Annotated in this window: 50 protein-coding genes (2 of these 50 cut by a window edge); 42 read left to right on the forward strand and 8 right to left on the reverse strand. The window is 31.2% G+C overall.

The features are described from left to right. The 13 genes from glmL to AC4PG3_RS05525 form a co-directional block, all read left to right on the forward strand. A protein-coding gene (glmL, locus tag AC4PG3_RS05465; protein WP_492198053.1) for a methylaspartate mutase accessory protein GlmL crosses the window boundary here: on the forward strand, window positions 1-845 show its 3' portion. It extends 529 nt beyond the left edge of the window; the window shows 845 of its 1,374 coding nt (coding positions 530-1,374); its start codon lies off the left edge, out of view; the stop codon is at window positions 843-845. Window positions 846-1,388: 543 nt separating this feature from the next. Beyond that, on the forward strand, window positions 1,389-2,804 hold the full coding sequence (gene ltrA, locus AC4PG3_RS05470; protein WP_492197765.1) for a group II intron reverse transcriptase/maturase: 1,416 nt from the start codon (window positions 1,389-1,391) through the stop codon (window positions 2,802-2,804). A gap of 390 nt (window positions 2,805-3,194) precedes the next feature. Further along, a complete protein-coding gene (locus AC4PG3_RS05475; protein ID WP_492198052.1) occupies window positions 3,195-4,910 on the forward strand; it encodes an N-tau-methylurocanate hydratase in 1,716 nt (571 codons plus the stop codon). 71 nt (window positions 4,911-4,981) lie between these two features. Beyond that, window positions 4,982-5,542 carry a cyclodeaminase/cyclohydrolase family protein gene (locus tag AC4PG3_RS05480; RefSeq protein WP_492198054.1) on the forward strand — a complete coding sequence of 187 codons (561 nt, stop codon included), beginning with the start codon at window positions 4,982-4,984 and terminating at the stop codon, window positions 5,540-5,542. A gap of 17 nt (window positions 5,543-5,559) precedes the next feature. Further along, window positions 5,560-6,438, forward strand: a complete 879-nt coding sequence (ftcD, locus tag AC4PG3_RS05485; protein WP_492198055.1) for a glutamate formimidoyltransferase — start codon at window positions 5,560-5,562, stop codon at window positions 6,436-6,438. Window positions 6,439-6,461: 23 nt separating this feature from the next. Then, the gene (hutH, locus tag AC4PG3_RS05490) at window positions 6,462-8,000 is read left to right on the forward strand and encodes a histidine ammonia-lyase (protein WP_492198056.1); all 1,539 of its coding nucleotides are present in this window, start codon (window positions 6,462-6,464) and stop codon (window positions 7,998-8,000) included. A 219-nt stretch (window positions 8,001-8,219) separates the two neighbouring features. Then, entirely contained in the window at window positions 8,220-9,548 is a 1,329-nt protein-coding gene (locus AC4PG3_RS05495) for a Na+/H+ antiporter NhaC family protein (protein ID WP_492198057.1), read from the forward strand. 78 nt (window positions 9,549-9,626) lie between these two features. Beyond that, complete coding sequence (gene hutI, locus AC4PG3_RS05500) at window positions 9,627-10,868, forward strand: imidazolonepropionase (RefSeq protein WP_492198058.1); 1,242 nt, start codon at window positions 9,627-9,629, stop codon at window positions 10,866-10,868. Between the two features lie 196 nt (window positions 10,869-11,064). Continuing rightward, window positions 11,065-12,213: an amidohydrolase gene (locus AC4PG3_RS05505; RefSeq protein ID WP_492198199.1), complete on the forward strand. Its 1,149-nt coding sequence runs from the start codon at window positions 11,065-11,067 to the stop codon at window positions 12,211-12,213. Window positions 12,214-12,328: 115 nt separating this feature from the next. Beyond that, on the forward strand, window positions 12,329-13,738 hold the full coding sequence (locus tag AC4PG3_RS05510) for a YfcC family protein (protein ID WP_492198059.1): 1,410 nt from the start codon (window positions 12,329-12,331) through the stop codon (window positions 13,736-13,738). 136 nt (window positions 13,739-13,874) lie between these two features. Next, window positions 13,875-13,997 carry a hypothetical protein gene (locus tag AC4PG3_RS05515; protein ID WP_492198060.1) on the forward strand — a complete coding sequence of 41 codons (123 nt, stop codon included), beginning with the start codon at window positions 13,875-13,877 and terminating at the stop codon, window positions 13,995-13,997. 122 nt (window positions 13,998-14,119) lie between these two features. Continuing rightward, complete coding sequence (locus AC4PG3_RS05520) at window positions 14,120-15,337, forward strand: M20 metallopeptidase family protein (protein WP_492198061.1); 1,218 nt, start codon at window positions 14,120-14,122, stop codon at window positions 15,335-15,337. 41 nt (window positions 15,338-15,378) lie between these two features. Continuing rightward, complete coding sequence (locus AC4PG3_RS05525) at window positions 15,379-16,731, forward strand: aspartate aminotransferase family protein (RefSeq protein WP_492198062.1); 1,353 nt, start codon at window positions 15,379-15,381, stop codon at window positions 16,729-16,731. Window positions 16,732-16,791: 60 nt separating this feature from the next. On the opposite strand, the gene AC4PG3_RS05530 is transcribed toward AC4PG3_RS05525, so the two are convergent. The 4 genes from AC4PG3_RS05530 to AC4PG3_RS05545 all read right to left on the reverse strand — a co-directional run bounded on the left by AC4PG3_RS05530 (window position 16,792) and on the right by AC4PG3_RS05545 (window position 20,093). Next, window positions 16,792-17,736, reverse strand: a complete 945-nt coding sequence (locus AC4PG3_RS05530; protein WP_492198188.1) for an IS3 family transposase — start codon at window positions 17,734-17,736, stop codon at window positions 16,792-16,794. After that, window positions 17,649-18,185 (reverse strand): helix-turn-helix domain-containing protein, encoded by a 537-nt coding sequence (locus AC4PG3_RS05535; RefSeq protein ID WP_492196023.1) that lies wholly within the window; start codon window positions 18,183-18,185, stop codon window positions 17,649-17,651. Before AC4PG3_RS05535 ends, AC4PG3_RS05530 begins: the two co-directional genes overlap by 88 nt. A 67-nt stretch (window positions 18,186-18,252) precedes the next feature. Beyond that, window positions 18,253-19,437, reverse strand: a complete 1,185-nt coding sequence (locus AC4PG3_RS05540; RefSeq protein WP_492198063.1) for a coenzyme F420-0:L-glutamate ligase — start codon at window positions 19,435-19,437, stop codon at window positions 18,253-18,255. A gap of 89 nt (window positions 19,438-19,526) precedes the next feature. Then, window positions 19,527-20,093, reverse strand: a complete 567-nt coding sequence (locus AC4PG3_RS05545) for a 5-formyltetrahydrofolate cyclo-ligase (RefSeq protein ID WP_492198064.1) — start codon at window positions 20,091-20,093, stop codon at window positions 19,527-19,529. A 124-nt stretch (window positions 20,094-20,217) separates the two neighbouring features. Here AC4PG3_RS05545 and ftsE point away from each other — a divergent pair, with 124 nt between their 5' ends. The 5 genes from ftsE to AC4PG3_RS05570 all read left to right on the forward strand — a co-directional run bounded on the left by ftsE (window position 20,218) and on the right by AC4PG3_RS05570 (window position 25,073). Beyond that, window positions 20,218-20,904 (forward strand): cell division ATP-binding protein FtsE, encoded by a 687-nt coding sequence (gene ftsE / locus AC4PG3_RS05550; protein ID WP_492198065.1) that lies wholly within the window; start codon window positions 20,218-20,220, stop codon window positions 20,902-20,904. Then, window positions 20,888-21,799 carry a permease-like cell division protein FtsX gene (ftsX, locus tag AC4PG3_RS05555; RefSeq protein ID WP_492198066.1) on the forward strand — a complete coding sequence of 304 codons (912 nt, stop codon included), beginning with the start codon at window positions 20,888-20,890 and terminating at the stop codon, window positions 21,797-21,799. Before ftsE ends, ftsX begins: the two co-directional genes overlap by 17 nt. Before the next feature lie 12 nt (window positions 21,800-21,811). Then, window positions 21,812-22,942 carry a murein hydrolase activator EnvC family protein gene (locus tag AC4PG3_RS05560; protein WP_492198067.1) on the forward strand — a complete coding sequence of 377 codons (1,131 nt, stop codon included), beginning with the start codon at window positions 21,812-21,814 and terminating at the stop codon, window positions 22,940-22,942. A 103-nt stretch (window positions 22,943-23,045) separates the two neighbouring features. Further along, window positions 23,046-24,272 carry a S41 family peptidase gene (locus tag AC4PG3_RS05565; protein ID WP_492198068.1) on the forward strand — a complete coding sequence of 409 codons (1,227 nt, stop codon included), beginning with the start codon at window positions 23,046-23,048 and terminating at the stop codon, window positions 24,270-24,272. A 27-nt stretch (window positions 24,273-24,299) separates the two neighbouring features. Continuing rightward, on the forward strand, window positions 24,300-25,073 hold the full coding sequence (locus tag AC4PG3_RS05570) for a hypothetical protein (RefSeq protein ID WP_492198069.1): 774 nt from the start codon (window positions 24,300-24,302) through the stop codon (window positions 25,071-25,073). Between the two features lie 22 nt (window positions 25,074-25,095). On the opposite strand, the gene AC4PG3_RS05575 is transcribed toward AC4PG3_RS05570, so the two are convergent. Continuing rightward, window positions 25,096-26,685 (reverse strand): hypothetical protein, encoded by a 1,590-nt coding sequence (locus AC4PG3_RS05575; RefSeq protein ID WP_492198070.1) that lies wholly within the window; start codon window positions 26,683-26,685, stop codon window positions 25,096-25,098. Window positions 26,686-26,932: 247 nt separating this feature from the next. Here AC4PG3_RS05575 and uvrB point away from each other — a divergent pair, with 247 nt between their 5' ends. The 3 genes from uvrB to AC4PG3_RS05590 are packed head-to-tail and all read left to right on the forward strand — an operon-like array spanning window position 26,933 to window position 32,701. Continuing rightward, window positions 26,933-28,894: an excinuclease ABC subunit UvrB gene (gene uvrB / locus AC4PG3_RS05580; protein ID WP_492198071.1), complete on the forward strand. Its 1,962-nt coding sequence runs from the start codon at window positions 26,933-26,935 to the stop codon at window positions 28,892-28,894. A gap of 15 nt (window positions 28,895-28,909) precedes the next feature. Then, window positions 28,910-31,729: an excinuclease ABC subunit UvrA gene (gene uvrA, locus AC4PG3_RS05585; protein ID WP_492198072.1), complete on the forward strand. Its 2,820-nt coding sequence runs from the start codon at window positions 28,910-28,912 to the stop codon at window positions 31,727-31,729. An 18-nt stretch (window positions 31,730-31,747) separates the two neighbouring features. After that, on the forward strand, window positions 31,748-32,701 hold the full coding sequence (locus tag AC4PG3_RS05590; protein ID WP_492198073.1) for a 2-hydroxyacid dehydrogenase: 954 nt from the start codon (window positions 31,748-31,750) through the stop codon (window positions 32,699-32,701). A gap of 28 nt (window positions 32,702-32,729) precedes the next feature. Here AC4PG3_RS05590 and AC4PG3_RS05595 read toward each other — a convergent pair whose 3' ends face one another. Further along, complete coding sequence (locus AC4PG3_RS05595; protein WP_492198074.1) at window positions 32,730-33,677, reverse strand: LCP family protein; 948 nt, start codon at window positions 33,675-33,677, stop codon at window positions 32,730-32,732. Between the two features lie 147 nt (window positions 33,678-33,824). Between AC4PG3_RS05595 and AC4PG3_RS05600 the strand changes: the two genes are divergently transcribed. From AC4PG3_RS05600 to nifJ, 10 genes are all read left to right on the forward strand, one after another. After that, the gene (locus AC4PG3_RS05600; RefSeq protein ID WP_492198075.1) at window positions 33,825-35,135 is read left to right on the forward strand and encodes an aminotransferase class V-fold PLP-dependent enzyme; all 1,311 of its coding nucleotides are present in this window, start codon (window positions 33,825-33,827) and stop codon (window positions 35,133-35,135) included. 22 nt (window positions 35,136-35,157) lie between these two features. Then, window positions 35,158-35,634 carry a DsrE/DsrF/DrsH-like family protein gene (locus AC4PG3_RS05605; protein WP_492198076.1) on the forward strand — a complete coding sequence of 159 codons (477 nt, stop codon included), beginning with the start codon at window positions 35,158-35,160 and terminating at the stop codon, window positions 35,632-35,634. A gap of 114 nt (window positions 35,635-35,748) precedes the next feature. Continuing rightward, entirely contained in the window at window positions 35,749-37,524 is a 1,776-nt protein-coding gene (locus tag AC4PG3_RS05610) for an aminopeptidase P family protein (protein WP_492198077.1), read from the forward strand. A 44-nt stretch (window positions 37,525-37,568) separates the two neighbouring features. Then, entirely contained in the window at window positions 37,569-37,757 is a 189-nt protein-coding gene (locus tag AC4PG3_RS05615; protein ID WP_492198078.1) for a hypothetical protein, read from the forward strand. A gap of 42 nt (window positions 37,758-37,799) precedes the next feature. After that, complete coding sequence (locus AC4PG3_RS05620) at window positions 37,800-38,027, forward strand: hypothetical protein (RefSeq protein ID WP_492198079.1); 228 nt, start codon at window positions 37,800-37,802, stop codon at window positions 38,025-38,027. A gap of 126 nt (window positions 38,028-38,153) precedes the next feature. Then, window positions 38,154-39,008 (forward strand): metallophosphoesterase, encoded by an 855-nt coding sequence (locus AC4PG3_RS05625; protein WP_492198080.1) that lies wholly within the window; start codon window positions 38,154-38,156, stop codon window positions 39,006-39,008. Window positions 39,009-39,044: 36 nt separating this feature from the next. Beyond that, window positions 39,045-40,922: an excinuclease ABC subunit UvrC gene (gene uvrC / locus AC4PG3_RS05630; protein WP_492198081.1), complete on the forward strand. Its 1,878-nt coding sequence runs from the start codon at window positions 39,045-39,047 to the stop codon at window positions 40,920-40,922. Continuing rightward, window positions 40,915-41,103: a PspC domain-containing protein gene (locus AC4PG3_RS05635; RefSeq protein WP_492198082.1), complete on the forward strand. Its 189-nt coding sequence runs from the start codon at window positions 40,915-40,917 to the stop codon at window positions 41,101-41,103. The genes uvrC and AC4PG3_RS05635 overlap by 8 nt, the downstream gene beginning before the upstream one ends. Before the next feature lie 10 nt (window positions 41,104-41,113). Beyond that, complete coding sequence (gene hprK, locus AC4PG3_RS05640) at window positions 41,114-42,052, forward strand: HPr(Ser) kinase/phosphatase (RefSeq protein ID WP_492198083.1); 939 nt, start codon at window positions 41,114-41,116, stop codon at window positions 42,050-42,052. Window positions 42,053-42,328: 276 nt separating this feature from the next. After that, window positions 42,329-45,853 (forward strand): pyruvate:ferredoxin (flavodoxin) oxidoreductase, encoded by a 3,525-nt coding sequence (gene nifJ, locus AC4PG3_RS05645; RefSeq protein WP_492198084.1) that lies wholly within the window; start codon window positions 42,329-42,331, stop codon window positions 45,851-45,853. Between the two features lie 60 nt (window positions 45,854-45,913). On the opposite strand, the gene AC4PG3_RS05650 is transcribed toward nifJ, so the two are convergent. Continuing rightward, complete coding sequence (locus AC4PG3_RS05650; protein WP_492198085.1) at window positions 45,914-47,329, reverse strand: alanine/glycine:cation symporter family protein; 1,416 nt, start codon at window positions 47,327-47,329, stop codon at window positions 45,914-45,916. Between the two features lie 213 nt (window positions 47,330-47,542). Here AC4PG3_RS05650 and murB point away from each other — a divergent pair, with 213 nt between their 5' ends. The 4 genes from murB to AC4PG3_RS05670 are packed head-to-tail and all read left to right on the forward strand — an operon-like array spanning window position 47,543 to window position 51,075. Then, window positions 47,543-48,454 (forward strand): UDP-N-acetylmuramate dehydrogenase, encoded by a 912-nt coding sequence (gene murB / locus AC4PG3_RS05655; protein ID WP_492198086.1) that lies wholly within the window; start codon window positions 47,543-47,545, stop codon window positions 48,452-48,454. Beyond that, the gene (locus tag AC4PG3_RS05660; protein ID WP_492198087.1) at window positions 48,455-49,189 is read left to right on the forward strand and encodes a PHP domain-containing protein; all 735 of its coding nucleotides are present in this window, start codon (window positions 48,455-48,457) and stop codon (window positions 49,187-49,189) included. Between the two features lie 11 nt (window positions 49,190-49,200). Beyond that, window positions 49,201-50,052, forward strand: a complete 852-nt coding sequence (gene rapZ / locus AC4PG3_RS05665; RefSeq protein ID WP_492198088.1) for an RNase adapter RapZ — start codon at window positions 49,201-49,203, stop codon at window positions 50,050-50,052. 15 nt (window positions 50,053-50,067) lie between these two features. Next, a complete protein-coding gene (locus AC4PG3_RS05670; RefSeq protein ID WP_492198089.1) occupies window positions 50,068-51,075 on the forward strand; it encodes a gluconeogenesis factor YvcK family protein in 1,008 nt (335 codons plus the stop codon). Here AC4PG3_RS05670 and AC4PG3_RS05675 read toward each other — a convergent pair. After that, window positions 51,072-51,584 carry a hypothetical protein gene (locus AC4PG3_RS05675; RefSeq protein WP_492198090.1) on the reverse strand — a complete coding sequence of 171 codons (513 nt, stop codon included), beginning with the start codon at window positions 51,582-51,584 and terminating at the stop codon, window positions 51,072-51,074. The two genes, AC4PG3_RS05670 and AC4PG3_RS05675, sit on opposite strands and share 4 nt — an antisense overlap. A gap of 134 nt (window positions 51,585-51,718) precedes the next feature. Between AC4PG3_RS05675 and AC4PG3_RS05680 the strand changes: the two genes are divergently transcribed. The 7 genes from AC4PG3_RS05680 to pfkA all read left to right on the forward strand — a co-directional run. Then, window positions 51,719-52,129 carry an NUDIX hydrolase gene (locus tag AC4PG3_RS05680; protein WP_492198091.1) on the forward strand — a complete coding sequence of 137 codons (411 nt, stop codon included), beginning with the start codon at window positions 51,719-51,721 and terminating at the stop codon, window positions 52,127-52,129. A gap of 10 nt (window positions 52,130-52,139) precedes the next feature. After that, on the forward strand, window positions 52,140-53,087 hold the full coding sequence (gene whiA / locus AC4PG3_RS05685; RefSeq protein WP_492198092.1) for a DNA-binding protein WhiA: 948 nt from the start codon (window positions 52,140-52,142) through the stop codon (window positions 53,085-53,087). 4 nt (window positions 53,088-53,091) lie between these two features. Then, on the forward strand, window positions 53,092-53,358 hold the full coding sequence (locus AC4PG3_RS05690) for an HPr family phosphocarrier protein (protein ID WP_492198093.1): 267 nt from the start codon (window positions 53,092-53,094) through the stop codon (window positions 53,356-53,358). 12 nt (window positions 53,359-53,370) lie between these two features. Beyond that, window positions 53,371-53,760 (forward strand): GrdX family protein, encoded by a 390-nt coding sequence (locus AC4PG3_RS05695; RefSeq protein WP_492198094.1) that lies wholly within the window; start codon window positions 53,371-53,373, stop codon window positions 53,758-53,760. Between the two features lie 64 nt (window positions 53,761-53,824). Next, a complete protein-coding gene (locus tag AC4PG3_RS05700) occupies window positions 53,825-57,301 on the forward strand; it encodes a DNA polymerase III subunit alpha (protein WP_492198095.1) in 3,477 nt (1,158 codons plus the stop codon). A gap of 39 nt (window positions 57,302-57,340) precedes the next feature. Further along, entirely contained in the window at window positions 57,341-57,535 is a 195-nt protein-coding gene (locus AC4PG3_RS05705; RefSeq protein WP_492198096.1) for a hypothetical protein, read from the forward strand. Between the two features lie 10 nt (window positions 57,536-57,545). Beyond that, window positions 57,546-57,671: the start of a 6-phosphofructokinase gene (gene pfkA, locus AC4PG3_RS05710; RefSeq protein WP_492198097.1), read on the forward strand. The gene runs 834 nt beyond the window's last position; 126 of the gene's 960 nt are visible here — the first part of the coding sequence; the start codon lies at window positions 57,546-57,548; its stop codon lies off the right edge, out of view.

Here is a 57,671-nt window from a genome sequence, read left to right on the forward strand (position 1 = left end):
AATACTATATAACAGAAAATGTGATGCCTAATGTTAGTTCTATAAACCCAGATCCTGTACGTGAAACTATTCGTCAGATATTTATGAGGCAGATAGTAGTTGCTAAGGGTATGGAAGATGTAGAGAGTATAACTAAGAATATTCTTATGCCCACACCTATGGCTGTAACTAATGCGGCAAAACTTATATCTGAAGGAACTGATACACATAAGGGCTATGGAGATTTAATGATAGTAGATATAGGTGGAGCTACTACAGATATTCACACAGTATCAGAGCCTGTTAAGTCGCAAGGGATTTTTGTAGAAGGAATGGAAGAACCCTATGTAAAACGAACCGTAGAAGGAGATTTAGGCATGAGGTATTCTGCTGAAAGTCTTTTTGAGAATGTAGGAGAAGAATGCTTTTTAAAATATGATAATAAGATAGATGATATTGCCTATAGATGTAAATATAGGCATGATAATCCAGAATATATCTCAGATAATGAAAAGGAGAAAAATTTGGATAATATTATCGCCAATATTTGTGTTAATATGTCAATTGATAGACATTCTGGCATTTTTAGAGATTCATACAGAGGAGGCAAAGATGTATTAGTTCAAGATGGGAAAGATTTAAGATACATAAAAACCCTAATTGGAACTGGAGGAATTTTAGTAAATAGTGAAAATTATAAAAGTGTATTAAAAAATTATAAGTCGGAAGATCCACGTAAATTAAGCCCGGAAAATCCAAACTTATATCTTGATAAAAACTATATTATATCAGCTATGGGGCTTTTAAGTATGGTGGATAAAGATCTTGCTTTTGAGATAATAGAAAAAAGTATTTTTAATATATAATTTAAACCTTATGATTATAGAACTATTTATGGGTTTAAAAATTGTCATAAAAAACTAAGAAAGTAATATAGGATTTTTAAGAAAGATGTAAAAGCTATAAAAATATTTATTTTTATAGCTTTTATTGTGCGCCCAGCATGGACGCAAACTAGTCGGTGAAAGTCCGATACGGGGGTTGATAGTGCCAACCGTTAGCTTAAGACAAGGGTGTCCACTGTGAGGTGGAATCTGAAGGAAGTCGGCGGCAAAACTCCGGTCTGAGGTACACGAACTACATTTGAGGCTTGACCTTGTGGATGAGGTTGCAATACAAACCAAAGTCCTAAACTATCCGAAACAGGGGAAGTAAATGTAGCAGATATATGGAGAGAAAGTTTGTATTCTTACCTGGGGAGGTCTGATAGATAAGTCATAAAAGACTACGGTCTACATGACAAACTACATAGTGATATGTAACTGAATTATCAGAAGTCAGCAGAAGTCATAGTACAAGATTAATCATGATAATCTTGGAAGGACTGAACATTAGGGAGGTGAGTAAGTTTGGCAATCTCAACAAACATGAAAAGAATACAGAAAACCAAAGATTTGGGCTGGACTGTGGAAGTAGAGATGGAAACTCAAGGTAAACAGGGAGCGTATAGTGATTTGTCGGCGAAGTCAAATCTGAAAACCAAGTCGGGATTTAATACTGAAAATCTACTCGAAAAGATTGTAGATAAGAGAAATATCTTTGAAGCATACAAAAGAGTACTAGCTAACAAAGGAAGTAGTGGAATAGATGGAATGAGAGTAGATGAACTTCTAACCTACCTGAAAGAAAACTACGAAACTTTGAAAGCAAATCTGTTAGATGGAAAATACAAAGTACAACCAGTAAAAAGAGTAGAAATACCCAAACCCAATGGAGGCATAAGACTCCTTGGAATACCAACAGTAGTAGATAGATTAATCCAGCAAGCAATAAACCAAGTGATTAATCCGATATTCGATAGAGCATTTTCAAATAATAGCTATGGATTTAGACCAGGAAGAAGTGCACACATGGCTCTAAAACAAGCTCAAACATATATAAATGAAGGATACAAACAAGTTGTAGATATGGACTTAGAAAAGTTCTTTGACAATGTAAACCATGACATATTAATGAACTTAGTATCAAGAAAGATACAAGACAAAAGAGTATTAAAATTAATAAGGAAGTATTTAAACTCAGGGATAATGTTAAATGGTATAGCAGTCAAATCAGAACAAGGAGCACCCCAAGGTGGTCCTTTAAGCCCATTACTCAGCAATATATTACTTGATGAATTAGATAAAGAATTAGAAATAAGAGGACATAAATTCTGCCGTTACGCTGATGATTGTAATATCTATGTTAAAAGCACAAGAGCAGGAGAAAGAGTCCTTAAGAGCATCACTAAATTTCTAGGAAGAAAACTAAAACTAAAAGTAAATACTGAGAAATCAGCAGTATCTCCACTAACTAAAAGAAAATTTCTAGGATACAGTTTCTACTACTCAAAAGGTAAAATTAGATTTAGAACCCATAACAAGAGTTATGAAAGACTTAAAGAAAAGATTAGAAAGATTACTAATAGAAATATAAACATGAATTTTGATTATAGAATTAAGAAACTAAATGAAATAATTGTAGGTTGGGTAAATTACTTTAAACTGGCAGATATGAAGACTAAACTAACAGAACTAGACAAATGGGTACGAAGGCGACTTAGAGCTTGTGTATGGAAAACATGGAAACTAGGTAGAACAAGATTTAAGAATCTAATGAAACTAGGAGTACCTAAATACAAGGCTTGGGAGTATGCAAATACAAGGAAAAGTTACTGGAGAACATCAATTAGTCCAATACTAAGTAAAACCATAACTAATCAAAGACTGATTAGTCATGGTTTTAAAAGTTTATCTTCACAGTATGAAAAAGCTAGACTGTCTTAATGAACCGCCGTATACCGAACGGTACGTACGGTGGTGTGAGAGGACGGAAAATAAAATAATTATTTTCCTCCTACTCGATTGACAAAAAAAGATAAATTAAAAAATTATTTTACAAAGTTTGATATTAAAAAACAAAAAAATCAATATAGAAAAATAAAATGTGTATAAAATCTATACATCGTATAAAATTTATACACCATTCGCTTTAGCAGGGTAGCGAGGTTTATGTATAAATTTTATACAGGAACAAATCTGAAAAAAGAATTATAAAATGTGGAAACTTGCAATTATAGGACTTTTTTAAATTTTGAAACTTGGCATATTACTTGCAATATATATTGGCGTAAGAAGAAAAATAAAAAAATTTATATAAAAGAAAGGGGCAGTAAAATGGGCAAAGCAGAAGTTTTATATGAAGTTAAAGCTCAAAGAGGCGACAAATTAAGATGTAAAGGTTGGAGACAAGAAACAATTTTAAGAATGCTTGAAAATAATATGGAGAATGCAGAAATTCCAGAGTTGTTAGTAATTTATGGTGGTAATGGTAAATGTGCTAGAAACTGGGAATCATATCATGCAATAGTTAAATCATTAAAAGAATTAGAAAATGATGAAACTTTAGTAGTACAATCTGGTATGCCAGTAGCAGTATTTAAAACTCACGAAAGAGCACCATCAGTAGTTATGGCAACTACAAATATTATGAAAGCTGATTGGGAAACATTCTATGATTTACAAGATAAAAACTTAACAATATTTGCACAATATACAGCAGCTCCTTGGGAGTACATAGGAACACAAGGTGTAATCCAAGGTACATTTGAAACTTTATCAGCAATAGCAATTAAAAGATACAACAATGATTTAACAGGAAGAATCCTTCTAACTGCAGGAGCAGGAGGAATGGGTGGAAACCAAACTTGGGCTATGAAGATGCATGGTGGAGTTGCAATCGTAGTAGATGCAGATGAAAGGGTATTACAAAGACGTGTAGAAAAAGACTACATGGATGTAATAGTTCATACATTTGATGAAGCAAGAAAACTAGCAGAAGACTCAATAGCTAAAGGAGAAGTATTAGGTATAGGTCTAGTAGGAAATGCTGCAGATGTATACGAAGAAGCTCTAGCAAAAGGATTTATGCCAGACATAATAACTGAAATGTGTCCATGTCATGACCCAATATCCTATATACCATCAGGATACACTGGAGAAGAAGCAGATGAATACAGAGGAAGAGACAGAGAAGCTTATCTAAAAGATGCTAGGGAAACAATGAAGAGACAATTAAGAGTAATGAATAAGTTCTATGCAAAAGGTGTAGAAGTATTTGAATATGGTACAAGTATAAGAAAAGAGTGTAGAGACGCAGGAATGTCAGAAGAAGAAGCAATGACAATACCAGGATTCGTAGCAGAATATATAAGACCATTATTCTGTGAAGGTAGAGGACCTTTCAGATGGACTTGTATATCTGGAGATCCAGAAGATCTTAAGAAAACAGATGATCTTGCATTAGAAATTTGTAAAGGAGATCCACTAGTAGAAAGATGGATTAAATTAGCAAGAGCAAATCTTCCAATAGAAGGTCTACCAGCAAGAATTTGTTACATGGGCTTTGGACAAAGAAGAAGATTTGGTCTAGCAGTAAACGAATTAATCAGAAAAGGTGAGCTTAAAGGACCAGTTGCATTCTCAAGAGATAATCTTGACTCAGGTTCAATAGTAAACCCAACATTTGAATCAGAAAAAATGAAAGACGGCGGAGATTTAATCTCAGACTGGCCAATGTTAAATGGTCTATTAAACTGTGCTGCAATGTGTGACTTAATAGCTATTCAAGCTAACTACTCAATGGGTGAAGCGGTTCATACAGGAGTTACTATGATAGCAGATGGTACAGATGAAGGAGCATTTAGACTTGATAAAGCTCTAACAGTAGACTCAGGAATAGGAGTAATAAGACACGCTCAAGCAGGATATGAAATAGCAAGAGATGTAGCAAACGGAAAAGGAAAATTAACAGATGAAGGTATAAAAGTACCACTATGGTGGGAACCAGCTGACAAAGTAACATTTGGTCCAGAGGGAATGTATGTAAGATAAGATAAATAAAAAATTCTCGAGGGAATCACCATTTAAGGGGATTCCCTTGAGGTGAATAAAGGAGGATTCAAATGAGCTATATAGATGTGATGGATAAAATACTTGATAGCAATGATGTAACTGTAGGTGGGGGTTCAGCAGGGGCTATTTCAGGAGCTATGGCAGCTGGACTTATAGGTATGGTATCTAGATTATCTACAGGAAAAGGATATGCTCTAACTGATAGAGTTTACTTAGAACTTGCAGATGAACTAGATAAATTAGCAGCAGAGCTATTAAAAGGTGCTGAAAAGGATACAGAAGCATATTTATTAATAAAAAATGCTTTCAAACTTCCAAAGTCTACAGATGAAGAAAAAGAAAAGAGAAAAAAAGCTATAAGTGATGCAGGTATAGAGGCTGCTTTAGTTCCTAAATCAAATGCAGATAAGTGTAATAGGGTTTTCACAATAGCAAATATACTAGAAGGTAATTACAATGAAAACGCTGCATCAGACTTTATAATAGGAAAGAATTTAGCTCATTTAGGTATGCAAGGATGTATCTTAAATATAGAAGCAAATCTATCTCTTATAAAAGATAAGAGTACCAAGAGAAGTCTAGAAGATTATATAGATGAAAACAAAAAATAAATAGAGGTGTAAAACTGATGAAGTCATTATTGGCAGAAGTAAATATAAGTGAAGGTACAAATTTAGACGTAGTTAATGAAGTAAAGGAAGCACTTTTAGAGAAGGAAGATATAAGACTTATAGATTTAAATTCAGATAAAGATCATAATAGGACAGTTTTTACCTATAATGGAGAACCAGAAGCAGTACTTGAAGGCACTAAGAGACTTGTAAAAAAAGCAATAGAATTAATAGATATGACTAAACACAAAGGAAGCCATCCTAGAATGGGAGCTGTAGATGTTGTTCCTTTTATTCCTGTTAAGGATGTAACATCTGAAGAAGCAGTAGAAATATCAAAGAGATTTGGAAAGTTCCTAGGAGATTTAGGAGTTCCAGTATATTACTATGAAGATGCGGCTACAAAAGAAGACAGAAAATCCTTAGTAAAGATTAGAAAGGGTCAATATGAGGGTCTAGAAGAAAAAATGAAAGATCCAAATTGGATTCCTGATGAAGGTCCTAAAGAGTTTAATCCAAAGAGTGGAGCTACAGTTACAGGATCAAGATTTTCTTTAGTGGCTTTTAATATAAATTTAGATACACAAGATTTAGCTTCAGCTAAAAAGGTTGTAAAGGCAATAAGAGGAGCAAAAGGTGGCTATAAAAATGTAAGAGCAATAGCCCTTGATATTCCTGATAAGAAACAAGTTCAAATCTCAATGAACCTTGTACATTATAAAGAAACTCCAATTCATAGAGTATATGAAACTATAAAGTCAGAGCTAGGAAGATACAATATAAATATAGTAGATACAGAATTAGTAGGGCCAGTACCTTTAATGGCTTTAGAAGAGATTTTACAGTTTTATATAAAATTAAGTGATGATTTCTCAATGGAGCAAATTTATTTCTAGAATACAATTAGGAGGGGAAAATTTTGACAGATACAATTTATATAAACGGACACGATTTAACTATAGAAGATGTTGTTAATGTAGCTAGAAACCATACCAAAGTAGCATTAGATGAAAAGGCAAAAGAACAAATAGTGAAAGCTAGAACATATGTTGAAAAAGTTTTAAAAGAAGGAAAAGTTATCTATGGTATAAATACTGGATTTGGTAAGTTCAGTAATGTAGCCATAAGTGAAGAAGAATTAGACATACTTCAAAGAAATCTTATTTATGCAGATGCAGCAGGAATAGGAAAACCATTTGATACAGAAATAGTAAGGGTTATGATGATACTTCGTGCAAACGCTATTTCTAAAGGAAATTCAGGAGTATTTGTTGAAACAGTTCAAGTTTTACTTGATATGTTAAATAAGGGTGTACATCCAATAGTAAGAGAAAAAGGATCAGTAGGTTCTAGTGGAGACTTATGTCCACTAGCTCATATGGTACTTGTAATGATGGGTGAAGGAGAAGCAGAATACAAAGGAACAGTAATGAGTGGTAAAGAGGCTATGGAAAAAGCAGGTATCGAGCCTATAACTTTAAGGGCAAAAGAAGGTCTTGCTTTAATAAATGGAACTCAAGCAATGATGGGTGTAGGAGTCCTTGCTGTTCATGATGCAGATGTTATTATGAAATCAGCAGATATAGTAGCAGGTCTTACAGTTGAAGCACTAGAGGGAATAACAGATGCATATGATGAAAGAATTCATCTTGCAAGACCTCATAGTGGTCAATTAGATACTGCAAAAAATCTTTTGAAAGTAGTTGAAGGAAGTAGCTTTACAACAAAACAAGGAGAAAAGAGACTTCAAGATGCATATGGTATAAGATGTATACCTCAAATTCATGGTGCTAGTAGAATGGCTATAGACTATGTAAGAGGTGTAATTGAAACAGAAATAAACTCAGTTACAGATAATCCACTTATATTCCCAGACGGAGATAATCCAGCAGTATATTCAGGTGGAAATTTCCATGGACAACCAGTGGCAATTGCAATGGATACACTAGGCATAGCAATTTCAGAATTTGCAAATGTGTCTGAAAGAAGAATAGAGAGATTAGTAAATCCAGCTCTAAGCAATGGACTTCCAGCATTCTTAGTTAAAAAAGGTGGATTAAACTGTGGATTTATGATTCCTCAGTATGCAGCAGCTGCAGTAGTTAGTGAAAACAAAGTTCTTGCACATCCTGCAAGTGTTGACTCTATACCTACTTCAGCAAATCAAGAGGACCATGTATCTATGGGAACTATAGCTGCAAGGAAAGCTAGACAAATTATAGAACATGCACAAAGCGTATTAGGTATAGAGCTTATGAGTGCATCTCAAGCTATAGACCTTAGGGAAAAAGGAACTTTAGGACAAGGTTCACAAATAGCTTATGATGTTTTAAGAAATAAAGTTACATTCATGGAAGAAGATAGAGTATTCTATCATGATATGGACAAGTCTAAAGAAATTATAGCAACAGGAGAATTATTAAATACAGTAGAATCTAAGATAGGAAAATTAAAATAATATTGTATAATATTATATTATATGTTCAATTAAGCCCTAAATAGATTTTTATAATTATTGAGAGGCGAAGGCTTCTCAATAATTTTTTAAAATAAAACTAATACAATCATCTTTTTATAGGTCTATTTTCGCTATGATTTTTCAGATAATTTATAACATATCAAATATTTTCAACATAAGAAAAGTATAAAAGGATGGTTATAAAAAAGGAGAGATGTCATGTTAACAAATCCAGTATTAATATCAGTTCTTGTAATGTCCGTATTATCTTTATTGAAACTTCATGTACTACTATCGTTACTTATTGCGGCTATTGTTGGTGGACTTATGAGTGGAATGGGTTTTGGCGGGACAATGGAAGTGTTAATCGGAGGGATGGCTGGTAATGCAAATACAGCTCTTAGCTATGTGCTTTTAGGTTCACTAGCAGCTGCAATGGAAATGACAGGTGCTGCTAGGGTATTATCAGTAAAAATCGGAAATATAACTAAAGGAAATAAATTTGTGTTGGTGATATTAGTTCTTTTAGTTTCTATAGCTTCAGGAACAGTAATTCCTGTCCATATAGCTTTTATACCTATTTTAATTCCACCTTTATTATCTGCTATGAATAAGATGAAAATGGATAGAAGAATGCTTGCAGTAACCTTTGGATTTGGTCTTAAGGCACCTTATCTTACTATTCCAATAGCATATGGGGCAATATTCCATGGACTTGTTAGAGACTCTATGGCAGCAGCTGGATTAGAAGTAGACTTAAGTATGATATGGAAGACTAACTGGATAGGCGGTTTAGCTATGCTTATAGGTTTTGTACTAGCTCTTATCCGTTATAGTAAACCAAGAGAATATGAAATGGCTGAAAGTGGAGAGATCGGCGGAGCTGTTTCTAGTGATGGAGAATTGATTAGTTATGAAGATGTGAAATTAGAATCAGCTCATATATTCTCAGTTGTTGCAGGTGTAGCAGCTTTAGTAGTTCAATTATTAACTGGTTCATTACCATTAGGTGCATTAACAGGATTAATAATCATGATAGTGTCTAGATCTATAAAGTGGAATGAAATAGAAGAAATGTTAAACGGCGGAATTAGGATGATGGGACTTATTGCATTTGTAATGTTAGTTGCTGCAGGATATGCAAGTGTAATTAATGCAACGGGAGGAGTTCCACAATTAGTAGACTCAGCTGTAGCAGCTCTTGGAAGCAGCAAATTAGTTGGAGCAACAGTTATGGTAGTATTGGGGCTATTAATTACTCTAGGTATAGGGACTTCTTTTGGTACAGTTCCAGTAGTAGCAGCTATCTATGTACCATTAGCTTTAAAATTAGGATTTTCAGCACAGTCAATAATTCTTTTAATATCTGTAGCGGCTGTATGTGGAGATGCAGGTTCTCCTGCTTCAGATACTACATTAGGACCGACATCTGGACTTAATGCAGATGGACAACATGATCATATCTGGGATACTTGTGTACCACAATTTGTTACTTACAATATACCTTTAATGATAGCAGGGGTAGTAGGAGCTATGATACTAGGTTAATAAAAAAACAATATATCAGATGGATTTTTTCCATCTGATTATATTTAATAATGGGAATAAGTAGGAAGGATGATTAATATGCCAAAATTAAAAGCAGATTTAATAATAGAAAATTGCTCACAGCTTTTGACCTGTAAAAAAGATAGTAAGGATTTAATAGGATTAGAAAAAGATATGTTCATAGGTATTAAGGATGAAAAGATAATTTTTATAGGCTCAAAAGATAAATATCAAGAACAAATAGATAATAATAATGCGAAAATTATAGATGGAAGGGGCAAGGTTGTACTTCCAGGCTTTGTAGATTGTCATACACATCTAGTCTTTGGAGAATCTAGAATAGATGAATATGTGGCAAAACTTACTACGACTGATGTAAATGAGATTAAGAAAAAAGTACCTGTTATAGGACTAGATAGTTCAATTCAATCTACTAGAAATGCAAGTTTTGACACTCTTTTAGAAGAATCCATAGTAAAAGTCAATAAGATGTTAGAAGGTGGTACTACTACTATGGAGATAAAGAGTGGATACGGTATAGATAAAGACACAGAAATAAAACAATTAGAAGTAATAAAAGAATTGAAAAACAAGGTCCCTATAACTTTATTTGCAACATATTTAGGAGCACATTTTTGGGACAAGGATATGGGGAAAGAAAAATACATTAAATTTATCATAGAAGAAGTAATGCCAATAGTTCAAGAAAAAGACCTAGCACAGTATTGTGATGTATGGTGTGATGATGGATTTTACACTGCAGAAGAATCTAAAATTATATTAGAAGCAGCTAGAAAATATGGAATGAAGTCAAAAATCCATACAGATTGTTATTCTGATATAGGTGGCTCAGATTTAGCAGCAGAGATTGGGATGACATCAGCAGATCACCTGAATTTCACTACAGAAAGTTCTATGAAGAAAATGGCAGAGAAAAATGTAGTTGGAGTAGTAATACCAGGTACTGATTTTTCTGTGAGTCATCCAAAACCATTTAATCCTAGACCTATGTTAGACGCAGGTATGACCCTTGCAATTGCAACAAATTTAAATCCTGGCAACTGGATGGAGTCTATGCAACTTAGCATAGCTATGGGGTGTAAAAACCATGCTATGACTCCAGAGGAAGCAATAAGAGCGACAACTTATGGAGGGGCTTGTGGACTTGACTCAGAAGATAAATATGGAACATTAGAAGTAGGAAAATATGCAGATATTCAAATTTGGGATACGGATGATTATAGAGATGTAGCATATAAATTAGGAGTAAATCTGGTAGAAAAGGTAATAAAACATGGAGAATTAGTAGTAGAGAGATAAAAATATATTTGGCAAACTTCGCAGAATGAGTACTACACAAAAATTCTTAATGATATTGCTTGGAAGCCGGTTGTAAAATCATAATTAGGCTTTTATTTTCACTCTTTATCAGAGACAGTAGGTAATGAAAAAGAGTTAAGAGAGGATTGATATAATGGGAAATAATATTGAAGAACTTATCAAACAGGCAGTAGAAATGCATTATTCAAAGGCGGTTGAATTAAGTGATGACTTAGCTGCTCATCCTGAGCTCTCTAATAAAGAGTATAAGTCGAGTGGAAAAATTGTTGATATATTGCGAGAGGGTGGCTACCAAGTGGAATACCCCTATCTAGGCTATGATACTGCATTTCGAGGTATTCTTGACAATGGAGATGGTCCATCTATCGCAATACTTGTGGAATATGATGCTCTACCAGATATTGGTCATGGATGTGGACACAATGTACATGGTTCAATGTCGTTGTTATCAGCACTGGCATTGGTAGAACTTAAGGATCAATTTAAAGGAAAGATATGTGTAATAGGAACTCCTGGTGAAGAAGAAGAAGGAGCGAAAATAGGAATGGCTAATGAGGGAGTATTTGATAAAATGTCCCTTGCTATTATGATGCATAGTTGGAGTGGTAAAAATAGTATACCAAATATGGATGTGCTTAGTCTAAGATGTTATATTATAGAGTTTTTTGGACACACAGCACATGCAGTTGCTGCGCCATGGAAAGGAAAGAGTGCTCTTGCATGCGCACGAAAATTTTTAGATTTAATTGATGCTCGACGTGAATGTTTTACATCGGATATTCATGTTAATGGAGTAATTTTAGATGGGGGTCGTGCTCCAAATATTATTCCAGACTATAGTAAAATAAGGTTGGAGTTTCGAACTGATTCAATGTCAAAGTTGGAAAAAGTAGATGATATGATAATTAAATGCATGAATGGAGCTGCACTTGCTTTAGATTGCAAAGCTACAAAAAAATATGGATTTGATGATTTTGCAGATATGGTACGTGTTGAATCACTTGAGAATGAAATTACTAAAATTCTTAAAGGTCTAGATAAAAAGGTTACTCCAGTTTTACAACCAAATGGATCATCAGATATGGGTAATGTTAGTTATCGTTGTCCTTCCATCCAACCATTATTTCCTATAACAGAGGATAAATTTTCATTGCATACTAAAGATTTGGCAGATGCAACTATCAAACCAGAAGCACATGAAGCAATAGCTTGTGGTGCAAATGCAATTGTGCAGTTATCACTAAAGGTACTTAATGATGATATATACAGAAAATCAGTATATGATTCTTTTATTGAACAGCGAGATATTAAACAAAAGATGTAAGGTATAACAATATTTGCAAATTTATATTTTATTAAAATTTATTGTCTATAACTTAAATGTCACTTGATAATTTTTTTATGTTTTTTGTTAGTAAAAAATTGGAAGGAGAATATATATGAGTGATAAAACAGTTCAAGCAAAGAAAAAAAGAATAAAGATGCCACATATTTATGTGCTATTAGTATTGATAATTTGTATTGCTGCAATTGCATCATGGATATTACCAGCAGGAGAATTTGAGCGTGTAGCAAATGAAACAGGGCGAATGGTTGCAGTTCCAGGGACTTATCATTTAGTAGAATCAAGTCCAGTTGGACCATTTGAAATGATAAGATCAATATATGTAGGATTAGTAGACTCAGCTTCAGTATCATTTTTTGTATTTATTTCTTATGCATCTATTGGGTTAATAATTTCTAGTGGGGCTTTTAATGGGCTTGTAGCATTTTTATTAAAAATATTAAAGGGAAAGACTAGAGTAGTTATTATTCCTATATTTATAACTATAATTGGGATAGCATCTTCTACCATTGGAGTATTTGAGGAGATGTTTCCATTTATACCTATATTTGTAGGAATTTCAATAGCTATGGGATACGATGCAATTGTTGGACTAGCCATTGTTGCACTAGGGGCAGGGCTTGGATACTCTGGTGCTGTTATGAATCCATTTACTGTTGGGATGGCACAAAGTATTGCTGAAGTTCCACAGCTTTCTGGTATTGGATTCCGTATTTTTTCTCATTTAGTTATGATTGCTGTTGCTTCATTTTTTACTATTAGATATGCACTTAAAGTTCAAGATGATCCAACATCTAGCTTGGTTTATGGCGATGATTTTAGTCATATATCCATGAACAAAGAAAATGTGGAAGATTATCCATTTGGTATACGTGAAAAATTAGTTTTATTCACACTAGCTATAGGTATAGGAGTTATTGTATATGGAACTAAAACCCAGGGATGGTACTTTGAAGAACTTTGTGCTGTGTTTTTAATGATGGGGATTATAAGTGCTGTTTTTATGGGTTGGAGTCCTAATGTTATTGCAGAGAAGATGGCGAAAAGTTTTTCAGATATTGCAATGGCATGTATTATGATAGGATTAGCACGCGGTATTTTAGTTGTCTTAACTAGTGGAAAGATAATTGATACTGTTGTTTATGGAATGTCTATTCCATTATCTACTTTACCACGCTGGTTGGCAGGGGAAGCTATGTTATTAGTCCAACTTTTATTAAATTTTTTAATTCCATCTGGTTCAGGACAAGCGGTTACAAGTATGCCAATTATGGCTCCTTTAGCAGATTTGCTTAGTCTACCAAGACAGATTGCAGTTCTTGCATTTCAATTTGGTGATGGATTATCTAATATACTTTGGCCTACAGCATTTGCACCTATTATTTCTGGTATAGCAGGTGTAAAAGTGGAAAAATGGTGGAAATGGTTCATTCCAGTGTTTGGAGCTTTATTCTTAACACAATGTATATTAATGGCAATTGCAATAGCAATTGGATGGCATTAATTTCCATAAATGACTCAATATCTAAGGTATATTTATATTTAAGATGCTTTAGAGTGTACAATAAATAGTAAAAGTAGCTATTCGATACTATAAGTTATTTATGATACAGTATTTGAATTAAAATAAGGAAGAATTTTTGAAGAATTATAAAATTTATAGAATAGGATTAAGTGAGTTTGTATCTTATTTTAAAATAAGATTATATAAATTTGCAGATATATTGATGATTATAAAAACATTAAACTTAAATTTAACTTAAAATAATTATTGAAGGATTTACAACAGTTACATTTGGATCTGTATTCTTAGCAGGATTCTTAGTAAATTTATTGTAGTTTAGTCTTTGTATGAAAAATATTTTCAAGTGAAAGGATGATATTAGTGAAAATTGATCCAAAAAATATTTTAAATAAGGCAGAGATAGTGCAAAGTACAATAGTTGAAAATAGAAGATATCTTCATCAAATTCCAGAAGTTCATGTAAATTTGCCAAAAACTAGAAAATTTGTAATGGATAAATTAAAACAAATGGGTTTAGAGCCAAAGGAGTTAGGAGATGGAGTAGTAGTAAACATTGGAAATCCAAATAAGGGAAAAACAATTTTATTGAGGGCAGATATGGATGCTCTTCCCATAGAAGAAGTAGTAGATATAGAGTTTAAATCTAAAAACAAGGCAATGCATGCTTGTGGTCATGATATTCATACTAGTTCTCTTTTAGGAGCAGCAAAGATATTAAAAGAAATGGAAGCTGAGATTCATGGAAATATAAAGTTGATGTTTCAACCAGGAGAAGAAACTCTAACAGGAGCAAAGCAAATGATTCAAGCGGGAGTTTTAGAAGATCCTAAGGTGGATGCAGCTATGATGATTCATGTATTTACTGGCTTAGAGATAGAGCCAGGGACTATATTAATCCCAAAGTCAGGTGCAGCATCAATGGCACCAGATGAATTTCATATTAATATTCAAGGAAAAGGTGGGCATGGAGCAATGCCACAAGAATCAGTCGATCCCTTAAATATTGCTGCTCATACACATATAGCTTTACAAGAATTAATAAGTAGAGAAATTAAACCAGGTGAAAAAGCACTTTGTGTAGTAGGAAAAATGGCTGGTGGCGAGGCTTCAAATGTTGTACCAGATACAGCAAAATTAGTAGGATGTATTCGAACAATAGATAAAGATACAAGAGAATTTTTAAAACAAAGACTAATAGAAGTGAGCCAAGGAGTAGCAAAGACATTTAGGGGAGAAGCTACTGTAGAATACACTCTAGAATGCCCATCTGTAGTTAATGATGAAGAAATGAGAGAATTAGGAATTAAATACGCTGAAGAATTGCTAGGCAAAGAAAATGTAAAACCTCTAAGCTTAGTTATGGATGGTGGTATGTTAAATGGATCGGAGGATTTTGCTTTTTTAAGTGAAAAAGTTCCCTCCTTTATGTCAATGTTATCCATGGGAAATTCTAAGGATGGTTATAAATACATCCATCATAATCCAAATACAAAATTTGATGAATCTATGTTTTATAGAGGAACAGCTTACTATGTATACTATGCTTTAAAATGGCTTGAAGAAAATAATAGCTTATAGAAATATTTATATGAAACAAATCAATTCAAGGGGGATTAGATTTGAAGGATAAATATATTAAGAGTGAAGCAATAGTAAAAGAAGATGAAAAGACTATATCCATATCTTCTAGAGCTTCTTACTTTCCATTTGTAATGAAAAAAGGTAAAGGTTCTATAGTAGAGGATATGGACGGAAATGAATATATAGATTTATTTAGTAGTTCTGCTGTATTAAATACAGGGCACAGTCATCCTAAAATTATAAAAGCTATAGAAAATCAAATACATCAATATATACATTTTTCAAATGATTATATGTATTCAAAGCCTCAAGTAGATTTAGCAAAAAAATTAATCGAAATAACTCCAGGGGATTTTGAGAAAAAGGTAGCCTTTGGATTTTCAGGTTCAGATGCAATAGATGGAGGTATAAAGATGGCAAGGTCTTTTACTGGCAGACCTAAAGTTGTTTCCTTTACAGGTTCTTATCATGGCTCTACCTATGGAGCGATATCAGTAAGTGCCATTAGTTTAAATATGAAGAGAAAAATAGGACCATTGCTTCCTGAAGTATTTCATCTTCCCTATCCAAATTGTTTTAGATGTGAATTTAATGAAAAAGTTGAGACTTGTCATAGAGAATGTTTTAAGTTTTTCTTAAATGCCTTTGAAACTTATATTCCTAGCGAAGAAGTAGCTTGTATAATAATAGAACCTATAGCTGGAGATTTGGGATTTGTAAAGCCACCTCAAGACTATATGGACAAACTCTATAAATTTTGTAAAGAAAAGGGAATATTATTTGTAGTAGATGAAGTACAACAAGGATTTGGAAGAACTGGTAAATGGTTTTCCATAGAACACTTTGGAATAGAGCCAGATATTATAGCTATGGGAAAAGCTATGGGTTCAGGACTACCTATAAGTGGCTTAGTTGTAAGAAGAGAAATAGTTGATTCACTAGAGATGCCAGCTCATTTATTTACGATACAAGGTAATGCAACATGTGCTGCTGCAGCTATATCTACTATAGATATAATAAAAGATGAAAATCTACTAGAAAATGCTGTGGAAATTGGAAAGATAATTACTAATAGATTTTATAATATGCAAAAAAAATATTTGGTAATTGGAGATATACGTGGAGAAGGTTTATCGATAGGAGTAGAATTAGTAAAAGATAGAACTACATTGGAAAAAGATAAATTAGCAGCTATTAAAATTTGCCATAGGCTTTGGGAAAAGGGTGTACTGTTAATATTTTTAGCGGAGAATGTATTAAGAGTTCAACCTCCATTAGTAATAACAAAAGAAGAAGTGGAAACAGCTTTAGATATCATTGAGGATACTATAAAAGAATATGTAAATGGTGAGATATCAGATAAGGCTTTGGAAGTTGTAAAAGGATGGTAATAAAAAATGAAGTCCAATTTGATGTGAACCCTTTAATCCGGACTTTCGGATAATATTTAATTATGCGGCTTGTTGCCTATACTCAATAGGTGACAGGCCGTTTAATTTCTTCTTTATTCTTTTGTTATTATACCAGTTAATATATTCTGTAATCTTTTTCTCTAACTTCTTAATGGATGTAAATTTTTCTCCATAGTACATTTCTTGCTTCAATATCCCAAAGAAATTTTCCATTGGAGAGTTATCTATACAATTTCCTCTTCTAGACATACTTTGTTCAATATTTCTCTTTTTTAATCTTTTCACCCATTGAGCATGCTGATAATGAAAGCCTTGGTCAGAGTGAATTGTTAATTGATGCTTCTTAGGAAGCTTTTTAAGAGCATTATCTAAGGCATCCGTTGTAAATTTTACTGTAGGAGCTGTAGATAGATTAAATGAAATTATTTCGTTGTTAAAAAGATCCATAATAGGTGATAGATACAGTTTTTGATTACTGCCTTGGATTTTGAATTCAGTTACATCTGTAACCCATACTTTATTAGGAACTGTTACTTGGAATTGCCTATTTAATTTATTCTCTGCTATCTTTCCAACTTCACCTTTAAAAGAACTATAACCTCTAGATCTTCTGGAAAATTTTATGCACTTCATATCATTCTCTTTCATGATTCTATATACTCTTTTATGGTTTATCTTTAAGTCCTTTTGTTTTAGAGCAATGGTAATTCTTCTGTATCCATAAGTTTCATTTGATTCTTCAAATATATTTCTAATAATATTTATCAATTTTAACTCTTCTTTGTTAACTGTTTCTAGTTTTTCTACCCATTCATAGAATGAACTTTTGGGCAAGTTAGCTATCTTAAGCCAGATTCTCAATTTGATTGAAGGGAATTTCTGCCTTAATTCCATTATTACTTTCGTTTTTTCCTTGTTTTTTGCTCTCTTTTTTGGACTAAGGCTTTTAGCTTTTTTTCGTATGCTAAGCTCGCTCTCAGAAATTCATTTTCTTCTCTTAATTTAATTAATTCTTCTTTATCGCTTTTGGTGAGATTTAAAGCATCTTTTTTCTTCTTGTTTTCAGACATAGTACTAGGCCTCCCAATCGACTTATTAAGCCCTTCGAAGCCTTCATCTAAGTATTGCCTTTGCCAATTAGCAATCGTACCCTGATTGCTAATACCAAAGTGATTAGCAGCTTCTCTGTAAGAGCAATTATGGTATTGCCTATATTGTAATACACGTAGCTTAAATTCTCCAGAGTAAAAAGTTTTTGTAGATTTTATTTTTAGTCCTTCTTCTCCGTAGCTTTCATAATTTTTAACCCAATCCCTAACTCGACTAAAATTTGTTATAGCGTATTTTTTTGCTATAGATTCATAACCACCTGTTTCTCCACTTAAATAATCTTTCACTACTTCTAACTTAAACTTAAATGAATATTTAGACATGATAAAACCCCCTAAATCCGTGTCCGGATTTGGGGGGTAACATCAATTGGACTTCATTTTTTTATTTCTATTCACTTGCATAGTTATCAAAATAACCTTGTACCAGGACAACTGGAGTACCTTTATCACCACTACCACTGACTAGGTCACATAGACTACCTATTAAATCTGTAATTTGTCTTGGAGTAGTTCCTAGGGATTCTACATTTGCTAAAAGATCTGTATCTTTGGTATAGATTTTCTTTTTAACTGCAGACATTATCTCCTCTTTATCTAATTCACTAAACTCTGTATCTACTATATATTTCAATTTAAGCTCATTAGGTGTACCTTTTAGACCATCTGTATACCCTGGTGATACTTCTGGATCAGCTAATTCCCAAATCTTACCTATAGGGTCTTTAAAAGCCCCATCACCATAAATCATAACTTCTATATTTTTTCCTGTTTTTTCGATTATTAATTTTTGGATTTCTTCTACATAGTACTTGTTATTTCTTGGGAATAGCTTAACTTCATTCTCGGAAGCTAAATTAGAACCAAGTAAACCATAGTCTTCATTATATCCACTGCCATCTACAGAGGAAGATAATATATCATCTAATCCAAATACTATATTAGCACCTGCATTTTTTAAGATTCTCTTTGTTCTATGTCTTTCATGGATATTTGCTACTAATACATCTTTAGTATATTTTAATATGTCTTTAGGATCATTTGAAAAGTATATTTTTATATTTCCATTACCTATTTCCTTATATAAATCTACATAATCAATACCAGTGAAAGGATGGACTACTTTTTCTCCAAACATCTTTCTATATTCATTTTCATCAAAGCTATCAGAATATGGATTAATATTTAATTCATCCATTTTATCTATACTCATCAAATGGTTTCCAACTTCATCGGAAGGATAGCTAAGTAAAAGGTGAATTTTTCTGTTACTCTTAACAATTCCTTTTAACAATATAGAAAACCTATTTCTACTTAATATAGGAAATACAATACCTATTTCATCAGGAAATTTATTTGCTATATCCTTTCCAATTGCATCGATATGAGCATAATTTCCTTGGGCCCTTGCTACTAAGGACTCTGTTATCCCAATAACGTCTTTATCTCTTAATTGGAAATTCTCTTCTTTAGAGGCCTCTAGCACAGAGTCTACAACTATTTGTATAAGGTCATCTCCTTCTTTTACAATAGGTGTTCTTATTCCTCTTGCTATGGTTCCTACAGTTCTATGCATATTATTTCCTCCTAAATTACAAAATTAAATACCTTTTACATTATATCACTTAAATTTAAAATTCATAGGCAAAAAAGGGAAAAAAATAATTATTTACAATTAATTATTCTTTTTTCTGTATATATACAATCTACAGGTATATCAAATTCTTCTTTTGGCACCTCATCTAAAATTTGAAAATCAAAAGCTATGGATACTTTTTTAGCATCATCTAAATTAGATAAAAATCTATCATAATATCCTCCTCCAAATCCAACTCTATATCCTTGTTTATCAAAGCCAAGTCCTGGAACTATAATCAAGTCTATATCTTTAGGATCTTTATATCTTATAAATTCCTTCTTAGGAGTAAGAATATTATAAACCCCTAATTCTAATTCATCAAAGCTTTTTAAGTGAGAAGGCTTTAATTTTCTACCATCAGGAATGGTAATAGGTACAAAAATATTTTTACCATCATTAATAGATTTCTTTATAAATTTATGTGTGTCTATTTCACTTTCAAAACTAATGAATACCATTATATTATTCGCCTTTTTATAAAATTCAGACTCCATTAATTTTTTTATAATCTGCTCACTTTTTTCCCTGTGTTTATCTTTCCCTAAATTGGATCTTATATCCATTAATTCTTCTCTAATTAAATTTTTATCCAAAGAAATCACCTCAAACAGTTTATTTATATCCTAATCTATATTATAATATAGATTAGGATATAAATCATGTATTGTTATAGATATTAACTAATAAAGGTTTTTTTAAACATATGAGGTGAATCATTTGATAAAGTTGACAAATATAAGCAAAGAATACCAGAATGGTGTACGAGCCTTATCAAATATAAATTTAGAAATTAAGAAAGGTGAATTTGTATTTCTAGTAGGTTCAAGTGGAGCTGGAAAATCTACTTTGATAAAATTGTTATTAAAAGAAGTTGGACCTACTCAAGGCTCTATATATTTAAATGGGGAAGACATAACAGATGTAAAGAATAGGAGAATTCCATATATCAGAAGAAATATAGGAGTAGTATTTCAAGATTTTCGATTACTACATAAAAAGACTGTATATGAAAATGTTGCATTTGCTATGGAAATAATAGGAGCACATCCTAAAGAAATTAGAAGAAGGGTCCCAATGATACTTGGTATGGTAAATTTGAGTAAAAAAGCAAATTGCTTTCCAGATCAATTATCTGGAGGAGAACATCAAAGAGTAGCTATAGCAAGGGCTATAGTAAACAATCCTCCTATACTAATAGCTGATGAGCCTACTGGTAACTTAGACCCTGATACAGCAAATGAAATTATGAAAGTATTATTAAACATAAACTCTCGAGGTACAACAATACTTATGGCAACACATGCCAAGGACATAGTTGATACTATGAAAAAGAGAGTCATAGCCATAGAAGACGGAAATATAGTAAGAGACGAAGAGAAAGGTGGTTATGGCCTTGAAAATTAGACTAATTAGAAATATTTTTAAACAGGGTTGGCAAGGCATATTGCGAAATAAGGGTATGGGAATTGCATCAATTTCTTCAATATCAGCAGTTTTGATGATACTTGGAATGGTATTGATTTTGATACTAAGTATAAATTCTTTAGTAGTGGAGACTAAAACTAAGTTTGATGAAATAGAAATATTTTTAGAAGACGATATAAGTAATGATCAGATGGCAGAGTTAGAAGAGGTTATAAGAAGTAAAGATGGTGTAGTATCTATGAATTTTAAAAGTAAAGATGAAGCTTTAGAGATGATGAAAGAAGATTGGGGAGAGGAAGCTTATATTTTAGAAGGATTAGAAGGCTTGGATAATAATCCACTACCTAACTCTTATATAATAAAATTAAAAGATGTGGAATATGCAGATGAAGTAGTAGAATCTACTAAGCCTATAGAAGGTATAGAAAAGGTTAAATATCACAAGGATATAATAGACAAGCTTATGATATTTGCAAATTATATCAGAATAGGTGGGATGACTATAATAGCTGCCTTGATCTTTGTTTCAATATTTATTATATCTAATACTATAAAGTTGACAGTAAGTTCAAGAAAAAAAGAAATTGGTATTATGAAATATGTAGGGGCAACAAATGGTTACATAAGAGGGCCATTTATTTTAGAAGGAGTATTTTTTGGTATTATTGGTGCTGTGATATCTATACTAGTTGTATATTTTGGATATGATTACTTTTTTCAAGCAGTAAATGAAAAACTCTATTCAATGATTTCGATAATATTAGTTCCACCAGTTGCTATATTTGAAGATATAACTATTATATTTATATCAATAGGCGCAGGGATTGGAGCACTTGGAAGTTTAATATCTATGAAGAGATTTTTAAATGTTTAGGGGGGAATATTGATGAAAAAGAGAATTGTAGTTTTATTAGTACTTTTTATATTGTCTATGAGCATTATCCAAGTCTATGCTGATAATATAAATCAATTAAAAAATCAACAAAATAAGGTTATAAATGAAATTAAAGATGCAAAAAAACAAATAAAAGGAATAGAAAACCAAACTAAATCTATTTCAAATCAAATTGATGATTTAGATAAAAAAATGGACAAGGCTACAGTTGAGTTAGAAGAAGTAGAAAAAGAATTAGGAGTAATTGAAGATAATATAGTAAAGACTACAGAAGAGTTGAAAGAAGCTGAAATAAATCTAGAAGAGAAAAAAGAAACATTTGGAAAAAGAGTTAGAGCTATGTACATGAACGGTGAAGTTGGATATTTAGAACTATTACTTAGCTCAGAAGATGTAAAAGACTTTTTATCTAGACAAGATATGGTAAAAACTATAGCAGATCATGACAAAGAACTTGTAAAATTTATGAAGGAACAAAGAGATACAATAGATGAAAAGAAAGTAGAACTTGAAAGCCAAAGGGCTTCAGTAGAAATTACAAAATCTAAAATAGAATCTAGAAGAAAAAAACTAGAGCAAGCAACTAGAGAAAAGGAAATATTAATGGGTAGACTTGAAAAAGATAAAAAGGCCTTAGAAAAAGAATATGATGAATTAAATCAATATGCAAAAGATATAGAAAGTAAAATAGTTAAGCTACAAACAAATACAGGACCTTATTCAGGTGGAAAGATGGAGTGGCCAGTTCCAGGACACACTAGAATAAGTTCTCCATATGGATATAGAATACATCCTATTTATAATACTAAAAAATTCCATACAGGAATAGATATCCCAGCTCCTACAGGTTCAAAAGTGGCTGCTGCTGCTGATGGAACAGTTATACAGACTGGATATCTAGGAGGATATGGAAAGACAGTAATGGTAGATCATGGTGGTGGGATTGTAACACTATATGCTCACAACTCTTCTATTACTGTAAGTAATGGTCAAAAGGTTAAAAGAGGAGAGAGAATAGCTAAAATAGGAAGCACAGGATTTTCAACGGGACCACATTCTCACTTTGAAGTTAGAAAAAATGGAGCTTATCAGAATCCAGTGCCATGGGTAAAGGGGAATTAATTCCCCTTTTTTCTTTTTTGAATATTTTGGAATAGTAGTGTGGTATAATGTGAATAGTTATTTAATAAGATAGTTTTATAAGTTAAAATATGGGGTGAAGATAATGTCTAAGAAAAAAATCACAATAATATTTCTTGTATTGTTAATCTTAACTAATCTAATAACATTTGGATTTACTAATATAGCAACAATTCAAATGGATGAAAGAGTGATTATCCCTAGGGGAGAATACGAGGAAATATATTCAGTTTACAAAGATTTTTCTAAAGTGTTAGTATTGGAGAATTTAATTAAGGAAAATTACTTAAAAGATGTAGATGATTCTAAGTTGCTAGAGGGTCAGTTAAAAGGAATGGTAGAAGCTTTAGGAGATCCTTATTCTCAATATATGACTGCTGAAGAATATGAAGATTTTCATCAGCAGACTTCTGGTATATATGGAGGTATAGGAGTAATAGTTACACCTGGTGAAGATAATTTTATAACTGTAGTATCTCCAATAGAAGATACTCCAGGAGAAAAGGCGGGTATAAAACCAGGAGATAAAATTATTAAAGTAGATGGTAAAGAGTTTACTGCAGATCAAATGGATGCAGCGGTAAAGGTTATGAAAGGTGAGCCAAACACAGAGGTTACTTTAAGTATAATGAGAAAAGATAAACAAGGAGAAAATAAAATCCTAGATATAACTATAGTTAGAAAAGAAATAAGACTTGTAACAGTAAAGCCTAATATAATAGATGATAATATAGGATATATAAAAATTACATCCTTTGATGAATTAACAGATAAGGATTTTAAACAGAGCTTAAAGAGTTTGGAAAAATCTAAGGTAGAAGGACTTATTATTGATTTAAGATATAATCCAGGTGGACTACTAGACGTTACAAAAAACATAGCAGATGAACTCCTAGGAGATGTGGATATTGTGTATACTCAGACCAAGAATGGTGAAAGAGAGTATCTAAGATCCAATACTTCTAAGACGGATATACCATTAGTAGTATTAATAAATGAAGGAAGTGCAAGTGCTTCTGAAATTTTGGCAGGCGCTATAAAAGACCATAATAGAGGAGAGTTAATAGGAACTACTAGTTTTGGTAAGGGTGTGGTTCAAAGAATTAGGCCTCTACAAGATGGATCTGCTTTAAAACTTACTATATCTGAATATTTTACACCAAATGGTACTAATATACATGGTATAGGTATAGAGCCTGATATAGTAGTAGAGCTTCCGGAGGATATAGAAGAAATTGGAGTTAATAATATAAAAGAAGATCTTCAACTTCAAAAAGCTTTGGAAGTATTAAAAAACAAAATAGCCAATTAAATAAAACATAAAAAAGGGGAAACTATAGTGTACGGGCTATCTCTAATTGTGTATTTTACAGTTATAGATATAATTAAGTCATTTAAATCTCCTTTTTTTATATTGGTAATATCTGTAATTTATTATCAATATAAAAAAGAAGTGGAATCTCCATTAAAGGCTACCTTATTATCTATAGTATTTGGTGTATTTGGTGGTATAATTACTACTGTTGTACTTATATATTTACAGGTTTCAATTATACCTAGACATTTCTTTTATATTATTATGATATCTTTATTACTTTCACTAAAAGATAAGAGGTTTATGTGTATTTCTTATGGAGGAAGTATTCTAGTATTATTTAGTCTTATATTTTCATATCCAAATGTAGACGGATATGAAATAATGACTGTGGTGGCTGTACTACACATGATAGAGAGTTTATTGATTTTTATAAATGGTGGAGATCAATCTAGAGATGATATATTTTATTTAAAGGGAAAAGTAAAAAAAGGAATAGCTTTAAACAGATTTTGGCCTATACCCTTCATTATATTTATTGGAGATACAATGATTAGACCGATTCCACTATTTGCAATATTAAGCTATGGAGATTATAGTTTAGTATCTTCTGCAAAGAATAAGAAAAAGCATTCATCTATAAATTTGCTTTTATATAGTGCTATTCTTTTATATATAAGTATAGAAAAGTTAAATCCTTTTATAGCTCCCATATTTGGGTTATTTGGACATGAATTTATTATATTTATAAACAAGTATATAGAAGGCAAAAAATTTCTTAGTTATAAAAAATCCTAAGCTCATATATGAGCTTAGGATTTTAATTTTCTAATATGGATAAATCTAGAGAATATATAATTTGGGTTTTATTTTCTTCGTAGGGAAGAGGGGAATCCAGGTATAATAGACCTTGATTTTTATTTAGATATATATTTGAGTTATTTATATTAGAAATATTTGAAATTTCTTTGTCTTTTATATTGTATCGATGGAGCGTATAATCGCTGGTATTTTGATTTCTTTCTATTATAAATAGCTCTTCTTCATCTAGAGGATAGATATTACAGATATTTAAATTTAAAGTATCATATATTTTATCTTTTTTCAAATCGTATATATATAGGATATCCTTATTTTCTTTTTCATTGTTTTCTAGAAATCCTATTATATTCTTTGTAATGAATTTTGGAGTAGCTCCTGTTTTTTCAAATATAATATTTTCAAAATCATCTGTGAGATAAAAGTCTTTTGTCTCGTCATTTTTTATTTTACTTACTAATATTTTTTCTCCTAGTAGATCTAAGCCCAATATATGCTCACTTTTACTTGCTACTATGGATTTATTATTATCTTCTATATTGTAATCATATATAATTGATCCTAAATCTTTATTATCAACTATATATAAACTCTTGTTGTCCTTCCATTTAATTATTTGAGGGTTTGTATCTTTCTCGAATAAGACTTTATATGCTTTTTTTTCTTTTATAGAAACTATATACAGATTATTATTATTATCTATTGATTCCAAAATTCCAATATTTTTAAAGTCAGGACTAAATACTGCGGTTTGAATTTTATTTTTAGATGAATAAAGTAATTCTTTTTTATCATTATCCACGTCTAGAGTCCATAGTTCTTCTTTAAATTGTTCAGTTCCTTCAATAGGCTGTACCTTTTTATATAGTATATATTTATTTGAAATATAATCTAGTATGTATCCTTCATCTATAAAGGAAGAAATAAAGGTTTTAGATGATTTGGCTATATCTCCACTATTTGCGTTTATTTTTACTGAAAGATTTACTAAAGGGGTTTCTTTATTATATTTATCAAATATATTTTCATATTTTAGATTCCAAAATAATTCATCTTCAACTTTTGAAATTTTAATACTAGGTAGAGAACTAGTAGATATTCCAAAATTAGCATTTACTTTGTTTATAGCTTCATTGGCATCTATCTTTAGATTTATTGGTTCATAGTTTTCATTAATTATATTGAAACTTAAATTTTCAATATCTTTTAGTTTAGAATCTTTTAAATTAATTAATATCTGTGGAACTACTAGTTGGACTTTCTTTTTATTAATCTTATTTTTTACATATATATCTATTTGGCTTCCAGACTTAGAAATATCTACTACATCAGCACCTGAAGAATTTATTAAACCTAGGGAAGCCATTAATTTATAGTTGGCTTCTTTTTTTATAAGCTTAACATTAGGTTCTATTGTTTGATAGCCTTTAGAAAGTACAATTTTTTCAATTTCATAATCTATTTTTTCTTCACTTTTATTTTCTATAGCATTGCTTTCTTTTAAAAGTATAGGGCTTTGGGTACTATCATTACAAGAGGATAGTACTAAAGTTGAAAGGATAAAAATTCCTATGTAGATAAAATGTTTCATAAAAGTTCACTCCTTAAATCATATTTTACAATATATAAAAAGTTTTAACAAGCATATTTCCTATAAGGCATAGGAAAGTTATACTTTACAATTATTTATTAAAGAACTTTTTCAAAATGAGTTTCAAGAAAAGCTTTCTTAAATTAAGTATTTTGATATAGTTTTTTCTTATATAATAAGTTTTGACATAATAAATAAATATTATATAATATATATGTGAACAAACGTTCAAACACGAGGTGAAAATATGAATAAATTTAAAATAGAGTCAAGCTATAAGCCTACAGGAGATCAACCTGAGGCTATAAAAAAATTATCTAAGGGGATAAAAGATAATTTAAAACATCAGATACTACTGGGCGTCACAGGTTCAGGTAAAACATTTACAATGGCAAATATTATAGAACAGGTTCAAAAACCAACTCTGGTAATAGCACACAATAAGACACTTGCATATCAACTTGCAAGCGAATTTAAAGAGTTTTTTCCAAACAGTGCTGTAGAATATTTTGTAAGTTATTACGACTATTATCAGCCAGAAGCCTATGTGGCACAAACTGATACTTATATAGAAAAGGATTCATCTATAAATGATGAAATAGATAAATTAAGGCACTCTGCAACAGCTGCTTTATTTGAAAGAAGAGATGTTATAATAGTTGCATCTGTATCTTGTATATATGGTTTGGGAGATCCAATAGATTATGAAAATTTAGTTGTTTCTTTAAGGCCAGGTATGATAAAGGATAGAGATGAAATAATGAAAAAATTAATAGATATCCAGTATATGAGAAATGATATAAACTTTATAAGAGGAACCTTCAGGGTTAGAGGAGATATATTAGAAATATTTCCAGCAGCTTCTAGTGAGAATACTGTAAGAATAGAGTTTTTTGGAGATGAGATAGAAAGAATAGTAGAAGTAAATCATCTAACTGGAGAAATAATAGGGTACAGAAATCACATATCTATATTTCCAGCTTCTCACTTTGCCACTACACAAGATAAAGTAGATAGAGCTTTAGTAACTATAGAAGAAGAACTAGAAGAAAGATTAAAAGTTCTAAGAGATCAAGAAAAATTAGTAGAAGCTCAAAGATTAGAACAGAGAACCAGGTACGATATGGAGATGTTAAGTGAAATGGGGTTTTGTTCAGGAATAGAAAACTATTCTAGACATTTAAGCAATAGAGAGCCTGGAAGTCGTCCATTTACACTTATAGACTATTTTCCTGATGATTTTTTGATTATAGTAGATGAATCACATGTTACAGTACCTCAAATAGGAGGGATGTATGAAGGAGATAAATCTAGAAAGATGAATCTAGTAGAATATGGATTTAGACTTCCATCAGCATTAGATAATAGACCATTGCAGTTTACTGAGTTTGAATCCTTAGTAAATCAAATACTTTATGTATCAGCAACTCCAGGAAAATATGAATATAAGCACACTCAACAAACTGTAGAGCAGATAATAAGACCAACAGGACTGTTGGATCCAGTTATAGAAGTAAGACCTATAAATAATCAAATAGATAATCTTATATCTGAGATAAACAAAGTAGTGGAAAGAGGAGAGAGAGTCCTTGTAACTACTTTAACCAAGAAGATGGCAGAGGATTTAACTAATTATTTTAAAGAAATAAAGATAAAGGTAACTTATCTTCATTCTGACATAGATACCATTGAAAGAATGGAGATAATTCGTGATTTAAGACTTGGTAAATATGATGTATTAGTAGGGATAAATCTTCTTAGGGAAGGGCTAGACCTGCCGGAAGTATCTCTAGTTGCAATTCTTGATGCTGATAAACAAGGGTTTTTAAGATCGGAAACTTCTCTAATACAGACTACTGGTAGAGCTGCTAGAAATGTAGAGGGAAAAGTAATTATGTATGCAGATAAGATTACAAAGGCAATGGAAACTACTATAGATGAGACAAATAGAAGAAGAGAGATTCAAAATAAATATAATATAGACAATAATATTATTCCTAAATCTATAACTAAGGAAGTTAGGAATATAATAGAAGCTACTATAGTTGCAGAAGAGACAGGTGAGTATAAAGAAGAATTTAGTAAAGATGAAATAGAATCTATGATTGCAGGCTTAGAAGGGGCTATGTTAATAGCTGCAGAAGAATTAGACTTTGAGAGGGCAGCAGAATTGAGAGATCAAATTATTAATCTAAAGAAGAAGCTATAATACAGAGGTGGAAAAATGTCAAATGATAAAATAGTCATTAGAGGAGCTAAGGAAAATAATTTAAAAAATATTAATTTAGATTTACCAAGAGACAAATTTATTGTATTTACAGGACTAAGTGGCTCAGGTAAATCTTCATTGGCCTTTGATACAATATATGCAGAAGGACAGAGAAGATATGTAGAGTCTCTTTCCAGTTATGCAAGGCAGTTCTTAGGGCAAATGGATAAGCCAGATGTAGAATATATAGAAGGTTTATCTCCATCTATATCCATAGATCAAAAGACCACAAGCAAAAACCCAAGATCAACAGTGGGAACTGTAACTGAAATATATGATTATCTAAGGCTTTTATACGCAAGAATTGGAACTCCATATTGCTATAAATGTGGAAAAGAGATAACCAGTCAAACAGTTGACCAAATGGTTGATAAAATTATGGAATTTGGTGATAGGACAAAATTGCAAATACTATCCCCTGTAGTTAGAGGAAAAAAAGGGGAGCATTTAAAAGTTTTCGAAAATATCAAAAAAGAAGGGTTTATAAGACTTGTAGTAGATGAGGAAAACAGAGAAATAAGTGAAGATATTAAATTAGAAAAAAATAAGAAACATAATATTCAGGTAGTAGTAGATAGAATAGTAATAAAAGAAGGTATAGAGCCAAGGCTTACAGACTCATTAGAGACTGCGTTAAGGCTTTCTGATGGTTTAGTAATAGTAGATATAATAAATGGAGATAAGATTACCTTTAGTCAAAAACTTTCCTGTCCGGACTGTAATATATCTATAGAAGAAATATCTCCTAGGATGTTTTCTTTTAACAGTCCCTTTGGAATGTGCCCTACCTGTAATGGTTTAGGATTTTATAAAAAAATAGATCCAGACCTTATCATTCCAAATAGAGATTTGAGTATAGAAAAGGGGGGTATAGCACCTTATAGTAGTTCAGGTGAAGACACATACTACTATCAAATATTTAAGACATTGGCTAAGGATCATGACTTTAGTTTAAAAAAACCTCTAAATGAAGCTCCAAAAAAATTCATAGATGAATTGTTATATGGTACTGATAGGGAAATTTCATTTAAATTTAATAGTAGATTTGATGGAATGAGAAGTTATAAGGGAACTTTTGAAGGTGTAATTCCAAATTTAGAGAGAAGATATGCCTCTACTAATTCAGATTATATGAGAGGTAAAATAGATAAATATATGATGGAGGATCCTTGTCCAAATTGCCAAGGAAAGAGACTTAGAGATGAAGTATTGTCAATTAAAATAGATGGGTTAAATATAATTGAAGCTACAGACCTTTCCATAACAAAGGCTATTGAATTCTTTTCTAATTTAAAGCTTTCAGAAAAACAGCAGATAATAGGAGAACAAGTTCTAAAAGAGATAAATGAAAGGCTTGGATTTTTAGAAAATGTAGGACTTAATTATCTGACACTTTCTAGAATGACAGCCACTTTATCAGGAGGGGAGTCCCAAAGGATTCGTTTGGCAAGTCAAATAGGTTCTAGTTTAGTAGGAGTTGTCTATGTATTAGATGAACCAAGTATTGGACTTCATCAAAGGGATAATGAAAAGCTTTTAAAGGCTTTGAGAAACCTTACGGATATAGGAAATACGCTAATAGTAGTAGAACATGATGAGGACACTATGTATATGGCAGATCATATAGTAGATATTGGCCCTGGAGCAGGAATCCATGGTGGGTATGTAATAGCCCAGGGAGATGTAGAAGATATAAAAAATAATTCAGATTCTATTACTGGGAAGTATCTATCACATAAATTAAAGATTAAAGTACCAGAAAAGAGAAGAACCCCTAATGGCAAGTGGATAGAAATAATAGGTGCTCAGGAAAATAATTTAAAAGATATAGATATAAAAATTCCCCTGGGAGTGCTTACTGCAGTAACAGGAGTATCTGGTTCAGGTAAATCTTCTATGGTAAATGAAATACTATATAAGTCTCTAGCTCAAAGTTTGAATAGAGCCAAAATAAGACCTGGAAAACATAGAGAAATAAAGGGTTTAGAAAATCTTGACAAGGTTATAGCAATAGATCAAAGCCCTATAGGGAGAACTCCTAGATCTAATCCAGCAACTTATACAGGAGTATTTGATCATATTAGAGATGTATTTGCAATGACAAATGAAGCTAAAATCAGAGGATATAAGAAGGGAAGATTTAGTTTCAATGTTAAGGGTGGAAGATGTGAAGCATGTAAAGGTGATGGTATATTAAAAGTAGAGATGCACTTTTTACCAGATGTATATGTTCCCTGTGAAGTATGTAAGAGTAAGAGGTATAATAGGGAGACTCTTCAAGTTAAATATAAGGGTAAGACCATATCTGACGTCCTAGATATGACAGTAGAAGAGGGGCTAAACTTTTTTGAAAATATACCTAAAATAAAAAGGAAACTTGAAACTCTATTTGATGTAGGTCTTGGATATATAAAAATAGGTCAATCTTCAACAGAACTTTCAGGTGGAGAAGCTCAAAGGGTAAAACTAGCTACAGAATTATCAAAGAGGTCTACAGGAAGGACAATATATATACTAGATGAGCCTACTACTGGACTACATTCTGCTGATATCCATAAGCTTATTAAAGTATTAAATCGTCTTGTAGAAGGAGGCAATACTATAATAGTTATAGAACATAATCTAGATGTAATAAAAACAGCAGATCATATAATAGACTTAGGACCTGAAGGTGGAGATAAAGGTGGTACCTTAGTAGCTACAGGAACTCCAGAAGAAGTAAGTAAAAATAAAAAATCCTATACAGGTCAATTTTTAAGTAAATTGTTAAATTAAAATAGAGGAGCTGAAAAAATGAAAATCACAGTATTAGAACCTTTGGGGGTTTTAGAGGAAGAAATTAGAAATATTGGGAAACCCCTTACAGATAATGGACATGAATTAGTAATTTTCAATGAAAAAACACAGGATTTAGATGAACTAAAAGAAAGGGTTAAGGATACAGACATTTTAATTATAGCCAATAGTCCTTTGAATGGGGAAGTAATAAGGGCAGCAGAAAAATTAAAAATGATATCTGTAGCATTTACAGGCGTTGATCATGTAGATTTGATAGCTTGTAGAGAGAAGAATATTTTAGTTTCAAATGCAGCAGGATATAGTACTTCTTCTGTTGCAGAATTAGCATTTGGACTTATTATTTCTCTTCTTAGAAATATATTGCCTCTAGACAAAAAAACTAGAGAAGGTTCTACAAAGGAAGGATATAGACAACAAGATTTATATAGTAAGACTCTAGGAGTAGTAGGTACAGGAGCTATTGGTAAAAAAGTTGCAGAAATAGGATTAGCCTTTGGATGTGATGTAATAGCATATAATAGAAGTGAAAATCAAGAACTAAAGGATAAAGGTGTAAGATATTTAGAATTAGAAGAATTAATGAAAGAGAGTGATATAGTAACAATCCATCTTCCTCTAAATGAAGACACAAAAGGCATAATAGATGAATATAAAATAGGTCTTATGAAAGAAGATGCACTTTTAATAAATACAGCTAGAGGACCAATAATTGATAATGAAGCTCTTGCTAAGGCATTAAGAGATGGAAAAATTGCTGGAGCAGGTATAGATGTATTTGATATGGAACCTCCTATACCAGAGGATTACTCCTTATTAAAAGAAAGTGGTGCAATACTAACACCTCATATTGGATATGCAACAGAAGAAGCAATGGTAAGAAGAGCGAAAATAGTCTTTGATAATATAGATTCCTGGTTAAATGATAAACCTATAAATATAGTAAAGTAAAAATAAAATGACGGCTTAAGCCGTCATTTTATTTTATATAGTCTCCAAACATTTCTTTTACTAATTCCTCCATTGGTTCTTTTTCATAGATAAAATAACTTACCCTATTAATATATTCTCCTTCACCAGGAATAGTATTTGTATTCATCTTCTCCATATCTATCTTTCTAGCCATATTTCCACCTTTTAACATGGTGTCCATTGGGATATTTGTATCTACATAATCATAGTATGTCTTAATAAGTTTAGGGATTTTAAATACATTCTTTATATCTATAGTTTGTTTTATAAGCTCTTTTATAAACATTTGTTGAGCTTCAATTCTACCTACATCTCCTCCTGGATAACCAATTCCTTTATTATCTTTTCTCCATCTTAAAAATTCTAAGGATTTGTCACCATCTAGAGTTTGTAGTCCTTTTTTAATATCTACATGAAACTCTTTTCCACGGGTAGTGTCATCATATTTCATCCTTCTAGGCACATCTATTTCAACACCATCTATGGCATTTACTACTTCCTTTACTGCTTCATAGTTTACCTTAACATAATAATCCAAGTCTATATTTAAAAAATCTCTTACAGTTTCAAGAGTAAGATCTACTCCACCATAGGAATGTGCGTGAGCTATCTTATCTAACTTTCCTTTTACCTTAACTCTAGTATCTCTAGGAATTGATAAAAGATTTATCTCGCCAGTTTTAAAGTTTACTTTGCTTAGAATCATAGTATCTGTTCTTATGCCAGAATGTTTATGTACATCATTACTATCTACACCTAATACTAAAAATAAAAGTTCATCTTTATTATTTTCTTTCTTGTCACTTTTACCATTGTCATCATCTAAATTTCCATTATATACATCTGTATTAACTATTTCATTATCATTTGAAGATGAAGTATAGTTCAATACTACAAATACAATAGAAAATATAATTATAGAAATAACAAAAGTTATATAAAAAGTCTTTTTCATTTCTTCACCTCTTGTTTGATGATTAATTATTTACAATAATATCATTAATCTTAAATACTTACAATGGAAAGCTAAAATAAAAATAAAAGGTAACCAAAAAATCATGGACAAATAAACTAATAATAGGGTATAAAAGGAGGGGGTAAAGTGTACAAGGATTTAGTTATAGGTGCAAATAGCACAGTAGAATTAAAAACTGGGAACAAAGTTCATTATATAAACTTTGACAATGGAGCAACAACTCCTGCATTTAAATCAGTTTTAGAGGAAATTTTAGATTTTTCTCCTAATTATTCATCAGTTCATAGAGGAACTGGATATAAGTCTATAATATCATCAAAAGCATATGATAGCGCTAGAGATGTAGTTATAGACTTTGTAAAAGGAGATAGGGACTATCATACAGTAGTTTTTCTAAAAAACACTACAGAATGTATTAACAAACTATCCTATAGATTAAAAGATAAATTAAAGGATAAAATGGTGTTGTTTACACACATGGAACATCACTCAAATTTATTACCTTGGAAATATAGATACGATACAGACTATATAGATATAGACAAATATGGTAGATTGTCTATGGAGGATTTAGAATACAAATTAAATAAATATAAGGGGAAAGTAGGTTTAGTAGCTGTGACAGGAGCATCCAATGTTACTGGATATAAAAATCCTATACATGATATAGCAAGGATTTGCCATGCACATGGTGCGGAAATCTTAGTTGACGGAGCACAACTAATTCCCCACAGTTCATTTGATATGAAGGATATAAATAGTCCTGAACACATTGATTATGTAGCTTTTTCTTCTCATAAGATGTATAGTCCTTTTGGTATTGGCGCACTCATAGCTCCAAAAGAAGTGTTTGAAAATGGATACTCTGAACACATAGGTGGAGGGACTATTGACTATGTATCAATGAAAGAGGTTATATGGGCAAAGCCTCCAGAAAAAGAAGAGGCAGGCACTCCAAATTTAATGGGAGTTGTAGCCCTAGTAGAAAGTATAAAAACTTTGGAAAAACTAAATATGGAAAAAGTAGAGGAGTATGAGAGGAGTTTAACTAAATACGCTTTAGAGCATATGAAAGAAATAGAAAATCTTATTATATACGATGATTTTGATGTAGATAATAAGGTTTCAATTGTGTCATTTAATATGGATGGACTTAGCCATTATGAATTGGCAAATATACTAGGAGAAGAAGGGGGTATTGCAGTTAGAAATGGCTGTTTTTGTGCCCAACCCTATATCCAAAGGTTGTTAAATATTTCAGAAGAAGAGATGGAAAGTTATAAAGAGCAAAAAGATAATAGACCAGGTATGGTTAGAATAAGTCTAGGACTATACAATGACTACGATGAAATCTATCTTTTAGTTAATTTACTCAAAAATATTAGTGGAAATATAGATTATTATAAAAGTAAGTATAGAAACACTTCCTTCTACTAATCCTAGTAGAAAGGAGGTTTTTATGAATAAAAAAATGAGTATCCTAATGTTTAGTGGAGAATATGATAAGGCTTTAGCAGCATTGATATTGTCAAATACTGCTAGGGGTATGGACATAGATGTAACTATGTTCTTTGCCTTTTGGGGCTTAATGCTAATTAGAGATCCAAACAAGATATCTGAAAAAGAAAAAACCACATCAGAAAAAATGTTTGCCAGTATGACTCCAAATAATATAGAAGATTTACCTTTGTCCAAGATGAATTTTGGGGGTATGGGTAAAAAGATGTTAACTGGCATGATGAAAGACAATGATACCCCTTCATTAGATGATTTTTTAAAGGAAGCTCTAGAAAAGAATGTAAATATAAGGGCTTGTAAATTATCATGTGAAGTTATGGGTTTTAGTGAAGATGATTTATTGGATCAGGCCAGCATAATAACAGCAGAGGACTATCTGAATGATGCCTTAAGTTCAGATATACAGCTTTTCATTTAAATCTAGTGGAGAAATCTACTAGGTTTTTATTTGCTGACTTAGAATTAGTTCATATATGGTAGAATTGAATTATAGTATATAATATAATTAATAATTAAAGAATACTAAGGAGTGATGGATTTGTCTATAAACGAAATAGTAAGCAAATTAAGAAGGCTAATGAAAGAAAGAGAGATTAGTGCATATATTATACCTACATCTGATCCACATAATTCAGAGTACATAGCAGATAGATACAAGAGTAGAGAGTGGATATCAGGTTTTACCGGTTCTGCTGGAACTGTAGTTATAACTCAAGATAAAGCTATGCTATGGGCAGATGGAAGATATTTTACTCAGGCTGAAAATGAAATAAAGGGTTCAGAATTTCAATTGCATAAACTAGGACTAAAGGGAGTTTTAAATCACATACAATGGCTTGAAAAAAATTTAAAGGAAGGAGATACCATAGGTTTAAATGGAAAAGTGTTTTCGCAAAGGGATATAGAAAATATAGAAGAAAAGGTAGAAAATATAAATATAGTAGATAAATATGACCTAATAGATGAAATTTGGGAAGATAGACCACTACTACCAAAGGGAGATAGCTTTATTCATGAAAAAAAATATACAGGAATGGATGCCTTTGAGAAGATAGAAAAGATAAGAGACAATTTAAAAGAGAAAAAAGGAGATTATCTTATACTAGGTGGATTAGATGATATCGCTTGGCTATACAATATAAGGGGAAATGATATTAAAAATAATCCAGTTGTAATTTCCTATGCAATAGTAGGAAAAGATAATTCTTACTTATTTATCAATGAAGATAAATTAAATAGAGAAGTAAATAACTATTTAAAAGAAAATAAAATTGAAATTAAAGATTATGATGAAATAGATGCTTTTCTAGAAAACATCTCCAAGGGTGCAACTATCATCTTGGATAAAACTAAGATGAATGGATATCTATATAGTAAAATCGCAGATAAAGATATCATCGATGAAGTTGATATAACTACAAAACTAAAAGCTATAAAAAATGATATGGAAATAAAAAATCAAAAAAATGCTTATATAAAAGATGGAGCAGCTCTATGTAAATTTTTCTATTGGCTAGATAAAAATATAGGAACAAAAGAGATAACAGAAATCACAGCAGCAGAAAAGTTAGAAGAGTTTAGAAAAGAGCAAGATATGTATTTAGAACCTAGCTTTGACACCATATCTGCATATGGAGAAAATGCAGCAATGGCACATTATAGGGCAGATGAAAAAAACTATTCAAACTTAAAAAATAAAGGTCTATATCTAGTAGATTCAGGTGGGCAATACATAGACGGAACTACAGATATTACTAGAACAGTAGCTTTAGGAAATATTACTGATGAAGAAAAGAGAGATTTTACATTGACTCTAAAGGGACATATAAACCTTATAAATACTAAATTTTTAGAGGGAACTACTGGACACCAACTAGATGCTATATGTAGAAAGCCCCTTTGGGAAAATGGCTTAGATTATAAACATGGTACAGGTCATGGAGTAGGATATCTATTAAATGTACACGAAGGTCCTCACAGAATATCACAACACCCAAGTTCTGTAAGCTTTGAAAAAGGTATGATAACATCAATAGAACCAGGTGTATATAAAGAGGGAAGACATGGCATAAGAATAGAGAATATAGTGCTAGTTGAAGAAGATAGGAAGACAGAGTTTGGAGAGTTTTTAAAATTTGAAACACTATCTTTTGTGCCTATAGATTTAAATGTAATAGATGTAGAACTACTATCTGAAGATGAAAAGTCTTGGCTAAACAATTATCACAAAGATGTCTATAATAAAATCTCACCATATTTAAATGAAGATGAAAAAGATTGGTTAAAGGAAAAGACGAAGAGGATATGAATATAAGTAGATAAATGAGAAATAAGTTAAGGTGAGGTTGTTCTATGAAAAAAATAAAGAAGGATAGAAATATCCAAATAATTTTAGGTATTATATTAACAGTACAGTCTTTACAAAGATTATCAATAGATGGATTAAGCGGACTTGCTATTTTTAGTGGAATTGTGGGATTCTTAAGTTTTTTATCTGCTTATAAGAGTCATAAAGAATTTATTGAAAGTGATAAAAATTGATTTGATGAACATTATACCTATATTTTTAGAGAAATAAGTATATTGGCTACTATAGGGACATTTGTAGGCCTTATATTAGGTAAGTACCTTCACAGATTTATAATTTTAACAGTGGAAGATTCAGTTTTTATGTTTGGAAGGAGTATAACAATTACAAGCTATGCACTTTCTGCTGTTATAACTTTATTATTTTCAATAATAGTAGATTTATTTATGATTAAAAAACTTAAAAATATTAAAATGATAGATTCATTAAAGGCAAATGACTAGATATATTCTAGTCATTTTTCCTATGTCTTATATAGAGGATATAATATAGTTTAAATCCAAATTATATGAACTGTAAATATGTTATAATATATATTATATAGAAATATATTAAAAGGGGCAGAAAGCATGGATAGTAAAAAAAATCAATTTATTTTTATCATAATATCTGTTATCCTTGGGATGTCAATATTTTTCATATGGCAAAATAACAGTATAACCACTACAGAGATTAAGTATAGTAATCCTAAAATACCAGAGGAATTTAACGGGTTTACTATAGTTCAGATTTCTGATCTCCATAATAAAGACTTTGGTATAGATCAAAAATATTTATTAAACAAGATAGATAAAACATCTCCAGACATAATAGTTGTTACAGGAGATTTAATTGATAGAAGAAGATATGATTTAGATGTAGCAATGACATTTATAAAAGGAGCAGTGGAAATTGCTCCGGTATATTATGTTTCAGGCAATCATGAAGCTTGGTCTGGAAAATATAATAAAATAAAAAAAGAATTACTTGATGTAGGTGTGAAAATTCTTGATGATGACAAATTAAGTATAGTAAAGAATGAATCAAAGATTGAAATAATAGGTTTATCAGATCCAGATTTTTTAACATCTAATTATATAGAGGGCACAGATTTATCTAAGTTAAAAAAAGAACTTAAAAGTCTGTCTGATGATTCTGTTTTTCAAATTTTGCTTAGTCACAGGCCAGAGCTCTTTTCCATATATGCAAATGAAAATATAGACCTGACTTTTACAGGGCATGCTCATGGTGGACAATTTAGAATACCATTTGTAGGTGGATTAGTTGCACCAGACCAAGGCCTATTTCCAGAGTACACAAGTGGTCTATACACCAAGGATAATTCAACTATGTTTGTAAATAGAGGTCTTGGCAATAGTATAATACCTATTCGAATTTTTAACCGACCTGAGATTGCAAAGATAATTTTATATAATGAAGAATAAAGTAGCTTTAATTTTTAAAAAATAAAAGGTGATTATATGTTTGATATACAGGAAGCATTAAAAAACTTACCTGATAAACCGGGTGTTTATATAATGAAAGACAATAGAGATGAAATAATATATGTAGGCAAGGCTATATCATTAAAAAATAGGGTTAGACAATACTTTCAATCTACTAAAAATCAAGGCTTAAAAGTTCGGACAATGGTAAGCCATATTGTTGAATTTGAATATATTATAGTAGACAATGAAATAGAAGCTTTAATATTGGAGTCTAATCTAATCAAAAAACATAAGCCTAAATACAATATACTCCTTAGGGATGATAAACAGTATCCATATATAAAAGTTACATTGAATGAAAAATATCCTAGGGTATTAAAGACTAGAAGAGTACTGAAGGATGGAGCAAAGTATTTTGGACCATACCCAAGTGTTACAGCAGTAAATGACACCATAGATATTATCCATGATATCTATCCTATAAGAACTTGTAAATTAAATCTTACAAAGAACTTAAAGGATTTTAGACCCTGTTTAAATTATTATATAGGTAAATGCAATGGACCTTGCATGGGAAATGTGGATGAAGAAGAGTACATGAAGACAATAGATGAAGTTATAAGATTTCTTTCAGGAAGGGATAAGAGTTTAATAGAAAATATACAGGGAAAAATGAATGAGGCATCTAAAAAATTAGAATTTGAAAAAGCGGGTATATATAGAGATCAATTAAACTCTTTAAAATTATTATTAGAAAAGCAAAAAATAGTGACAAATAATTTTATAAATCAAGATGTAATTGCTATGGCTAGGGGTATAGAAGAGGTTTGTATACAGATATTTTTTATTAGAAGTGGAAAGATAATAGGTAGAGAACATTATATTATGGATGATATGTTTAATACAGAGAGAAAAGAGATAATAAGTTCATTTATAAAACAATTCTATATTGGTTCTGCATATATTCCAAAGGAAATTTTGATTGAAGAAGAAATAGATGATTTAGATACAATTGAGAAATGGCTAGGAGAAAAGAAGAAGGCTAAAGTAAATGTTTTAGTACCTAAAAGGGGAGAAAAGTTTCAACTAATCCATATGGTAAGTAATAATGCAAAGGATATGCTAAAAAAATATGGAGATCAATTTCTAAGGAAACATAGAAAAAACTTAAAGGCATTGGAAGAAATACAAGATGCAATAAATTTAGAGAACCAAATAAAGAGAATAGAAGCATATGATATCTCAAATATAAGTGGAGTACAATCAGTAGGATCTATGGTAGTGTTTGAAAATGGTGAGGCTAAAAGATCTGACTATAGAAGATTTAAAATAAAAACTATAGATACTCCAAATGATTATGGAAGTATGGAGGAAGTTTTAAGTAGAAGGTTTATTAGAGGTATAGAGGAAAAAAAGATATTAGTCGATAATCCAGACAAATTAAAAGGATTTTCAAGTTTTCCTGACCTTATAATGATTGATGGGGGAAAAGGACAGGTAAATATAGTAATAGATACCTTAGATAAACTTGGAGTAGATATACCAGTTTGTGGTCTAGTAAAAGATGATTATCACAAGACAAGGGGAATTATATATAATAATAAGGAACACATCTTAAACAAAGATAGCCTTGGATTTAAAATGATATATAAGATTCAAGAAGAAGCTCATAGGTTTGCCATTAGCTATCATAAAAGCTTAAGAACAAAAGATATGTTTAAATCCGAATTAGATGATATAAAGGGAATAGGGAGCAAAAGAAAGATATCTCTTATGAAACAATTTAAAAGTATAGAAAAAATAAAAAATGCCAGTATTGATGAATTAAAAGAAGTGCAAGGGATGAATATAAGAGCTGCAGAAGAATTATATAATCATTTTCATAAAAAAGAGGAGGATAAAAATGGATAAAAAATTATACAGATCAGATACAAATAAGATGATAGCAGGTGTTTGCGGTGGAATAGGAGATTATTTTAATATAGATCCTACAATTATTAGATTAGTATGGGTATTATTATCTATACCTATGGCAGTCTTTGGAGGAGTTATTGCCTATATATTAGCAGCTATAATAATACCTAGTAGATAAGGAGCAAAATATGAACTATGCAAGTTTAAAAGAGATAAAGGAAAGCCTTGATTTAGAAGTGATAAATAAGGCTAGTGATTTTAAAGATATAAAAATATATTCAACTGAAATAAGCAGGCCTGGATTGCAATTGGTAGGATATTTTGAAAAGTTTGTTCCAGAAAGACTACAAATAATGGGAAGTGCAGAGTGGCATTACTATAAGGAGTTAAGTCCCCAGCTGAGATATGAAAGAATCGATAATTATTTTAGATATTCTATCCCTGCTCTTATTATTTCAAGGGATTTGGAAGTGTTTCCAGAAATTCTAGAATTAGCAAAGATTCATGATATAACAATACTTAGATCTCCCATATCTACCTCTAAGCTTATAAATCAAATAACTAATTATATAGATTTTCAGCTAGCATCTGAGATAAGAGTCCATGGAGTCTTTGTAGAGGTATATGGAGTAGGAGTTTTAATTAAAGGGAAATCAGGAGTGGGTAAATCTGAAACTGCTTTAGACTTAGTTATCAGAGGTCATAGGCTTATTTCAGATGATACAGTTATAATAAAGAAAACAGATGATGGACTAATGGGTAGATCGCCCAAGATAACTAGACATTTTATGGAGATAAGAGGACTTGGCATTCTCGATATAGAAAGACTTTATGGAGTAGGATCAGTAAAAAATGATGAATATATAAGTATGGTAATTCAATTAGAATTATGGGATCAAGAGAAAGAATATGATAGAATTGGACTAGATGAGAACTTTACTGAGATATTAGGTCAAAAGCTCTCTATAGCAACTATACCTGTAAGACCTGGTAGAAATGTGGCAATGATAATAGAAGTTGCAGCAAGAAACTTTAGACAAAAGGTTCTTGGGTATAATGCAGCTAATGAATTGAATGATAGAATAAAACAAGAAGCAAGAATAAGGAAAGATATGAAAAAACATTGATATAAGGAAAAAAGAATAAATGAAGCTGTTTTAATTTTAATAGCTTCATTTATTCTTTTTTTATATATAGGATAAGATTTTCTTATATCTATATAATTAAAAATAAATTTAATAATTTCAGTAGGTATCTTTGTTGACATTATAATTAATGTTTATTATACTTATAAGAGTACAGAAATATAAATATTTAACGAAGTTTTTTATATTTCTACTAAAGTATTTACATTAGATTAAATTTAATTTAATATTCACAAATTTAGAGGAGGTTTATATAATATGGGAAAAACAATGAAAACCATGGATGGTAATACGGCTGCATCATATATATCCTATGCATTTACTGATGTTGCTGCTATATATCCTATAACACCATCATCTGACATGGCACAACACGTAGACGAGTGGGCTGCTGACGGAAAGAAAAACTTATTTGGACAAGAGGTATTAGTAAAAGAAATGCAATCTGAAGCAGGAGCAGCTGGGGCAGTACATGGATCATTACAAGCTGGTGCTTTAACTACTACATATACTGCTTCTCAAGGACTATTATTAATGGTTCCAAATATGTATAAAATATCTGGAGAATTATTACCATGTGTATTCCATGTTTCAGCTAGAGCTTTAGCTTCTCATGCTCTAAGTATATTTGGAGATCATCAAGATGTTATGGCAACTAGACAAACAGGATTTGCAATGCTTGCATCTGGTGGAGTTCAAGAAGTTATGGACCTTGCAGGGGTAGCACATTTAGCTTCAATAAAAGGTAGAGTTCCATTCTTACACTTCTTTGATGGATTTAGAACAAGTCATGAAATTCAAAAAGTTGAAGTAATGGATTATGAAGATTTAGGAAATTTATTAGACTATGATGCAGTTCAAGAATTTAGAGAAAGAGCTTTAAATCCTGAAAATCCTGTTACTAGAGGTACTGCACAAAACCCTGATATATATTTCCAAGCTGCAGAAGCTTCAAACCCATACTATGACAAAATTGGGGAAATTACTTATGACTACATGAGAGAAATAAGTAAAATAACAGGTAGAGAATACAAACCATTTAACTACTATGGTCATGAAGAAGCTGAAAGAGTATTAGTAGCTATGGGTTCTGTAACTCAAACTGCTCAAGAAACAGTAGACTATCTTCTAGCAAAAGGAGAAAAAGTAGGTTTAATAGAAGTTCACTTATATAGACCTTTTGTAGCAGATTATTTCTTTGAAGTACTTCCTAAGACTGTTAAGAAAATAGCAGTTATTGATAGAACAAAAGAAAAAGGTGCTATGGCTGAGCCTCTACACTTAGATGTAATCAATCTTTTCTATGGCAAAAAAGAACAACCAGTTATAGTAGGTGGTAGATATGGTCTTGGTTCTAAAGATACTACTCCTTCACAAATATTAGCTATATTTGAAAACTTAAAACTAGAAGAACCAAAAGATAGATTTACAATAGGTATAATTGATGATGTAACTAATACATCTCTTGAAATAAAAGAAAATATAGACACTGAACCTGAAACTACTATTAAATGTAAATTCTGGGGATTCGGATCTGATGGTACAGTTGGAGCAAACAAACAAGCTATTAAGATCATTGGTGATGACACTGATATGTATGCTCAAGGTTATTTTGCATATGACAGTAAAAAATCAGGTGGAGTTACAATATCTCACTTAAGATTTGGAGAAACTCCAATTAAATCAACTTATCTAATAAGTGATGCAGACTTAATATCATGTTCTAAACAATCTTATGTAAGTCAATATGATTTATTAAAAGGATTAAAAGATGGTGGAACATTCCTATTAAACTGTATCTGGGATGAAGATGAATTAGAATCACATCTACCAGGACATATGAAGAGATATATAGCTGAACACAATATCAAATTCTACACTATAAATGCTACTAAGATAGCTAGTGAAATAGGATTAGGTGGAAGAACTAATATGGTAATGCAATCTGCATTCTTTAAATTATCAGGAGTATTACCAATAGAAGAAGCAGTTAGTCACCTGAAAAAATCTATAGTAGACGCTTATGGTAACAAAGGTGAAAAAATTGTAAACATGAACTATGAAGCAGTAGATCAAGGTATCGATGCTTTAGTTGAAATAAATGTAAAAGAAGACTGGAAAAATGCAGAAGATGCTAAAGAAGAAGTAAAAGAAGTACCAGCTTTCATAAAAGATGTATTAGCTCCTATGAACAGACAAGAAGGAGATAATCTTCCTGTAAGTACTTTTGTTGAAAATGCTGATGGTACATTCCCACAAGGAACAGCAGCTTATGAAAAACGTGCTATAGCTATTGAAGCTCCAAGATGGTTAAAAGAAAATTGTATCCAATGTGGTCAGTGTTCATTAGTTTGTCCTCATGCAGTTATAAGACCATTCTTATTAGATGATGAGGAAAAAGCAAATGCACCAGAAACATTTGAAACAATTAAGCCAATGGGTAAAGGATTTGATGGATTACACTATCGTATGCAAGTTTCTGTATTAGACTGTACAGGTTGTGGAAACTGTGCTGAAGTTTGTCCATCTAAGAACAAAGCTTTAGTTATGAATAAGTTTGAAGAAGAATACGAAGAGCAAACTCCAAACTGGGATTATGCAATGACAGTTAAAACAAAAGAAGATCCAATGAATGTAAATTCAATCAAAGGAAGTCAATTCAGACAACCATTACTTGAGTTCTCAGGAGCATGTGCAGGTTGTGGAGAGACAGCTTATGCAAAACTAATAACTCAATTATATGGAGATAGAATGTATATAGCAAATGCTACAGGTTGCTCATCAATCTGGGGTGGATCTGCACCAACAACTCCATATTGTACAAATGCAAATGGCCAAGGACCAGCATGGGCAAACTCACTATTTGAAGATAATGCTGAGTATGGATATGGTATGGCAATTGCTGTTAGACAAATCAGAGATAAGATAAAATTATTAATGGAAGAATTCTTAGCTCTAAATCTAGACACTGAATTAAATGGATACTTCAATGACTGGATAGAAGGTATGAAAGATCCTAAGGCTTCTAAGGCAGCAGCAGGTATGATTCTACCTAGACTTAAAGAAGATCTTGGAGAAGAAGCTAATAAGATATTAAAAGAAATTGAAAATAGAAAAGATCACTTAGTTAAGAAATCAGTATGGATACTTGGTGGAGACGGTTGGGCTAATGATATTGGATTTGGTGGATTAGACCATGTTCTAGCATCTGGAGAAGATATCAATATCCTAGTATTTGATACAGAAGTTTATTCAAATACAGGTGGTCAATCATCTAAAGCAACACCAACAGCTGCCGTAGCTAAGTTTGCTGCAGCAGGTAAGGAAATTAGAAAGAAAGATCTTGGACATATGATGTCTACTTATGGCTATGTATATGTTGCACAAATAGCTTTAGGTGCGAATATGAACCAAACTATCAAAGGTATAGTTGAAGCTGAAAGTTATGATGGACCATCTCTAGTTATTGCATATGCTCCATGTATCAACCATGGTATTAGAACTGGTATGGGAACTAGTGTAAGACAAGAGAAGAGAGCAGTTGCAGCAGGATACTGGCATCTATTTAGATTTGACCCAAGATTAAAAGAACAAGGAAAGAATCCATTTGTACTTGATTCAAAAGAACCAACAGAATCATTCCAAGACTTCATAAACTCAGAAGTAAGATACACTTCCTTAAAGAAAAAATATCCTGAAATAGCCGAAGTTCTATTTGAAAAAGCAGAAAAAGACGCTAACGCAAGATATGAAAAATATAAAAAATTAGCAGAACAAGAATAATAATAGAAATAAACATAAAAAAAGATTACCAGGACGCTGGTAATCTTTTTTTATCTATTTTTACTTTGCAACTTTTTTATTATTCCAACATTCAACTTTTCCTAATCTAGGTATAGAAGTAGGATTAAATACTGGATTTTTCCCTTCTTTTAATTGACTAGTATAATCTTTAAATGTATCAAAAGCAATAGGACCTAATTTCCAAATTACTAGTAAGTTTATAACTGCCATGAATCCCATAAATACATCGGCTGCATTCCAAACAATACCAAAGTCTGCAATAGCGCCTAAGAACACCATAACTAGTACAATAACACGATAAACAGTAAGAAATATAGGATTTGCATCTATAAATTCTATATTGGTTTCACCATAATAATAATTACCTATAATAGAGCTATAAGAAAACAAAAGAATTGAAATGGCTATAAAAACTCCTCCCCAACTACCAACTTGAGCGCTAATAGAGGCTTGAGTAAGTTGTATTCCTTCTAAATCAGTTCCAGTTTCTAAAAGTCCAGAAAGCAATATGATAAAAGCTGTAGCACTACATACTAAAATACTATCAACATATACTCCTAAAGCTTGAATTAATCCTTGTTTAGCAGGATGAGTTGTATCAGCAGTAGCAGCAGCATTTGGAACACTACCCATACCAGCTTCATTAGAAAATAGTCCTCTTCTAACTCCATTCATTATGGCTGCACCAATAGTTCCACCAAAGACTGCTTTAGCTCCAAAAGCATTTGATATTATCATTTTAAACATTCTTGGGACTAAAGTTATATTTTTTAGCATTATAAATAATGCAAGGCCAATATATAAGGTAGCCATAACTGGTACTATAGCTGAAGAAACATTGGCAATTCTTTTAACTCCACCAAATATTACAATTCCTGTAAGTATAAATAAAACTAATCCAACAATTATAGGTTGAATGTCAAAAGACCTTGAAAAAGCACTTGCTATTGTATTAGACTGTACAGAATTAAACATAAATCCAAAGGTTACAGCAGTAAGTATAGAAAATATCACACCTAAGTTTCTGTTTCCAATAGCCTGTTCAATATAATAAGCTGGGCCTCCTCTGTATCCGTCTTTATCTTTTACTTTATAAATTTGACCTAATGTATTTTCTACAAAGCTTGTAGCTGCGCCTATTAAAGCAATTATCCACATCCAAAATACAGCACCTGGACCTCCTGCTGCTATGGCGAAGGCAACACCAGCAATATTACCTGTACCAATATGTGAAGCAGCTGAAATACAAAATGCTTTAAAAGGTGATAGCCCATTTTTACCATCTATTACTGAGGCTTTCTGGGTTAGAAGTTTGAACATATGGCCAATTAATTTAAATTGACCAAAATCAATCTTAAATGTAAAATAGATACCCAGACCTAAAAGTAGTGCAATTAAAATATAAGAATATAACCAATCGTTTAATAAACTTACTATTTTTGCTAAACTTTCCATGAAATCCCCTCCTTAATATATATATATATTAGTAATAGCTATTATATGTTTGGTTGTACTCCAAAAGCAGTCAATGTAAAGGTTTTCCCCTAAAACACTATAAATAGTACATAAATCGACATTTATCATAATATATTTTAAAACAATATGAATATGGCATAGTATAATAGTATATGATAAAATAAATAGAGAATAAGTTAAAGGGGTGATAATTTGGATAGAGAGAAATTAGTCCAAATATTTAAGGATATAAAAATAGATAATATACTTATAGATGAAATGATGAAAAATCATACTTCTTTTAAAATAGGTGGATCTGTAGATATTATGCTTCTGCCAAAGGATGAAGATGAAATCCTACAAGCTATAAAGGTTTGTAGAGATAATAATATAGACTTTTTTATTATGGGGAATGGTAGCAATCTTCTTGTAAGAGATGGAGGTATAAGGGGAGTAGTAATAAAAATAAACGATAATTTCAATGATATAGAAGTAAATGGTGATAAAATTTACGCTAAGGCAGGAGCCCTTCTAACAGCTGTGAGTAGAAGAGCTATGGAAAATTCACTGACAGGTATAGAGTTTGCAAATGGGATTCCAGGTACCATAGGAGGGGCTGTAACTATGAATGCAGGAGCCTATGGTGGAGAGATGAAGGATATTATAACAAGGGTAAGGGCCATAGATAGAAATAATAATATAGTTGAATATAAAAATATGGAAATGAATTTTGGATATAGAAATAGTAAAGTAATAGAAGAAGGTTTAGTAGTTTTAGGAATGGAGATTCAACTTGAAAAGGGAGATCACAGTAAGATTAAAGAAAAGATGAAAGAGCTTACTAAAAAGAGAACTTCAAAGCAACCTTTAGAACTGCCTAGTGGTGGTAGTACTTTTAAAAGGCCTGAAGGCAACTATGCGGGGAAACTAATAGATGATTCAAATCTTAGAGGTTTTAAATATGGTGGTGCTCAAGTTTCACAAAAGCATTGTGGATTTATTGTAAATATAGATGAAGCTACTTGCCAAGATGTGCTTAGTTTAATAAAATTAGTACAAAAAACTGTCATTGATAAATTTAATATTGAACTTGAACCAGAGATAAAAATTATAGGAGAGGATTAAATGAAAATATATGGAGACTACCATACACACACGACTTTTAGTCATGGTACAGGTAGTATTAGAGATAATGTAAACTGGGCGCTTCAAAGAGGTCTTAAAGAAGTAGCAATATGTGACCATGGTCCAGGACATTATCTTTATGGAGTAAAAAAAGAAAAGCTTCCTCTAATGAGGGAAGAAATAGATAAGCTAAATAAAGAGTACAATAAAAAAGGTATAAATATTTTATTAGGTGTAGAGTCAAATTTGATTGGATTAGATGGAACTATAGATATGGATGAAGAATTGATAAAATTAACAGATATACTCTTGTTAGGATATCATTATGGTGCAACTCCTAAGGGTTTATCAGATGGAATAGGTCTATATGTGAAAAACCCTCTAAGTAAGCTGATGCCTATTGGAAGGCAAAAAGTAATTGATATGAACACAGATGCATTGATAAATGCTATAAATAAATACTCAATAAGCTTTATAACTCATCCTGGATCAAAGGCAAAGGTTGACATTAAAAGACTAGCAAGGGAAGCTGGAAAAGTTGGCACAGCTTTAGAAATCAATTCTAAACATAGTCAACTCTCTGTAGAGAGCATACAATTAGCTTTAGAAGAAGATGTGGAATTTATAATAAATAGCGATGCTCATAGACCAGAGGATGTTGGAAATGTAGAGGAATCCTTTAAAAGAGCAAAACTTGCAGGGGTTCCTTTAAATAGAATTAAGAACATTATATAGGTGGTGATGAAATGGAAGTTTTAGTTATTACTGGAATGTCAGGGGCAGGAAAATCTCAAGCTATGAAAACCATGGAGGATATGGGCTATTATTGTATGGACAATCTTCCACCTGCCTTATTATCAAAATTTGCTGAACTTGTCTATGAGTCTAAAAAGCCTATAAATAAAGTTGCAATAGTGGTGGATATAAGAGGTGGAGAATTTTTTAATGATTTATTTAAATCATTAGAAGATTTAATAGATAAGGGAATTAGCTACAAGATATTATTTTTAGATGCATCAGATAATATGTTAATTAAAAGATATAAAGAATTGAGAAGGCCACATCCTTTGAAGCCAGAAGGAAGCATTACAGAGGGAATAAAAGAAGAGAGAAAACTATTAAACGAATTAAAGAATTCTGCATACTATATAATAGATACATCGGGACTTAGTCTTGGTATGCTTAAGAATGAGATTTACAAATTATTTTCAGAAGGTGGGGAAAAGAGGAAAATTTCTATACTGGTGAATTCTTTTGGGTTTAAAAATGGAATGCTATTAGACGGAGATCTAATATTTGATGTTAGATTTCTACCTAATCCCTATTATATAAAAGAGTTAAAAGAGCTCTCAGGACAAAATGAGGAAACTAGAGATTATGTGTTTAAATGGCCTCAGACTAATATATTTGTATCTAAGGTAATTGATATGTTAGAATTTTTAATACCATTTTATGTTAAAGAAGGAAAAACTCAATTAGTAGTTGGAATAGGGTGTACGGGGGGATTTCATAGATCTGTAGCCATAGCAAATAAGATAGGGGAAATACTTAAAGCAAATGGTCATAGAACTATTGTAAGTCATAGAGATATGGAATAATAAAGGGGAGTTGAGATGCCGTTAAAAAATGATTTTCAAAAACAAATCTGCGAAGATCCAAATGTAGTAGTAATAGGTGGAGGTACAGGACTTTCTATACTTCTTAGAGGACTTAAAAGATATACTTCAAATATTACTGCCATAGTTACAGTGGCTGATGATGGAGGAGGCTCTGGAGTTTTACGAGAGGATTTAGGTATGCTGCCTCCAGGAGATATTAGATCTTGTTTGCTTGCACTTGCTAATACAGAGCCTACAATGGAAAAATTATTTCAATATAGGTTCGACAATGGAATGCTAAAAGGTCAAAGCTTTGGTAATTTACTAATAGCTGCTATGAATGGTATATATGACAGTTTTGAAATGGCAATCAAAGAAACTAGTAATGTACTTGCAATTACAGGAAGAGTGCTTCCGATGACTTTGGAAGAAGTTCAACTTTTTGCTGAATTAGAAGATGGAAAGATTGTAAGGGGGGAATCTAATATACCTCTTGTAGTAGAGAATACAAAGAATAAAATTAAAAGAATGTTTATAGATCCTAAAATATCAAATCCTTTAGAAGAAGGGGTAGAGGCAATAAAAGAAGCTGATTTAATAGTATTGGGGCCTGGGAGTTTATATACATCTGTAATTCCGAATTTACTTATAAATAATATAGTTGGAACTATATATAATGCAAAGGCTCCTAAACTATATATATCAAATGTAATGACTCAACTAGGAGAGACTAAAGAATATGATGTACTAGATCATGTAAATGCTATATTAAATCATAGTAGACAAGATTTTTTAGACTATGTAATAGCAAATACAGAGATGATACCTGAAGATATATTAGAAAAATATATAACAGATGGTTCTAGACCAGTAGTTTTAAAAAAAGAGCATAAAGAAATATTAGAAAAAAGAAATATAAAAGTAATAGAAAAGGATTTAGTAGACATAGAAAAGGGATATATAAGGCATAATAGCAAAAAAATAAGTGAGATATTAATGGATATATGCAAAAACAAGCCTTAAGGCTTGTTTTTTTTCTCATCTAATAGTCTAGAAATCAAAGTGCCTGCTGATTTCTTATCCAGGGCATCTAAGTCAACCTTTAAATTTGAACCTTCCAAGAGTTTTTTTACTGTTTCAATTTGTCTAGGAGTTGGAGGGTCTACTTTATAACTCCCATCTTCTTCAGATAGGCTATCATCTATAGAAAGTTCTTCTATGGCGGTCATGCCAACATTTGTAAAGTCTCTTAAAGCTCTTGCTTTAGCTCTAGTAGAAGCCATTCTAATTATATGGGGAATAAGAGCAGAATTTACAGAGCGGGGACTTGCATCTCCGATATCTACAAAAGTTTTATCTTCAGTCCTTATAATTGCCTTGCAAATTGCAGTCATATTATTTTCATCATTAGGTACTTGAAGGATTTCAACCTCTATAGATTTCAATCCACTTTGATGAGCTAAATCTAAAAGACCTTCATAGGTGACATAACTTTTACCTTGTAATTTAATCATAAATTTTTCATTGATCATATTGCTCACCTCATTTATATATTTCCCCAAAAAAATTATACTAAACAATATAAATTATACTTAGGAAACTCCTTACAAATTATAGGAAAATATAGTATAATTGATTTAATACATGATGGTGCAGGAGTGGTACTATGATCGAGGAAATTAGCTCTGGAGGAGTTGTAATATTTAAAAACACTATACTACTTTTAAGAAAATATAATGGAGACTGGGTACTGCCAAAAGGAAGAGTAGAAAAGGGAGAAATGTTAAAGACAACTGCCTTAAGAGAAGTATTGGAAGAATCTGGCGTAAAAGGAGAAATAATAGAGTATATAGGTAAAATAAATTATCATTATAAGAATACTAAAAAAAATGAAATGGTGTCTAAAACTGTTCATTGGTATTTAATGAGATCAAGCTCTATGCAGTGTACTCCTCAAAAGAATGAAGGATTTGTAGATGCCTTATTTGTATATAAACATAAGGCAAAAGATATTTTAAGATATGAAGATGAAAAAAAGATACTAAGAAAGAGCTTGCAAATGATCAAAAATATATAGAGGTGATAGTATGTCTTTTTCATCAAAGACAAAAAGTGAGTTATCAAGGATGCCTATAGAAGATGTATGTTGTTTAATAGCTGAATTAGCTGCTTTAGTTAGAATGAGTGGTACAATTCAAATTTTAAATCAAAATAGAATAAATTTAAAATTTACTACTGAGAATGCAGCAATAGCTAGAAGGATATTTTCTCTTTTAAAACAAATTTATAATACTAATGTGGAAGTAATGGTAAGAAGAAATAGACAGCTAAAAAAGAATAATAATTATTTAATTGTGGTAAATGATAAAAATATAACTAAAAAAATTTTAGTGGATGTAGGGTTTATAGATGTGAAGGATTTGAATATCTTTAAACCTAAATATAAAATAGACAAAGGATTAATCAAAAAAAGATGTTGCAAGAGATCTTATATAAGGGGTTCTTTCTTAGGAGGAGGATCTATAAGTAATCCGGAAAAGACCTATCATTTAGAATTTGTAACTAACAATGAAGAACATGCACAAGATTTGTCCAATATTATAAATTCTTTTAAATTAAGCTCTAAAATAGTTTTGAGAAAAGAGTATTATGTTATATACTTAAAGGAAGGTTCTCAAATTGTGGATCTATTAAATATAATAGGAGCATATCAAGCTCTATTAAAATTAGAAGATATAAGAGTTTTAAAAGAGGTAAGAAACAATATAAATAGAATTGTAAACTGTGAGACTGCAAATCTAGGTAAAACTATAAATGCATCTATGAGGCAAATAGAACATATTGAAACTATAAAAAATATAATGGGAATAAATAAGCTTCCCAATAATCTAAGACAGATAGCAGAAATTAGACTTGAAAATCCAGATGCTAGCTTAAAGGAAATAGGAAAGATGTTAAACCCACCTTTGGGAAAGTCAGGAGTAAATCATAGATTTAGAAAAATAGAAGAAATAGCAGAGAGTTTGAAGGGGTGATATAGTGAAAAAAATAGCTTTGATTTTAAATAATCCAGATGGATTGCACGCAAGACCAGCAGCAATATTTGTACAAGAGGCTAGTAAATTTAAAAGTGATATAGAGATAGAGTTTGAAGGTCAAAGAGTAAATGCAAAGAGTATTATAGGTGTAATGTCTTTAGGAGCTTTTCATGGAGAAGAGATAACTTTAATAGCTGATGGCTCAGATGAAAATAGAGCTCTAGAAGTTTTAGGGAAATTGATAGAAAGTGGATTAAATAAAGTATAATTAGGAGGAAATATGGAAGGTATTTTAATTACTAATAATGAATTTGTAAAAGACAAATATAAAGATCATATAGATCTAATTTATGATAAAGATTTTTTATATTTAGATGTATTAAAAACAGTAAGAGATAAGATACATATTGGGCATAAATTATTAACACACCCTTTATCTGGAAGTGTAAAGCCTAATGAAACTCCATATAAATCTATAATCATATCTAGAGAAACAGGAGAATTGGATCAAAGTGGACTCAATATTATAGAGGAAAGTATCTTAGTTGCAAAGAAGTTTTCAAATGACAAAAGAACTCCCAATTGGAGCAAAAGAATTTTAGATGATTTTAAAACTATAGATCTTTTGCTTATATCTCCTGCAATAGAAAAACTAGATTATAATGCATAAAGACTTCATTTTAGAAGTCTTTTATTTATCTATATGTTAAAATAGATATGGGAAGGATGGTATTATGGATACATTAGATAATTTTGTACATCTCCATGTTCATACAGAATATAGCCTATTAGATGGGTCGGCTAGAATAAAAGATTTGATAGAGCAAACTAAAAAATTGGGCATGAAAAGTATAGCCATAACAGATCATGGTTCAATGTTTGGAGTAATACAATTTTATAAAGAAGCAAAGAGAATTGGTGTCAACCCTATTTTGGGAGCTGAGATATACATATCAACGGGAAAATATACAGACAAGGAGCCTAAAGATAAAAATCAATATCATCTAGTACTTCTAGCAGAAAATAATATAGGCTATGAAAATATCATGAAGATAGTATCAGAGGCCTATGTAAATGGATTTTACTATAAGCCTAGAGTAGACCACAGTATTTTAAGAAAGTACAATAAGGGTATTATAGCCCTTTCAGCATGTCTAGGGGGACAAATCCAACAATATATAATGGATAATAACTATCAAGCTGCTAAAGAAACGGCTATGGAATTAAATGAGATATTTGGAGAAGGAAATTTCTTTTTAGAACTTCAAGATCATGGTATACAAGAGCAATCTAAGGTAAATAGAGAATTAGCTAAATTGAGTACGGAATTAGACATTCCTTTAGTTGCTACAAATGATGTTCATTATTTAAAAAAGGAAGATTCAATAGTACATGATATACTCCTATGTATTCAAACAGGAAAAACTGTAGATGAAAAAGATAGAATGAAGTTTCCTACAGGAGAATTTTACCTTAAATCTCCACAAGAGATGGAAGATATATTTAAAGACTATGAAGATGCAATAAACAATACAGTTAAGATAGCAAATAGGTGCAATGTTACTCTAGATTTTGAAACTTTACATCTGCCAGAATATAAAGTACCAGATGGATACACAAATGAAAGCTATTTAAGAGAATTAACTTTGGAAGGATTAAATAAAAAATATAAAAACATAGACAAAGAAATCATGGATAGATTTAATTTTGAATTTAATACAATTGTAGACATGGGATATATAGATTATTTCTTAATAGTTTGGGACTTTATAAAATTTGCTAAGGATAATAAAATAGAGGTAGGACCAGGAAGGGGAAGTGCTGCAGGAAGCATTGTATCCTATGGACTAGGTATAATAGACATTGACCCACTAGGATATGGACTATTGTTTGAAAGGTTTTTAAATCCAGAACGAGTGACTATGCCAGATATAGATATAGACTTTTGTTATGAAAGAAGAGAAGAAGTAATACAATATGTAGTAAATAAATATGGTGCAGATAGAGTAGCCCAGATAGTAACTTTTGGAACCATGGCTGCTAGAGGATCAATTAGAGATGTAGGTAGAGCTATTAATATGAGTTATGGAGAAGTAGACTATATTGCAAAGCAAATTCCTACAGACTTAGGTATGACCATACAGAAGGCTTTAGAAATCAATAAATCTTTAAAGGATGAATATGATAATAATCAAAAGGTGAAGAAACTTATAGACTTTGCTATGGCAGTGGAGGGGCTACCAAGGCATACTTCAACTCATGCAGCAGGGGTAGTTATATCCAAAGAGCCTATTACAAACTATGTACCTTTATTAAGAAATAAAGATGCAATTAGTACTCAATTTAATATGACTGAACTTGAAGAGTTAGGACTTTTAAAAATGGATTTCTTAGGTCTTAGAACATTGACAGTTATAAGAGATACAGTTAATTTAATTGAAGAAAATTATGGTGAAAAAATAGATTTTACTAATTTTAACTATGAAGACCCTTTAGTCTTAGAAATGTTTGCAAAGGCTGAAACTTTAGGGATATTCCAATTTGAAAGTCCTGGCATGAGGGCCTTTTTAAAAGAATTAAAGCCGAATGTTTTTGAAAACTTAATAGCAGCCAATTCACTTTTTAGACCAGGGCCTATGAATCAGATTCCTACCTTTGTAGCATGTAAACATGATCCGAGTAAAATAGAGTATATTCATCCTAAATTGGAGCCAATACTAGATGTAACTTACGGATGTATTGTCTATCAAGAGCAAGTTATGAAGATAGTAAGAGATATTGGTGGGTATTCCATGGGAAGAGCAGATTTAGTAAGAAGGGCTATGAGCAAGAAAAAGATGAAAGTAATGGAAGAGGAAAGGCAAAATTTTATATATGGAAAATTAAATGAAGATGATGAAATAATAATAAAAGGTGCCATAAGAAATGGTGTAGATGAAAAATCAGCAAATAAGATTTATGACTTGATGATAGATTTTGCAAACTACGCTTTTAACAAATCCCATTCTGCTGCCTATGCAGTTATAGCATATAGAACAGCTTGGTTAAAATATTATTATCCTGTAGAATTTATGGCAGCTCAAATATCTTCTGTAATGGGAAATTCAAATACTGTTTCCCTATATATACAAGAGTGCAAAAGATTAAATATAGAAATTCTTCCTCCTCATATAAATCATTCACATCATAAATTTACTGTATTTGAAAAGAATATTAGATTTGGACTTAGTGCAGTAAAGAATGTGGGAGAAAATCTAATTACAGCTATTATAAAAGCTAGAAAAGATTCTAAATTTATAAGTTTTACAGATTTTGTAGAAAAAGTTGAAAAAGTAGATTCTACAGCTATAAACAAAAGAGCAATAGAAAGTCTGATAAAGTCTGGAGCAATGGACGGATTAGGAGGAAATAGAGCTCAATTATTAGCAATATATGAAAAAACAATAGATGGGATTCATGCAGACAGAAAAAGAAATTTAGAAGGACAATTTTCACTATTTGAATCTCCAGGAGCAGAAGAAAAAAAAGATAATTTTCCAGACTTAAAAGAGTTTCCAAAGGAAATATTGTTGTCAATGGAAAAAGAAATATTGGGTATATATATGTCTGGACATCCTTTAGAATCCTATGAAGAAACACTTAATAAAGTTTCGAACATAAATACATCAGAAATATTTTCAGATGTGGATGAAGATATATTTCAATCGAAAGAATATAAAGATGGAAAAAAAGTTAAGATTGGCGGAATTATATCAGAGAAAAAAAATAAAATTACTAAGAACAACAATATGATGAGTTTTATAAAATTAGAAGATATATATGGTTCGATTGAATGTATTATATTTCCAAGGCAATATGAAAAATATAATCATTTGATAAAAGAAGATGATTTGATTATTATAGAAGGGAGGCTAAATATCTCAGAAGTTGAAGATCCTAAGATAATTTGTGAAAGGATTTCACCATTAAATAAGCTAAATTTAGATAAATTATATATTAAAATTTCAAAAGATAGTTCTAAGAATATATTTAATAATGTTAAACTTATATTGAAAAAATATCCAGGAGATACTCCAGTATATTTATATTTAGAGAAAGAGGAAAAGACATTTGTTTCAGATAAAACTCTTTGGATTGAAAAGGACAATCAAAATGTAATTCTAGAATTAGAAGACCTTTTAGGAAAAGATAATATAATGAGTTCTTGGTAAATTTTGTAGATAATAAAAAATATAAGGGGGATACAAATTATGTGGACTACTGTATATGTTGCAACAGGACATAATTGGGCCCTGGAAGTTAAAGAAATGCTAGAAAAGGAAGGTTTTATTGTGAAAATGAAATATCTTACAATGGAAGCTGGAGAAGAAGTATATGAAATTTTAGGGCCTAAGTTTGAAGCTGAGGATATCCAAGCAGCTATCTTAGAACTTAGAATAATGTAAGGAGGATTATATGAAGACTATAGGGATACTAAGTAGTGGAGGAGATGCACCTGGAATGAATGCTGCCATAAGAGCAGTTGTAAGAACAGGTATATATAATAATATTCGTATGATGGGCATAAAACAAGGATATAGT

Source organism: Tissierella sp. QWL-11 (assembly GCF_058683765.1).

Excerpts from the sequence above, each read along its gene's own strand:
- AC4PG3_RS05575 (WP_492198070.1), bottom strand. The coding sequence starts at position 26,685 with ATGAAACATTTTATCTACATAGGAATTTTTATCCTTTCAACTTTAGTA.
- whiA (WP_492198092.1), top strand. The coding sequence starts at position 52,140 with ATGTCTTTTTCATCAAAGACAAAAAGTGAGTTATCAAGGATGCCTATA.
- AC4PG3_RS05670 (WP_492198089.1), top strand. The coding sequence starts at position 50,068 with ATGCCGTTAAAAAATGATTTTCAAAAACAAATCTGCGAAGATCCAAAT.
- AC4PG3_RS05700 (WP_492198095.1), top strand. The coding sequence starts at position 53,825 with ATGGATACATTAGATAATTTTGTACATCTCCATGTTCATACAGAATAT.
- AC4PG3_RS05615 (WP_492198078.1), top strand. The coding sequence starts at position 37,569 with ATGAAAAAAATAAAGAAGGATAGAAATATCCAAATAATTTTAGGTATT.
- AC4PG3_RS05590 (WP_492198073.1), top strand. The coding sequence starts at position 31,748 with ATGAAAATCACAGTATTAGAACCTTTGGGGGTTTTAGAGGAAGAAATT.
- AC4PG3_RS05560 (WP_492198067.1), top strand. The coding sequence starts at position 21,812 with ATGAAAAAGAGAATTGTAGTTTTATTAGTACTTTTTATATTGTCTATG.
- AC4PG3_RS05680 (WP_492198091.1), top strand. The coding sequence starts at position 51,719 with ATGATCGAGGAAATTAGCTCTGGAGGAGTTGTAATATTTAAAAACACT.
- AC4PG3_RS05605 (WP_492198076.1), top strand. The coding sequence starts at position 35,158 with ATGAATAAAAAAATGAGTATCCTAATGTTTAGTGGAGAATATGATAAG.
- hprK (WP_492198083.1), top strand. The coding sequence starts at position 41,114 with ATGAACTATGCAAGTTTAAAAGAGATAAAGGAAAGCCTTGATTTAGAA.
- ftsX (WP_492198066.1), top strand. The coding sequence starts at position 20,888 with ATGGCCTTGAAAATTAGACTAATTAGAAATATTTTTAAACAGGGTTGG.
- AC4PG3_RS05625 (WP_492198080.1), top strand. The coding sequence starts at position 38,154 with ATGGATAGTAAAAAAAATCAATTTATTTTTATCATAATATCTGTTATC.
- AC4PG3_RS05495 (WP_492198057.1), top strand. The coding sequence starts at position 8,220 with ATGTTAACAAATCCAGTATTAATATCAGTTCTTGTAATGTCCGTATTA.
- AC4PG3_RS05540 (WP_492198063.1), bottom strand. The coding sequence starts at position 19,437 with ATGCATAGAACTGTAGGAACCATAGCAAGAGGAATAAGAACACCTATT.
- AC4PG3_RS05595 (WP_492198074.1), bottom strand. The coding sequence starts at position 33,677 with ATGAAAAAGACTTTTTATATAACTTTTGTTATTTCTATAATTATATTT.
- AC4PG3_RS05505 (WP_492198199.1), top strand. The coding sequence starts at position 11,065 with ATGCATTATTCAAAGGCGGTTGAATTAAGTGATGACTTAGCTGCTCAT.
- AC4PG3_RS05675 (WP_492198090.1), bottom strand. The coding sequence starts at position 51,584 with ATGATCAATGAAAAATTTATGATTAAATTACAAGGTAAAAGTTATGTC.
- AC4PG3_RS05510 (WP_492198059.1), top strand. The coding sequence starts at position 12,329 with ATGAGTGATAAAACAGTTCAAGCAAAGAAAAAAAGAATAAAGATGCCA.
- uvrA (WP_492198072.1), top strand. The coding sequence starts at position 28,910 with ATGTCAAATGATAAAATAGTCATTAGAGGAGCTAAGGAAAATAATTTA.
- AC4PG3_RS05565 (WP_492198068.1), top strand. The coding sequence starts at position 23,046 with ATGTCTAAGAAAAAAATCACAATAATATTTCTTGTATTGTTAATCTTA.
- AC4PG3_RS05535 (WP_492196023.1), bottom strand. The coding sequence starts at position 18,185 with ATGTCTAAATATTCATTTAAGTTTAAGTTAGAAGTAGTGAAAGATTAT.
- AC4PG3_RS05650 (WP_492198085.1), bottom strand. The coding sequence starts at position 47,329 with ATGGAAAGTTTAGCAAAAATAGTAAGTTTATTAAACGATTGGTTATAT.
- AC4PG3_RS05705 (WP_492198096.1), top strand. The coding sequence starts at position 57,341 with ATGTGGACTACTGTATATGTTGCAACAGGACATAATTGGGCCCTGGAA.
- AC4PG3_RS05660 (WP_492198087.1), top strand. The coding sequence starts at position 48,455 with ATGAAAATATATGGAGACTACCATACACACACGACTTTTAGTCATGGT.
- uvrB (WP_492198071.1), top strand. The coding sequence starts at position 26,933 with ATGAATAAATTTAAAATAGAGTCAAGCTATAAGCCTACAGGAGATCAA.
- uvrC (WP_492198081.1), top strand. The coding sequence starts at position 39,045 with ATGTTTGATATACAGGAAGCATTAAAAAACTTACCTGATAAACCGGGT.
- hutI (WP_492198058.1), top strand. The coding sequence starts at position 9,627 with ATGCCAAAATTAAAAGCAGATTTAATAATAGAAAATTGCTCACAGCTT.
- AC4PG3_RS05695 (WP_492198094.1), top strand. The coding sequence starts at position 53,371 with ATGGAAGGTATTTTAATTACTAATAATGAATTTGTAAAAGACAAATAT.
- rapZ (WP_492198088.1), top strand. The coding sequence starts at position 49,201 with ATGGAAGTTTTAGTTATTACTGGAATGTCAGGGGCAGGAAAATCTCAA.
- AC4PG3_RS05475 (WP_492198052.1), top strand. The coding sequence starts at position 3,195 with ATGGGCAAAGCAGAAGTTTTATATGAAGTTAAAGCTCAAAGAGGCGAC.
- AC4PG3_RS05610 (WP_492198077.1), top strand. The coding sequence starts at position 35,749 with ATGGATTTGTCTATAAACGAAATAGTAAGCAAATTAAGAAGGCTAATG.
- AC4PG3_RS05635 (WP_492198082.1), top strand. The coding sequence starts at position 40,915 with ATGGATAAAAAATTATACAGATCAGATACAAATAAGATGATAGCAGGT.
- nifJ (WP_492198084.1), top strand. The coding sequence starts at position 42,329 with ATGGGAAAAACAATGAAAACCATGGATGGTAATACGGCTGCATCATAT.
- AC4PG3_RS05480 (WP_492198054.1), top strand. The coding sequence starts at position 4,982 with ATGAGCTATATAGATGTGATGGATAAAATACTTGATAGCAATGATGTA.
- ftcD (WP_492198055.1), top strand. The coding sequence starts at position 5,560 with ATGAAGTCATTATTGGCAGAAGTAAATATAAGTGAAGGTACAAATTTA.